Source organism: Pseudomonas sp. v388, assembly GCF_003935425.1.
Lineage (GTDB): Bacteria > Pseudomonadota > Gammaproteobacteria > Pseudomonadales > Pseudomonadaceae > Aquipseudomonas.
In genome coordinates this window covers 57672-114252 of record NZ_RHQN01000008.1, presented here as the reverse complement: position 1 = coordinate 114252, position 56581 = coordinate 57672, and the positions used below count along the sequence as shown (strand labels likewise).

Sequence of the window (56581 nt, the reverse complement as noted above, 5' to 3'; positions counted from 1 at the left end):
GCCTGCCACCGTAGTGATGGCCATTACGTTCAATTCTTCCGGGGAAGCCAAGGCCAGCAGCAGTGCGACGACATCATCGGCACCCGGATCGGTATCGATGATCAGATCGCGTTTTTCAGCCGCGTAGACGGCGGCGCTAGCAAGAATGGACAAGAGCAACGCTCCTCGAATCACCTGTCTGGACAATCCTTTCAACATCATCTGCAACTCCTGTTAACGAACGTTCACCCACAATCGGGCGCCTAGAACACCACACCGGCCATCAGCGCTACATTGCTGTAGGGCTGGCACTCTCCGGTGCGCACGATGGCCTTGGCCTTGCGGCTCATGGCTTTCAGTTCTTCATGACTGACCCAGCGCTGCTGACCCAGCTGACCGTCCAGGTTCAGGCTCTCGATGACCTGCAATGCGGGCGGCTGAGCCCTGACCATTTCGTCGGCCAGGACGTGGCTTTCGACCTGCATTTCGGTCAGCACTACATCGAGCACGCTGACAAAATCCGGCACACCGCGGGTCAACGCCAGGTCGATGAGTTCGACGCCAGGCGGAACGGGCATACCGGCGTCGACAATCATCAGGATATCGCCATGCCCAAGGGACGCGATGACCCGGGACAGTTCGATGTTGAGCAAGGCTGTTTTCTTCATGCTGGCTTGAAATCCTCTAGTTCAGCGAATGTCGGAATGGACGGCTGGGCACCGGCGCGGGTAACCGACAATGCGGCGGCAGCCTGCCCGAAGCGAATGGCTGCCAGCTCGTCCCGGCCGTCGGCGAGGGCCGCTGCGAAACCGCCGACAAAGGTGTCCCCTGCCGCCGTGGTGTCCAGCGCCTTGACCACGGTCGCGGGCAAATGCTCACAGCCGTCGGCATTGGCCCGTACCGTACCACGCTCACCGAGGGTAATGATCACGCTTCCCACCCCCGCCGCCAGTAAGAGCGCAGCGGCCTGTTCGGCGGCTGCCGGGGAATCGACAGTCAGCCCGGTGAGTGCCTGGGCCTCGCCTTCATTGGGGATCAGGTAGTCGATCATTGGATACCAATCGGCCGGCAACGGCGCAGTCACCGGGGCCGGGTTGAGAATGACGGTCTTGCCCAGTTGTCGGGCACGGGCCAGCGTATGACGAACCGTCTCGGTCGGCACTTCCAGCTGGCAGATGACTATCCGGGCATCCGCCAGCAGCCCGTCGAATCTCTCGACCACTTCAGGCGTCAGCGCGCCATTGGCGCCGGCCACGATGACGATTGCGTTCTGGCTGGCGGCATCGACCACGATGGAAGCGATGCCGGTCGAGACACCGTCGACGGTCGTCAGACCCTGGCAATCGATCTGTTCGGCCAACAGCGCATCGCGCAACTGCGTGCCATACGCATCCTCACCGACACAGCCGATCATCGCCACCGACGCACCCAGACGGGCCGCCGCCACCGCCTGATTGGCGCCCTTGCCGCCCGGCATGGTGCCGAACGTATCACCGGCCAGCGTCTCGCCGGGGCGCGGCAGACGCTGGGCGCGGATGACCAGGTCCATATTGAGGCTGCCCACTATCACTATCTTTGCTTGCATGGTTCGTTCACTCGTCGCTAAGCGTCAGCATTATTCTGGAAACACGATGGGTGCAGCCGTGGACTCGCGTAAAACGACGCTGGGCGTGACCAGCCGCCGCTGCACTGACTGCCCCTGGGGCGCAGCGATCCTGCGCAGCAACATTTCCGCCGCCGTTTCCCCCAACTGCCGAATCGACTGCCCAACAGTGGTTAACGCCGGGTAGACGTAGCGGCTCATCTGGATGTCATCGAAACCCACGACCGACAGATCCCGTGGAACGCAGACCTGGCGTTCGGCCGCTGCGCGCAGCACGCCGATGGCGATCACGTCATTGCCGGCAAAGATTGCCGTCGGCGCCTGACCGCTCAGTAATGCCACGGCGGCCTCGTAACCGGCAGGACTGCTGAATTCGCTGTTCACCGCCCAGCCCGGCAAAACCGCGATACCCGCCTGGTGCATGGCGCGCCGATAGCCGGCCAGACGCATATCCGCGACTGACGTATTCGCCGGCCCGCCGATACAGGCGATCAGTCGATGACCCAGCCCCAGCAAATGACAGGTCGCCAGATAAGCACCCTGCTCATGGTCAATGCGCACCATATCCGCTTCGATCCCTTCCAGCTCACGATCGACCACCACCAGCGGCGTGCGCACCTCGGCCAGCCCGCCGGCGATGCTGACGTCGCCATCCACCGACGAGACGATCAGACCATCGACGCGCTTCTCCAGCAGCACGCGCAGGTAGCTGCGCTGCTTCTCCGGGTTGTCGTCGGAGTTGCACAGGATCACGCAGAAACCGTTGCGCTCGCAGTGATCCTCGATGCCCCTGGCCAGTTCGGCAAAATACGGGTTGATGCCGTTGGGAATCAGCAGGCCGATGGTGCAGGTGTTCTTGGCCTTGAGCGATCGGGCCACTGCGCTGGGTACATAGTCCAGCTGCGCGATCGCCGCCTCGACCTTGAGCCGCACCGGTTCGCTGACCGGACGGGTCTTGTTCAGAACATGGGACACCGTGGTGTAGGAAATCCCTGCGAGTGCTGCTACGTCTTTGATGGTGGCCATGTCAGCTCTGTCGGCGCGCCCGGTGGCTGCGGTAAGTATCGAGTACGACCGCGATCACGATCACGGCACCGGTAATGATACGTTTGGTCGGCTCGCTCGCGCCGATCTGCGCCAACCCGGCAGCCAGCACCGAAATGATCAGCACGCCGAAGAAAGTGCTGATGATCGAGCCGCGACCACCCATCAGGCTGGTGCCGCCAATGACCACGGCAGCAATGACCTGCAGTTCGAGCCCGGCGCCGGCGTTCGGGTCGGCGGCTTCCAGGCGCGATATCTGGAACAGCGCCGCCACGCCGGCCAGCAGGCCCATCAGCGAGAACACCAGAATCTTGTACGGTTTGGGATTGATACCCGCCAGCCTGACGGCCTCTTCATTGGTGCCGATGCCGATCAGGTAACGGCCGAAAACCGTGCGCGTGAGCACCGCCTGAGCGACGAAGATCACCAGCAGCGCGATAATGAACGACGGCGAAATGCCGAACGCGACCGGGTTGGACAGCCAGGCGAACGAATCGCCAATGTAGGCGGTGCGCGAGTTGGTCATCTGATACGCGACGCCGCGCGCCATCTCCAGCACGCCCAGCGACACGATGAAGGACGGAATACGCCAAGCCACGGTAATCGAACCGGTGATAGTGCCGGCCAGAGTGGCGCAGCCGATGCCCAGCAGTGCGGCGGGAAAAACGCTCCAGCCCCAGCCGAGAATCGCCACGCTGACCGCCGAGGCCGCCAGCGCCAGCACCGAACCGACCGACAGGTCGATACCGCCGATAATGAGCACCAGCGTCATGCCCACCGCCAGCACCATAAGGTCCGGGATCTGGTTGGCCAGGGTGCTGAACGTCTGGTACGACAGGAAGTGATCGCTGAGCACTGAAAACAGCACGATCATCGCCAGCAAGGCGCCCGCCAGGCCCAGGTAAGTGCCCAGGCCGTAATAATTGCCACCGCGCCGCGCAGCAGGCGTCAGCGTCTGGGAGGTGATATTTTTCATGAGTCGTTCCTGGGCGCCGCTTCGCTGAGCAGCGCATCACGTTTCTGGTAGCCGGCGAATGCGGCGGCGAGCAATTGATCCTGGGACCAGCTGTCACGCTCGAAGGTATCGATCAGGCGCCCGGCCGACAGCACGCCGATCCGGTCGGAGATCAGCATCAGCTCGCGCAAGTCGCTGGACACCACCACCAGCGCCCTGCCCTGACGGGTCAGCTCGGCCAGCAGTGCGTAAATATCGAACTTGGCACCGACATCGATGCCACGGGTAGGTTCGTCGAACAGCATCACCGGGCAGTCGCGCTCCAGCCAGCGGCCGATCACCACTTTCTGCTGGTTGCCGCCGGACAATTCCGACACTGGCTGTGAAGGACTGGAACTGCGAATGCGCATGGCGTCGATCTGCCGCTGCGCCAGGTGCAGTTCGTCACGCGACCTGACCAGGCCCCCGCTCGAAATCGCTGCCATATTGCCCAAGGCAATGTTGGCACTGATGGATTGGGTCATCAGCAGACCCTCGCTTTTGCGATCCTCGGTAATCAGCGCGATGCCGTGCTCCACGGCGTCGCTGGGCGAGCCGATCGTCACCTCACGCAATGGTCGCCCCACTTCAATACTGCCGCTGTCGAGGCGGTCGGCGCCGTATATCAAGCGAAGCAGTTCGGTCCGCCCTGCGCCGATCAGCCCGGAAATCCCGAAGATCTCGCCGCTGCGCACACTGAAGGATACGTCCTGGACCTTGCCCGCCCGGGTGAGATTCTTCACCGACAGCGCCACGTCGCCGATGTGCCGTTCACCCATGTCGATGTGTTCACCCAATTCGCGACCGACCATCAAGGTGACCAGTTGCTCGCTGTCGTAGCGGGCGATGGGTTCGACACACACCAGCGTGCCGTCGCGCAGTACCGCAATGCGTTGCGACACCCTGGCGAGTTCTTCCAGACGATGGGAGATATAGATGATCGAAACGCCCTGAGCCTGCAAGCGCGTGATCTGCTCAAAAAGCATCTCGACTTCGCGTGAGGTGAGCATTGCCGTCGGCTCGTCGAGAATCAGCACGTGGCAATCGCCCACCAGATTGCGGGCGATTTCAACCATCTGTTGGTGGCCGATGCCCAGATCCCCCACCAATGTATCCGGGTCGATGGCTTCAAGGCCCACCTGGGCCATTGCCTTGACCGCGTTCTCCCGCAGCCGTTTGCGATCGATCCAGCCCGCACGGCGCGGCAGGTCATCCAGGAACAGGTTCTCGGCTACGGTCAGGGTCGGCAGCAGGTTGAGTTCCTGCATGACCATGCGGATGCCGAGCTTTTCAGCCTCAGTGCGGCTGGTCGGCTGATACGGCCGGCCTTGGAAGGACATTTGCCCGGTGGTCGGGGTGACCAAGCCACCGATGATTTTCGACAGCGTGCTCTTGCCGGCGCCGTTTTCGCCGGTCAAGGCCAACACTTCGCCGCGCATCAACGTCAGGGTGATATCGCCCAGTACCGGCTGCGCGTAGGTCTTGCCGATGCCGCTGACTGAAAGTACAGCCGTCTGACCAGACGCTGACATAAGAATCTCCCGACCTCCGCCCGGTGCAGGCACGGAGGTCTCAAAGCAAGGAATCAGGGTTGGGTGACCAGCTCGACGGGCGTTTCGATCACGCCTTTGTCATTGGTCTCGACCTTTTCCCCTTTAACCTTCTTCAGTGCAGCCTCAATGCCGAACACCGCCTGTCGAGCGGCGAACTGATCTGCAGTGGCCAGCACCCGGCCGTCCTTGAGCATCGGCTTGATGGCATTGATGTTGTCGTAACCGACCACCAGCACCTTGCCCGCCTTGCCAGCGGCACGCACCGCCGACACGACACCCAGCGCCATGCTGTCGTTACCGGCCAGCAGGGCCTTCAGGTTCGGGTACTCACTGAGCATCGCCGCGGCGACCGCACGGCCCTTGTCGATCTCCCAGTTGCCGGACTGGACCGAGACGATCTTCATCTGCGCAGCGTCCATGGCGTCCTTGAACCCTGCGGTACGCTGCTGAGCATTGGTGGTGGTCGGAACACCTTCGATGATGCCGACCTCATCGCCAGGCTTGAGCTGTTTGGCCAGGTACTCGCCGACCAGACCGGCACCCTTGCGGTTGTCGGGCCCTACGAACGGAATCTGCAGATTCTTGCTTTTGAGTACCTCGGCATCCAGCTGATTGTCGATGTTGACCACCTCAATACCCGCGTCCATGGCCTTTTTCAGGACCGGCACCAATGCCTTGGAATCGGCCGGGGCGATCACCAGCGCGTCGACCTTGGAGACGATCATTTGCTCGACGATGCGGATCTGGTTGGCAGTATCGGACTCGTCCTTGATGCCGTTGGATATCAGTTCGAACTGATCAGCATGTTCTTTCTGATAGGCCTTGGCGCCATCTTCCATGGTCAGGAAGAACTCATTGGCCAGGGATTTCATGACCAGCGCGACCTTGGGTTTTTCCGGGGTCTGGGCATGGACTGGAGCAAGGGGCAGGACCGCGGCAGCGGTGAACAGGGCGACAGCGAGAAGGCGTCCAGCGAATGGCAGCTTCATGGGGTTCATCTCCGATCTTGTGATTATTGTTCGGGCGAACGACGCAGGGCCGATCCGGAAATCGGCACGCAAACGTTTGCGAGACTTGCACTATGGGAAAAGTTTGCAGGGTTGTCAATCGACTGACCGCTGCCGTTCGTGACGTCATTGGCTGAGGAACCTTGCCGGAATTGCGCGCCAAGCGCTTGATCCTACTTAGTTCTTGCGAAAAATCCGACACTCAAATACTGTATGCCCGTACAGCACAAATCGGAGCATTCCTTCGTGGCAAAACAATCCGCAGCGACGCCCCCTGCTCCAGGCCCTTACGAGCGCCTCGGCATGCGGGTGCAGAAAATCATCAACTCCCCGAACGCACAAAAAGCCAAGGCGGCGCTTCTGTTTCGCTTGCCTGATGAATCGGAAGACGATTGGGCCCGGCTATTGGAAGAGATTGCAGAGAACGACAACGTAACACTGGCCTGGCGCGACGATGGCGGTGTCCAGCTGTTCTGGACCGTGCCCAAGGAAGACTGAGCGGATCAGCAAGACCGGAACGCACGTAGCAAGTATTCGAGCCCCCTCCCCAGGCAATTTTGATCATCACAACCGGCGCAACTCCAACCCTCATGATTTTGAATAGCTCTCTGCCAACACCCCGAACAACATTTCGTTCGATAACAAAGCTTTTTTGCGCCCTGGTGCTAGCCCTCTCAGCCGTTGGCCCCGCACTGGCTGAGCCTCCGGCGACGTTTTCCGAAGCCAAAGTGGTCGCCAAACAAAAGGTCTATCTCGACCAGGCAAACAGCGCTCAGGGCGACTTGTATTGCGGTTGCAAGTGGACGTGGGTAGGAAAGTCAGGCGGCCGTATCGATCCCGATTCGTGCGGGCTCAAAGCCAGAAAGCAGGAAAATCGCTCGGATCGGACCGAGTGGGAACATATCGTCCCCGCCTGGACGTTCGGCCACCAACGGCAGTGCTGGCAGAACGGCGGCCGCGAACACTGTGAAAACGACGATCCGGTGTTCAAGGCCATGGAGGCCGATTTGTTCAACCTCTATCCGGCGGTTGGCGAGGTAAACGGTGACCGGAGCAATTTCAACTATGGCATGGCCTCGAAGGTCGCCGCGCAATATGGGCAGTGCAAAACCAGGGTCGATTTCGAGCAGCGTGCGGCTGAGCCCCGTGATGAAGTGAAAGGCCTGGTGGCAAGAACGACGTTCTACATGTTCGATCGCTACAACTTGAGCATGTCGCGTCAGCAGCAACAACTGCTGATGGCGTGGGACAAGCAGTTTCCAGTGACCTCCTGGGAGCAGGAACGCAACAAACGCATCGCAGCGGTCATGGGCCATTCCAACCCTTTTGTGACCCACGAGCGTACCTGGACGCAGGGCTACAAACCGGTTGGAGACGGTGTCGTCAGCGCCCTGCCGAAACGGACCTCGCAAACGGCAGCGCCACGGTCCGATGCCGGATCGGTCACCACGACGTCGGTCATCGGCAACAGCAATAGTCATGTGTATCACCTGCCCGAGGGTTGCCCGAGCTACGACAAGGTTTCGGCGAAAAACCGGATCGCCTTCAAATCCGAATCCGCCGCGCAGGCCGCGGGTTATCGCAAGGCCGGTAACTGCAGATGAGCTGCACAGGCTTTAACCCTGCCTGGTGGCGAGTGGGCTGTTGAAAGCAAGGCTGTTGGCTGGATGACATGGGTTGCGCCAGGACTGGGCGTCATGCTCAGTCGGCCCAATTGCCGTTTTGGATAAAAAACCAGCCTCAAATCCATCCAATTGGATGTGGCACTGTGCCACTGGTCGGACCGGCATTCACGGCACCCTGGAACCTTGTAACGTCATGTCTGTAATTCAGAGACAGCAGTCCGATCAAGGCCGCTTGAAGTAATGCATGCCTGTATCGCTCTCGAAATGAAGTAGCAGCGCCTGAAGCAGTTGCCTGCTCCCGCTACGCAGTACCCCCACGTACTCATTTTTGGATGGGCGCAGTCTTTGCGCCCCACAGGCGGACACGATGAATAGCCAGACGGAATTCGAGATTCATTACCAGTTCGAAGGCGAGCCCCGGCATTTCCTTCATCAGGCGCCGCAACTCTGTTTAAGCGATGCTTTGCATTTCGCCACGTTGCATGCCGGCGTAGGCACAGTCAGCGGCAACATCGCCGCCGGGCCTGTAAGACTGGCAACCCTGCAAGCGCTGGGTTTCGGCGTGAGCCAGGTGCATTGGAAAAAGCATCAGGGCGGGTCATTCAACGACGAAAAGGGGACGTGACGCGAATCGGACATTAACGCCGATTCGCGGCCCCATGATCAGATGGGCGGATAGCTGCCCGTTCCTTCAGGCCAGGGCGTCAGCAACTCGAAACCGGTCTGGGTGACGGCAACCATGTGCTCCCATTGAGCTGACAGAGACAAGTCACGAGTCAACACCGTCCAGCCATCCGGCATGGATCGAGTACCTGCCTTGCCGGCGTTGATCATTGGCTCGATGGTGAACACCATTCCAGGTTTCAACCGCAGCCCCTTACCGGGCGTTCCGTAATGCAGTACCTGAGGGTCTTCATGGTACTGGCGGCCTATCCCGTGCCCGCAGTATTCACGCACCACGCTGAAACCTTCGCGATGGGCCACCGTCTGGATGGCGTGACCGATGTCACCGAGGGTGGCGCCGGGACGTACGGCATGAATGCCGGCGCGGGTTGCTTCGTAAGTAGTTTCCACCAGCCGACGCGCCAGTGGGCTCACCTCGCCAACCAGATACATGCGACTGGTGTCGCCGTACCAGCCATCCTTGATGACCGCCACGTCGATGTTGACGATATCACCGTCCTTGAGAATGTCCGAAGGCGACGGGATGCCATGGCACACCACGGCATTGGGCGAAATGCAGGTGGTCTTGGTAAACCCGTGGTAACCGACGTTCGCCGGTATGACCTTGAGTTCTTCAACGATATAGCGGTTGCAGATATCGTCCAGCGCCTCGGTACTGACACCTGGCTTGACGTGTGGAGCGATCATGGCCAGTACATCTGCCGCCAGGCGTCCAGCGATGCGCAGCTGTACCAGATCTTGCTCGGTCTTGAGGTTGATCGAATGGCTCATGAAGCCACCTGAACGAGAGAAGGAGCATCACCAGCCTGCACGGTAGGCATGGCGCCTTCTACATCCTGGATACGAATCAGCAGCTGGCAGATCTGACTGTAATCAAGGGTGGGATGCAATTCGGCGATCATGCCGACCCGCATCCAGTGTTCTGCCTGAGCGTTGATGGAACGCCCCAGCGCAACGCTGCCTGCACGGACATTGGCGTGCATGTGTTCGGAAATCTTGACCAGCCCCATGGTTCACCTCGCGTTTGAATATACGAAGCATATATGTTTCGTATATCGACAAGCAACGCGAAGTTGAGCTTGCTCGACAACCACGCTGGCCTGCGGACCCCTCATGCGGCAGCCATCACTCGCCTGCGCTGCAAGACCGGGCAGTCTCGATCACCTTGGTGATTTGCGATTCATAGGCGTTGAACTGACGAAGCGCAGCGGCCAGCGCCAGGAAATCTTCCCTCTGCATTTCATCGAGCAATGGCGTGGCAAACTGATGCTGGGCAACCGGGCTTTGTACAGAATTCAAGGACATGACAAACCTCATTTGCGGATACTGTGTATACATACAGTATTTAAATTTCCGCACCAAGGCAACCCTGGAATCGACGAATGGTCAGCGACGGCGATTGCCTCCCCCTGCCGCTGATGACCAGCGGCAGGGGGGAGAATAACGTCGCTAACTCAAAACCTATGGGGTGGTATTAAAGCACCGTTGCCGGATGGCCGCCCGCCTGCTCCCGTTCAATTCCCTGCCAGCGCTTCGAGTCGAGCCCAGTCGCTTTCGCGAATCGCGATGCCGGTCATTGCAGCCTTGGCGCGTTCCGCATAGCGCCGATCACCCGGCATCCGTTCCTGGCCGGCCTCGTGAAGCTGGCGCACGAGTTCCTCGCTGCGCTGAGCAAAATGCCCAGCACCGCCTTTGTCAGGATCGATGACGATGATGACCTGCCCGGTCCAGGGCGTTTGGGCGCCCGGATGGTGTGACCAGTCGAAGTCGAAAGAGAAGTTGCCGCCGGTCAGCGCGGCTGCCAGCAGCTCCACCATCATGGAAAGTGCCGAGCCTTTATGACCGCCGAACGGCAGCAGCGCGCCGCCTTGCAGGATTGCCTTGGGGTCCTGGGTCGGCAGGCCTTGTGCGTCGACCCCCATTCCCGGCGGCAGTCGGTGGCCTTCCCGGGCAGCGATCTGCACGTCACCGTGGGCGATGGCGCTGGTCGCCAGGTCGAACACGATGGGGCCGCCGCCAGCGCGAGGTGCGGCGAAGGCAATGGGGTTGGTGCCCAACACCGGCTTCGTCGCGCCATGAGGTACGACACAGGTCATGCTGTTGACCATACTCAACGCGACCAGGCCCTCTTCGGCGAATGGTTCAACGTCCGGCCACAAGGCAGCGAAGTGATGGGAGCTGCGTATCGCCAGAATCGCGATGCCCGCGCTTCGGGCCTTGGTCACCAGCAATGCTCGTGCGGCAGCCAGGGCCGGTTGCGCGAAGCCGTTGGCGGCATTGACCCGGACGAAGGCGGCCGCGACGTCTTCGACCACAGGCACTGCGCGCCCGTCGACCCAGCCGCTGGCCAGCGATGAAAGATAACCTGGAATCCGGAAGATGCCGTGGCTGTGGCATCCGTCCCGCTGGGCGCTGGCGCAGTTCTCGGACAGCACCCTCGCCACCTCGTCCGACGTGCCATGGGTGATGAAGATGCGATACAGCACGTCGACCAGCTCCTGCCAGGAGATGGATCTGGGCATGTCATTGTCGGCAGTGGTAGCCATAGGATGCTCCGTGATCGGGAAGATGGACGCGGGACTCACACCGTACTGAGGAAAGGCCCGGGCTGGAATGTCATCAATGAGAGCCGATCACATTCACGAACTAATAGAGCCCGCCTTGATACTCAATAGCCATACGTTGTTCTCCCCAAAGGAGATCAAGGAGTAGAATGCGCCATCAGTCAAGCACGGAGCGCCCATGAGCGAGCCTTTACTCAGCGAAGCAGATTACGACGCCGTCACCGATGCCGCCGCGCACTGGTGCATGCGTCTGCACGCCGAGGACTGCACCGATGCCGAACGGCGGATCTTCGCGCAGTGGCACGCGGCCGATCCGCGCCATGCGAGCGAGTATCAGGCGATGTGTGAAATCTGGGAGCTGTCGGCGGACGTGCCGGCAGTCAATCCGGCACCCACCCCATTGTCATTGGCCGTTCCGGCACCGGCCATGCGCCACCGCACACGCAATTGGCATCCCCTGGCGGCGGCAGCGGCCATCGTGGCGCTGGCGCTGCCGGTCGCAGGTTATATAGGCTGGAATCAGGGGCTGATTCCCAACGCCTACGAAACCTACGATGCGCAGGACGCTCCCCGACTGGTCACCATGTCGGACGGCAGCCGCGTGGAACTCAACCTGGGCACTCGACTGACGTACCTCAACTTCAAGGATCGGCGCAGCGTAACCCTTGCCAAGGGTGAGGCGTTTTTCGAGGTCAGCCATGACAGTGCCCATCCGTTCATAGTGGCTGCAGGTCAAGGCAGCGTCAGAGTGACCGGCACACGTTTCAACGTTTGGCTGTATGACGAACAAGTGCGCGTGACCCTGGTGGACGGTTCTGTCCAGGTGCGCAGCGATCGTACCGAGCCGGCTTCCGATACCCGACTGGCGCCCGGCATGCAGGCCAGCTACCGGCCTGGAGACTCACAGCCCCGGGTGAACACGACCAGTGTCCGGGACACCAGCCTGGCCTGGCGCAGCGGCAAGCTGATCTTCAATGATCTGCCGCTGAGCGAAGCCCTGCCGCTGATCAACCGTTACCTGCCCGAGCCGATTCTGCTGGGCGACAAGGCGACCGGCGACCTGCGCCTGGGCGGCAGCTATAACACCCGCGACATGTCGACGTTGCTCGCCACCCTGCCCAGGGTTCTGCCGGTGCGTGTCACACAGAATCAACAGGGCAATCCGGTGTTGACCAAACGCACCGGCAGTAATCCGCGGGGCTGACGGCTGCTTTGCCGCAAGCGCCGGCTTGGCCATTAAACATCCTGCAATAATCCTGCGCCTTCCCTTCAGGCCCCTGTCTCACCGGGCTTGAACGGTCGGCGAACAGCCTTGCCCTGCCCTTGATCGATTATTTTCCACAAATAATTGAGGATTGCCGGCACTCGTTCGTCTTAGTAATGAGTTCCCGTTAAATGCCTGAAAAGGAGTTTGCGCATGTTCAACCGACAAGGCGTCACGACACGCACCCTGCTGCGCCAGACGGCAATCGCCACCCAGGCGCCTGCGGCGCAAGCCGAGCGGCCCGGCAACGAACATATCCGCCTGTTACTCAAGAGTTTCGGCCTGCGCAGCAGTCTGGTCAGGCTCAAGGTGCTTGACGCGCTGCTGGTGGCCGGCGAGCAAGGCAAGGCCCTCGGCGTGCGCGGCGTGCATGGACATCTGCTGCGGCTTGACGTGCCGCTGTCATTTCTCAGTGTGCGTGAAGTGCTCAAGCGGTTGTGCGATGAAGGCGTGATCACGCTCGACGCCGACAAGACCTATCGACTGGATGCACGCGCCGCCGCCTGGCTCGACCATCCTGACAACGCGCCGGGCCGATGACCGATTGCCACCGGCCCGCCGTGCTCAGCGCTTGACCTTGCGGCGCATGATGCCGTTGAGGATCACCACCAGCACCGCCACGCCAATCGCGATGTACTGAAACGTCTTCTCGGTAATCACGCCGCTGTTCTGCAAGTGGGACAAGCCCAGCATGATTGCCAGCACGCCCAGGGCGATCAGAATCGAATACATCAAACGCTGCTTGTTGGTCATAACCGGGTTCCTGATTTCTTCATGATCTGCATTGGCCTCGCGCAAATGCGCGCCCATCTTACGCCCTTGCAGCACCGCATGCCTCTCCTCTCCCCGCGCCTGCGCCCGCGCCAGACAACCCAGTCATCACCTTTGTTGATGACCGTCATGGGTGAATGAACGTTGCCGTGTAAATTTCCCATGGTTTAATGCCCGTGCGTTTCAACATGTTTCCAGCCTTACGCTCGACCAAGGAGTCAACCATGCCCCATGAAGGCAGCCTGCTGCAGGCCGCAGTCGTGTTTCTGCTCGCCGCCGTACTCACCGTCCCGCTCGCCAAACGCCTGCAATTGGGCGCCGTGATCGGTTACCTGATCGCCGGAGTGATCATCGGCCCTTCGGTGCTGGGGTTGATCGGAGATACGGAGAGTGTCGCGCATATTTCGGAACTTGGGGTGGTATTGCTGCTGTTTATCATCGGCCTGGAGCTGTCGCCAAAACGCCTTTGGGTGATGCGCAAGTCGGTGTTCGGCGTTGGCATGGCGCAGGTGCTGTTGACCGGCATCGTGATCGGCGCAGTGGCCTTGCTCGCGTTCGGCCAGTCGCTCAACACCGCTGTGGTACTGGGCCTCGGGCTGGCGCTGTCGTCTACGGCGTTCGGTCTGCAAAGCCTTGCCGAACGCAAGGAGCTCAATAGCCCCCACGGCCGACTGGCGTTTGCCATTCTGCTGTTCCAGGACATTGCCGCGATTCCGCTGATTGCCCTGGTGCCCTTGCTCTCCGGCAGCGACCAGGCCCTCGATACCCACGACAGCCTGGTCCACGGCCTGCGGGTGCTGGGTGTCATCGCCATCGTGGTGATCGGCGGCCGCTATCTGCTGCGTCCGGTATTCCGCATCGTGGCCAAGACCCGCATTCAGGAAGTGTCCACCGCCACGGCCTTGCTGGTGGTGATCGGCACCGCCTGGCTGATGGAACTGGTGGGCGTGTCCATGGCGCTCGGCGCATTCCTGGCCGGTCTGCTGTTGGCGGACTCGGAATACCGCCACGAACTCGAATCGCAGATCGAGCCGTTCAAAGGCTTGTTGCTGGGTCTGTTTTTCATCAGCGTCGGCATGGGCGCCAACATCGGCCTGCTATTCAGCGCGCCGCTGGTGGTACTTGGCCTGACCTTGTTGCTGATCGCCATCAAGCTGCCGCTGCTGTTCTTCATCGGTCGGCTGGCCGGCGGGCTGGGCAAGCAGAGTGCGTTGCGGCTGGGACTGGTCCTGGCGGCGGGCGGCGAGTTCGCCTTTGTCGTGTTCAAGATCGGCAGCGATCAAGGTCTGTTCACCCCCGAGCTGTACGACCTGCTGATTCTGACCATCACCCTGTCGATGGCCATGACGCCGCTGCTGTTCATGGCCCTGGCCCGCTGGATCAGGCCCAAACCCAAGACCACCGAGGTGCCGGACGAGTATCGCGACATCCAGACCGACGAGCCGCGGGTGGTGATCGCCGGAATGGGCCGCATGGGCCAGATCGTGGCGCGAATCCTGCGGGCGCAGAAGATTCCTTTCATCGCCCTGGACACCGCCGTGGAATCCATCGAGTTCTCTCGCAGTTTCGGCAACGTGCCGGTGTTCTACGGCGACCCGTTGCGCCCGGAAATCCTGCGGGCGGCGAAGGTTCATGAAGCGGAGTTCTTCGTCATCGCCACCGATGACCCGGACACCAACATCAAGACCGCCGAACTGGTGCGCAAGCTGTACCCGCACATGAAGATCATCGCCCGGGCGCGCAACCGCCAGCACGTTCACCGGTTGATAGACGTCGGTGCTCAAGCGGTGCGGGAAACCTTCTATTCGAGCCTAGAAATGAGCCGGCAGACCCTGATGGGTCTGGGCTTGAGTCAGGCTCAGGCGGATGCGCGCATCGCCCGCTTCAAGCGCCATGACGAGCAGGTGTTGCAGGCGCAGCATGAAGTCTACGACGACGAAGCCAAGGTATTGCAGACCGCGCGGGAAGCCCGGGTCGAGCTGGCGCAACTGTTCGAGGCCGACCGCCTGGAGGAAGAAGCCGTCAGGCTCTAGCGCTTACCAGCCACCGCCCAACGCACAGTACAGGCCCACCAGGGCCTGGGCTTGGGTGGTGGAACTCTGGACCCACTGTTCTTCGGTGGCCAGCAAGGTACGTTGCACGGTCAGTACCGTGACGAAATCCACCACGCCCTCGACGTACTGCCGCTTGGCGGCCTCCAGCGCCACCCGGTTGTGTTGCACCGCCTCCTCCAGCTTGCGTTGTTGCAACTGGGTCGCGTTGTACAGGCTCATGCCGTCATCGATTTCCTGCCAGGCGCGCAGCACCGTCTGCTGATAGGCCAGCGCCGCTTCCTGCTCCTGCGCCTGGCGCAGATGCAGCATGCCGCGCAACCGCCCGCCCTCGAAGATCGGCACGCTCAACTGCGGACCGATGCCGAACTGTCGCGAGCCCCAGCTGCCGAAGTCCGACAGCTGCAACGCCTGAAAACCGACGTTGCCCGACAGCATGATCCGCGGATAGAAATCCCCTTCGGCGACCCCGATGCTGGCGGTCGCCGCATGCAGCCTGGCCGCGGCGCGACGGATATCCGGCCGGCGTTCGGCCAGTTGCGAGGGCAGCCCGACCGGAACCTGCGCCGGCACCGCCGCCATGGCAACCGGTGCCTGCAACTCGGCCTGCAAGGTGCGCGGTGTTTGCGCCAGCAGCAAACCCAGCGCATTGATCAACTGCGCCTGCCGCTGTTCGAGCACCGGCAGACGCGACTCCAGCGCCGCCACTTCCACCGCCGCTTCAGCGACATCGAGATGAGTGGCTACGCCATCGGCCAAGCGGACGCGGGACAGCTTCAGACTGTTGCGCGCCAGCTCAAGATTCTGCCGGGTCACGCTCAAGGTGTGCTGCTGACCACGCAACTGCAGATAGTCGTTCGCCACTTCCGCCTGGAGCGACAGCACGGCGGCCCGTCGATCGTTCTCGGCCACCTGCACGTTGGCATCGGCCGCTTCGACTTCGCGCCCGACCCGCCCCCACAGATCAAGCTCCCAGCTGGCGCCGATACCACCATCCCACTGGCTGAACGGTGCACGGCCCGCATTGCCCGACGGATCATTCAAGCCCTCAGCACTGTTGCGCTTGCGCTGATAACCCAGATTGCCGGCCAGCTGGGGCGTTTCTTCACCCGCGATCACCGCGCGTGCAGCACGACTCTGATCCAACCGTGCCGCCGCCATGCGCACATCCAGGTTGGCCGTCGCAGCACGGTCGATGAGCGAAGAAAGCTGCTCATCCTGAAACACCTCCCACCAACGTGGGCTGGTTGGGGTGGTATTAATTCGGCTGGGAGCCTGTTCGCCCTGAATCGGCAGCCACTGAATATCGCTGCCTGACGGGCGCTGGAAATCCCGCCCGACCTGGCAACCTGCCAACGCCGCCAGCATTGCGACAGCCACCGCGCTGCGGCCGAATGCGCGAGTCATAAGGCACTTACCCGCGCCTGGTCGACGCTCGTTTCCGTGTCGATGCGGGCCTCCACCGACATGCCAACCCGCAGGCGGCCGGCCAGCGGCTGATTGGCATCCAGGACGATCCTGACCGGAATCCGCTGTACCACCTTGGTGAAATTGCCGGTGGCGTTGTCAGGACGAATCGCGGCAAAGGTCACGCCGGTAGCCGGAGCGATGCTGTGCACGTGGCCTCGAAGCACCTCGCCGGGATAGGTATCGACACGCACCTCAACAGCCTGGCCGACGCTGACGTGGGTCAGTTGGGTTTCCTGAAAGTTGCCCACCACGTAGGCGTGCTCCAGCGGCACCACCGACAGCAGCTTGCTGCCGGGGTTGACGTAATTGCCGACCCGCACGGCACGCTCGCCGACGACGCCGTCGACCGGCGCCAGAATGTGCGTGTAGGACAGTTGCAGCCGCGCCTGGTCACGAGCCGCCTGGGCACGCTGCAAGCCGGCTTCGGCGCTGTGCTGCTGGGCGACCAGAATGTCCACCTGTTTGCGCTCGGCCACCAGCGAGGCCGTGGCGCTGGCATGCTGGGCATTGGCGGTGTCGATACGATTGCGTGCCTGCTGCGCGTTTTGCAGCGTGCCGGCACCGGCGCCTGCCAGGTGTTCGTAGCGCGTGCGTTCCTGCTCGGCAAATTTCACCGCCGCGTTGCTGGCCACCAATGCCGCCTGCGCCTGGGCGATCACCGATGCCTGGCGTTGCAGCACCGCGCGAGCCTGTTCAAGCTGCGCTGTGGCAGTGGCGACACCGGCTTCGGCCGAGGCCAGCGCGGTCTGCAGATCGCGATCATCGATCTGCGCCAGCAATTGCCCGGCCTTGACCGGCTGATTGTCCTCCACCAGCACCTGACTGATGAAGCCCGATACCTTGGGCGCCACCACCGAGTAATCGGCGGTGACGAACGCATCGTTGGTGGTCTGCCGCGCGCTGTCGCCGGCCAGGGTATACAAACCAAGGCCGGCGAGCACGATGGCGGCGCCGCACAAGGCCAGGGTCTGTCTGGAGGTCATGTTCATGAAAGTTCTCGATTCACTCAATTCAGGGTGCCGCCAGTGCACGGGGTGGATAGACCCGCGTCGGCATCAGGGGGATCAGCAGCATCAGGCCGACAGCCAGCCAGCCCATGCAGTAATAGAGATCGGTGCTGGTCAGCACCACCACCTGTTCGTGAACGCGATGCGCCAGGGAAGCGATGGCGTCATCGGCGATCAGGGCCGGTGAGTTGCCGAGCCGGTCGACCAGCGTGTTGGAATGAAAGTGCTGGCGCGCCGTGGTCAGAGCTTCGAGCACACCGGTGGCAACCACCGCCGACAGCCCCCGAACGGTGTTGAACCAGGCGGAGGCGAACGGCCCGTCCGGCGGCGCGATACCGCCGGTGGCCTGCATCAGCAGCGGCAGCACGGCCATGGGCTGGGCGATGATCTGCAACAGTTGCAGGCCATAGAAATTGTCGCGGATCCAGGCCGACGTCATATGCGTCGCCAACCCGCAATACAGCGCCAACAGGCCCAGGCCGACAGCCAGCACCCAGCGGCAATCGATCCAGCGCAGGTTGCACAAGGCCGCAACCAGAGGCAATGCAATCAGCTGCGGCAAAGCGATGATCAACATCAGCGGCGCGGTCTGCAGCGGGCGATAGCCGTGGACCTGAGCCAGGTAGGACGCCGGAATCGAGGCCACTGCCGTCAGGATCACCAGCACACCGGCCAGGGTCAGCAAGGCATGGGACAGGTTGCGGCTGCCCAGCATCTGCAATTTGAAGAACGGCACGGGCCTGAACCACTCGTTGGCCATGAACGCCGCCAGCAGCGCCAGGCCGCCGCCCAGCAGCCAACAGATGAGGGTCGATTCGAACCAGTCCAGCCGGTTGCCTTGCAGGATGCCGAGCACCAGCGCGACAAGCGCGGGCACGCCCAGCAACACGCCTGGCCAGTTGAAGTCTTTGAAGCGCTCTAGCCGCAACGGGTCCTGGGGAATGCCGTGGGCGACGGCGATCATCGCCACAACGCACGGCGCAATGACCTGCCAGAAGGTCCAGTGCCAGTTGAAATACTCGGTCCACAACGCAGCCAGCGGCGTGCCCAGGCTGGGGCCAAAGGTGGCGGTCAGGGCATAGCCGGCCAGGCCGTAGAGTTTGATGTTTGGCGGCAGGAAGCGCAGCGCTACAGTCATCAGCATCGGCGGCAGGCAACCGGCGGCCAGGCCCTGGAGAATTCTCAACACCAGCAGGCTCGGGTAATCGGGCGCCAACGGACACAACAGTGCCAGCACCACGAAGGTGGCAATAGCGGTGAGCGTGAAGCGGCGCAATGACAGGGTTACGGCGAACCAGGGTGCCAGCGCCATCGCCGCGACCGAGGCCGCCGAATAACCGGCGACCAGCCAGGTGGCTTCATCCGAGCCGATGAACATCGCGCCCCGGATGTCGGCCATGGCGACGCGCGTTACGCCCTCGTTGATACCCGCCACCAGCACTGCCAGCAGCATGCCCACCAGACCGATGATGGTGCGCAGACCAAAAGCGGCTGGAACGGGCGCGGCGGGCTGAATAGCGGGAGCGGCGGAAGCGAGGGAGGTCATGGGCGCAGCGGTATCCGGACTTTGCAGAGCCGGCATTTTAGAAAGGCGTCGACGTAATGAAAATTTACATTTGGGCAGCGTATAAGTGCGTGGGACGCACGAATGGATTCCTCAATCGTGTCGAAGAGACAGCTTCTCCTGTTTCAGCGTAAATCGACTCCTACGCATACGGGCTATCCCAATACCGCTTATGCATCCCCAGCTGTTTTTTCACCTGCGTCGGCAGGCGCTTTTCCTGGCGGCTCAGTTCGTAGGCCAGCAGCTTCAGACCATTGCGTATGATCGACACCGGCCACCACCAGAACCGGCGCACGCCGATGAACTTCAGCTCCGACTTCACGTAGCGCATTCCCTCCCCCGCGATGCCGCCAAAGGTGTCGTAGATCCACGCCTCCCGCGCCTGGAACACGCCAATGTCGAAGTAGCGGCGAAACTCCTCCCGCAGGCTGTAGTTATGGGAATGACGGCAGATCGCCGAGCCTTCGTAGGCGACTTTCCACCCGGCGAGCAGCATCTTGGCGGTGACGTACATGTCTTCGGAGAGAATCACGTGGGGAGGAAACCCGCCCACGCCCAACAGCGCATCGCGGCGGTAGGCCGCGAACGAATTGGACATGAACGGCGTCTTGATACCCAGCCGCGGCGCATCGTCGAGGGTCTTGATCTGCGACACCGGCGGGTAATTGAACAGCCGGGCGTGTTCGGCCAGCAGGTTGGCATTCTTGTGCGGCAACTGGCGGCCGCACACCGCACCCACCTGGGGATCGGCGAACGGCAGCAGGATATTGGCAATCGCCGCCACGTCCTCGACGTAAGCGTCCTGGGTCAGGTAGACATAGATGTCGTAGTGCGGATACGCCTGGACCATCATTTGCCGGGTGCCGCCGTGGTTGAAATCCTTGCTGTCGATACGTGTGACGTGGGCACAGCGTTCGCGGGCCAGTTCCAGGGTGCCGTCGGAGGAACTCGAGTCGACGATCAGCGTGTCGAAAGTCGCAGTCTGGGTCGCCAGCGAGTCCAGCAGACGCTCCAGATCCTTGCGGCCGTTATAGGTCGGGATGACACAAGCCACTCGCAAAGACGGCATAACAATACTCCAGGGCTAAGACCGGATGCCCAATTTGTCCGCGTGTCTGAGGGTAGCTCATGCCCTGTGGATCGACCATCACTAGCCCAGCACTTCACTCAATGGAATGAAGTTGACCGGATCGCCTTCGGCCACCGTGGTGCCTTCGCGGATCTCGATCAGCCCGTCTGCCCAGGCCGCGCTGCGCAGCACGCCGGAGCTCTGGTTGCCGTAGGCGATGGCCCGCCCGTTCTCCAGGCGGCCGCGCAGGTACTCACGGCGCGCACCCGGCTTGTGCCAGAGCAGACCGGACGGTACCGAAAACTGCATCGGCGTGACGTCGACCACACCTTGACGCCGCAGTAGATACGGTCGCGCCAGCAGGGCGAAGGTCACCAGGGTCGAGGCCGGATTACCCGGCAAGCCAATCACCGGCACGCCACGGTAATGGCCGAAGGTCAGCGGCTTGCCGGGTTTGATCGCCAGCTTCCAGAGCGAAAGTTCGCCGTCTTCCCGCAAAGCATGGCCGAGGAAGTCTGCCTCGCCCACCGACACGCCGCCGGTGGACAGGATCAGATCGACGTCGCGCAGCCCGCCCAGCGCAGCGCGGGTCAGCTCCAGGTTGTCTGGCAGGATGCCGGCATCCACGACCTCGCATTCCAGGCGCTTGAGCCAGCTGCACAGCAACACCCGGTTGCTGTTGTAGATCTGCCCCGGCCCCAATGGCCGGCCCGGTTCGATCAGCTCGTCGCCGGTGGACAGCACTGCCACCCGCACCCGACGCACCACGTCCAGCTCGGCCAGCCCCAGCGACGCAGCCAGGCCCAGTTCGATTGGCCCCAGACGGGTTCCGGCCGCCAGCACCTTGTCGCCGGCCTGGGTTTCCTGCCCGCGTGGGCGGATGTTCTGCCCGGCTTTGAGTGGCTCGTTGAACTGCACGCGCTGGTCGTCCAGCACCGAAGCATTTTCCTGCATCTCGACGCAATCGGCGCCTTCGGGCAACGGCGCACCGGTGAAGATCCGCGCACAGGTGCCCTGCTTCAGCGGCTCGGGCGCCTGGCCGGCAAAAATGCGCTGGCTGACCGGCAACGGTTCACCGCTCCAGTCGCCCAGGCGCAGGGCATAACCGTCCATGGCACTGTTGGGCCAGGGCGGCAGATCGAAACCGGCGATCAGATCGACGGCCAGCACCCGGCCCTGCGCCTCGGCCAGCGGTACTCGCTCGCCATCGGTGATCGGCGTGGCCCCGGCGATGTCCAGCAGGCGCGCCAAGGCTTGTTCGACAGGCATCAGGCTCATGGGCGCTTACCCGCGAGTCGCACAGGGCTCGGCCTGCTTGAGATGCGGCACGAAATTGCACGGGCGGAAACGCGAGTCCAGCTGCTGCGCCAGAATGCCGTCCCAACCGGTACGCACCGCATTGGTCGAACCCGGCAGGCAGCACACCAGCGTGCCGTTGGCCAGGCCGGCCAGGGCGCGGGACTGGATGGTCGAGGTGCCGATATCGGGCACGGAAATCTGCCGGAACAGCTCACCGAAACCATCGACCTGTTTGTCCAGCAGGCAGGCCACGGCTTCGGGCGTACTGTCGCGGCCGGTAAACCCGGTGCCGCCGGTGATCAGCACCACCTGCACTTGCTCGTCGGCGATCCAGGTCGCCACTTGTGCGCGGATCTTGTACAAATCGTCCTTGAGCAGGACACGCTCGATCAAGCCATGCCCGGCTTCGGTCAGGCGATCGACGAACATCTGTCCGGAGGTATCGGTTTCGCGGGTGCGGGTGTCGCTGACGGTCAGCACGGCAATATTCAGGGGTACGAAAGGTGTGTCAGCCTTGGCTTTCATGGCCTCATCCGGTTGTGATGGAAACAGGCCGGTGTTATATCACAGCCCTCGTTTGTGCTGCCCGGTGAGTCTGCCAATGAATACCCCTGACACCCTGCCCCCCTGTTCGATCCTGCTGCTGGCCGGCGGCCAGGGGCAACGCATGGGCGGGCGCGACAAGGGGCTGGTCCAATGGCAGGGCGAGCCGCTGATCCAGCATCTGCATCGCCTGACCCGGCCGTTGACCGACGACCTGATTGTCTCGTGCAATCGCAATCTGGAGACTTATCGGCATTACGCCGACCAACTGGTTCAGGATGCTGACACTGACTTTCCAGGTCCGCTGGCCGGCATTCGTGCCGCACTGCCAAAGGCCCGTCACGACTGGCTTGTGGTGCTGCCTTGCGACGTGCCGCTGATCGATAAAGCGCTGCTCCAGGCGCTGCGGGAAACCGCCGCGGCGCACCCGGATCGGCCGGTCATGGTGCGTGAAGGGGAGCATTGGCAGCCGCTGCTGTGCGTCATTCCCACGGCCCACGCCGCTGCGCTTGAAGCCGCATGGCAGACCGGTGAACGCAGTCCGCGCAAAGCGATGCAGGCCCTGTGCCCGGTGGCGCTGCAATTACCGCCTGACGACCCGCGCCTGGCCAACCTCAACACTCCGGATCTTCTGACCCAGGTCAGCAATAACCGACGCAGGTAACTGGTCATTGAACTTGCGCAGGGTGTATACGTCTGAGAGTCAGTAATCGAGAATCCATCCTGGAGACACAAGAATGAAACAACGGACCCTTCCCGCTGCCTTCCTGCTTGCACTGGGCATCGCCACCCTCGCCGGTTGCGCCTCGCCCACTGTGATCACTTTGAATGATGGCCGTGAAATCCAGGCGGTCGACACCCCACAGTACGATGACGAGTCGGGCTTCTACGAGTTCGAACAGCTCGACGGCAAACAAACCCGCATCAACAAGGATCAGGTACGTACCGTCAAGGATCTGTAATCGATCCGCCCGGCACCTGACTCGAAAAACCCGCCTTGTGCGGGTTTTTTAATGGTTCCTGTCTCGCCTTCTACGTGGGCGGCAGCCGGTGCGCCATGACATCGACGCAGGCCTTTCACCACTCCAGTCGCAGGCGACTGTCGAAGCGGCGCGGCTGGCCGGTCACCGGATCGCTGAACTCCAGCGCCTTGGCCAGCAGCTTCAGGGGCCGCTGGTAGTCATCGACCGCTTCCTTGACCACCTCGGGATAAAACGGGTCGTTGCAGATCGCCGCGCCCAGCGCCGCCATGTGAACCCGCAGCTGGTGCTTCTTGCCGGTCACCGGATACAGCGCGTAACGCCACAGCTCGCCGTGGCATTCGCTGACCTCGATCCGCGTGCGGGTGTTGCTGGCCCCAGGCCCTTCCTGCATACGGAAGAACGGCTCGCCCTCCACCAGTCGGCTTTCGTGCAGGCGAGGAAAGGCCAGCCCAGGCAACGCCGGGGCGATGGCTTCGTAGGTCTTTTCGATGCGCCGGGTCGGAAACAACGCCTGATACGCCGAACGTGTCTGGCGGTTGGCGGAAAACAGCACCAGCCCCGCGGTGTGCCGGTCGATGCGATGCAGCGGCACCAGATCGGGATTGTCCAGACGCCGAATCAGCCGCCGCAGCAGGGTCTGCTCCACGTATTCCCCGGCCGGCGTCACCGGCAGGAAATGCGGCTTGTCGGCAACCACCAGATGCTCGTCGGCGTAGAGAATCGTCTCCTGCACCGGAATCGGGGTTTCGTTGGGCACCTCGCGAAAGTAATGGATCTTCAGCCCTTCGCGAAACGCCAGCGCCGCCGTGATCGGCCGGCCCTCGCCGTCCAGCACCCGCGCCCGTGCGATGCGATCCAGCCATTGGTCGCGGCTGATGGCGGGAAACTTCGCGCACAGGCATTCGAGCACCGTCAGCCACGGACCTGCCGGCAGGTACAGGGTGCTGGCTTGATGCTGCGCGGGGCTGAAACTGGACTCGGACATGCGTGGGCTCGAACTCGGTGTACGTCAACGGCGGGACCGGCATTATCCCTCAAGCGGCCGCTCATCGCACACACTGGCTGCCGAGCGCCGAAATCATCCGTCCAGCGCCGGACAGCCAACAAGTCAGGCGCACGCGGTGGCCAGCAGCTGCCGGGTCTGTTGCTGCAAATTGCGCAAGGAACGCAGGCCATCGGCAGCCTGCTCACGGGTCGTCGCGGTGCCGGAGCCGTCATTGAAAATCTCCAGCGACAAGGGGCCGCTGTAGCCGCTGCGCAGGATCGGCGCCAGAAAGCCGGCCAGATCGAACTCGCCCTGGCCGGGGAAGCAGCGCAGGTGTCGACTCCACTCCAGCAGGTCCAGGGTCACCACCGGCGCGTCGGCCATCTGCACGAAGAAGATCCTGTCGGCGGGAATCTGGGCAATGGCGCTCGGGTCGCCCCTCAGGGCCAAGGTATGGAAACTGTCGAGCATCATGCCAAGCGCCGGATGATTGACCTGGCGCACCAGTTTCCAAACCTGCTGCCAGGTGTTGACGTGACGCCCCCAGGCCAGCCCCTCGTAACTGACCCGCAGCCGACGCGCCGCGGCGCGCTCGGTCAGCAGGCGCAGGTCATCGAGCAGAATGTGCTCATCACCCTGCGAATCGGCGGCGGTATTGCTGCACAACAACATCAGGTCGGTGCCCAGTTCCTGCATGAGGTCGAAGTTTCGCTCGGCGCGGTCCAGCCGGCCCGGCATAGCGGCGCGCGGTCCGCCTTCGAAGTCGCGAAAAGGCTGGAGCAACGCGATGTCGATGCCCAGATCGGCGCAGATCCGGCGCACCGCGCCAGGCCCTGCCTGATAACCGAGCAGGTCGTCCTCGAATATTTCCACTGCGTCGAACCCGGCGCCGGCGATGGCTTGGAGTTTCTCCGGCAAAGTGCCGCTCAACGACACGGTGGCGATGCAGCGCTGCATGTTCGGACTCCTTGATAGGCGCGACCGGTCTGGATCGCTACTGGCACGATGCTCCGACACTGGCGTGGGGGCTGTCGTTCGTAGAATTTGCGCACTCCAGGAGCGCAACGTGTAACGTGTGCGCCTTTTGCGGCGTCTGGTAGACGCCTGAGCCAATCACGCCTTCATTTTTCCCGGCCCGTGGTGCGGACCCTCACAGTCCGACCGCGCGTGCGGCGCAGTTCTGGAACGGATGGAAACGCATGTCTGACACACCTGGCAATCCGCTTACCCACCAAGGCCATGCGGGCATGGGCGACAAGATCCGCGGCGCGCTGGCGGTCGGCAAGACCCGCTGGTCCATGCTCGCCCTGGTGTTCTTCGCCACCACGCTGAACTACATCGACCGCGCCGCCCTGGGCGTGATGCAGCCGATCCTGGCCAAGGAGATGAGCTGGACGGCGATGGATTACGCCAACATCAACTTCTGGTTCCAGGTGGGCTACGCCGTCGGCTTCCTGCTGCAGGGCCGCTTCATCGATCGGGTCGGCGTCAAGCGCGCCTTCTTCTTCGCCGTGTTGTTGTGGAGTATCGCGACCGGCGCCCACGGCCTGGCGACTTCGGCGGCCGGGTTCATGATCTGCCGTTTCATCCTCGGCCTGACGGAAGCGGCCAATTATCCGGCGTGCGTCAAGACCACCCGGCTGTGGTTTCCCGCCGGCGAGCGGGCGGTGGCAACCGGTATCTTCAACGCCGGCACCAACGTCGGTGCCATGGTGACGCCTGCCCTGCTGCCGGTGATTCTGGCGGTATGGGGCTGGCAGGCTGCGTTCATTTTCATGGGCGCACTCGGTCTGCTGTGGGTGATCTTCTGGGCCTTGAACTATTACGACCCTGAAGCACATCCTCAGGTCAGCCAGAGCGAACTGGCCTACATCCATCAGGACGTAGAGCCTGAGCCGGTCAAAGTGCCTTTCTCGCAGATCCTCAGGATGCGCGGCACCTGGGCCTTCGCCCTGGCCTACTCGATGACCGCGCCCGTGTTCTGGTTCTACCTCTACTGGCTGCCGCCGTTTCTCAATCAGCAATACAACCTGGGCATCAGCGTGACCCAGATGGGTGTTCCTCTGATCCTGATCTGGCTGACGGCTGACATCGGCAGCGTCGGAGGCGGTGTGTTGTCGTCCTGGCTGATCGGTCGCGGGGTAAAACCGCGCACCTCGCGCCTGGTATCCATGCTGGTCTGCGCCCTGACCATCTGCAGCGTGGTACTGGCCGCCAATGCCAGCGGGCTGTGGGTGGCGGTACTGGCGATATCCCTGGCGGTGGGCGCGCATCAGGCCTGGGTGGCCAACCTCTGGAGCCTGGTCATGGACTACACGCCCAAGCATATGATCAGCACCGTGTTCGGCTTCGGCGGCATGTGCGCAGCCATTGGCGGCATGTTCATGACCCAGCTGGTCGGCGCAGTCCTGACCGCCACCCATAACAATTACAGCGTGCTGTTCACCATGATCCCGGCGATGTACTTCATGGCCCTGATCTGGATGTATTGCATGGCGCCCAGAAAGCCAAACCCGTAGGCGCCAGCGCGGCTAATGCATAGCGCACGCACGGCGCGTATCGCTCACCCCTTGCGCCGTTGCTGCCAGGCGGCAGCCAGTCCGCTCAGACAGATAATGGCGATGCCGGCCTGGGCGGTGGGCGGCGGGAGGTGGCCGAAGACCAGATAACCCAGCATCCCCGCCCAGACGATCTGGCAATAGCTGAACGGCGCCAGCATCGCTGGTGCGGCGAACCGGAACGCCTGGGTCAACAGCAGATGCGCCGCCATGCCACAGGCACCCAGCGCGAGCAAGAACGGCAAATGCTTCAGCGCCGGCACTTCCCAGACAAAGGGCACCAACGCACTCATCAGCAGGGTATTGAACAGGCCGGCGAAGAAATTGCTGGTGGTCGGGCTGTCGTAAGGGCTCACCAGCCGCGTCAGCAACTGATACAGCGCAAAACACAGGGCCGACGACAACGGCAGCAGAATCGCCGGGGTGAACAGCTCGCCGCCCGGATGGATGATGATCATCACCCCCACGAAACCGACGATCACCGCGATCCACTGGCCACGCGTCACCCGCTCGTGCAACAACGGCACCGACAGCGCCGTGACCAGCAGCGGCGCAAGAAAATTGACCGCCGTGGCTTCCGCCTGGGGGATGAACATCAGGCTGCTGGTGAACAACAGGCTGGTCCCCAGCAATGCCAAGGCCCGCAATGCCTGCATGCCCGGCCGTTTGGTCCGCAGCACCCGCAAGCCTGCGGACGGCATGAAGATGCAGGCCATCAGCACGGTATGCACCAGATAGCGCGCCCAGACCACCAGCATGATCGGATAGAAACCGGAGAGGTATTTGGACAGGGTGTCGTGGCTGGCGAAAAGAAAGGTCGCCAGCAAAATGAAGCCGATACCCTTGAGCGGTTGATTGACGCCGGACAACGGGGTACTGGCTGTGCTCATCGGGCTTCCTTGGCGGTGTATTCAGATTGAAGAGAGAGAGCGCAACAGGGCGCCGCGGCTGCCGCGCGCCTTGCCGGGTGACGGCGCAGCTGCAGGCTCGAACCTACGCAAGTTCCGATCCGGCCGCAATGCCTTGCAATGGCACAGACACCCCAAGGTCGCTTTAGGACGCAAACGACGCGGCGCCCGACACTTACTTACTGAGAAAGGACGCCACTTGGGGCGCTTCGAAGGGCCAGTCGAGTTCATCGCCGGTGTCCACCCGACGCAGCACCGGAATGCGCAGGCTGTAAACGTCGTAATGACGAACGTCTTCGACGATATCCACCAGTTCCACCAGCAGCCCCCGCTCGACGAAGGGCAGCAGTTCTGCCTCGGCAGCCTCGCACAGGTGACAACCCAAGGTACCTAACAGCTGGCATTCAGGAAGCATCGACGCATCCTCAGGCAGGGATAAAAACCGGGGCGGACATTCTATGCCCGCACCGTCCCGTCGTCGAGGCAAAGCCTGACCGGCGCCGGTCTAGAGCGATTCGCTGGGCGAGCGCCAGTCCGGCTGACGGAACGCCCGGTCGGAGCCTGACATCTTCATGGAAATCCGGTCGAGCAATCGTTCGGCATTGAGCTGAGTGGCGTTGCTGCTGATGGCGATGAACAGCAGACCGGCGACCACCGCGGCAGAGGGAATCCGCCCGGTGGTGAGGTTTTCCAGGCTGGCGAGGAACAGACACGCCGCCGTGCAACCCAGCAGTGCGCCGGCCAGTGCTTCGGGCAGTGGATGAATGAACGGCGCGACGCAAAACGTTGCGAACAGCACCCCCAGCACCAGCCCCACTCCCGCCGCCGGCCAGCGCAGTGAAGGACGAATCTGCCGCGCCAGCAGGCTGAGGCCGACCGGCAGCATCAGGCACATGTTCATCGCATGCCCACTGAGGACGTAGATCCCCAGGCTTTCCAGCGCCACGCCCCAGCCTTTGAACAGCACCTTGCTGATCACCACCACCGAGTAGGTCACCAGCAGCGTGACGCCCCACAACAAGGCCGACCGCCGGGAGCGGGTCATCCACAGCCATACGGCGATCACCAAGGCGGCGGGCAGCATCACCGAGATGCCACCGTACGGCGTAAGCGTCTGTAATCCCATCCTTCAAGCCTCTGTCGTCGAGAGCGTTCAACTGCGCATCACAACAAAAGCCGGACGCAAGCCGCCACACATGGTTTTCTATCAGCCGGTGCCCAGCGCGCCGGTTTTAAAGCGCCGTTTGCTCAACGCGTTGGCGCGGTCCAGCACCGGCTTCTCGAACCCGCGGTATCCGACCCAGCCGTAGCACACCACTGCCGCCATCATCAGCACGGCGAACAACAGGTTATCCAGCAACGTATGCGGCCAGGCGCCGAGCATCGCCCAGGCGCGCCCGATCACACCCAGTACCAGCAGATGCGACAAATACACGGTGTAGGACATGTCGCCGACCGCCACCAGAAATTTCGGCATCGCGATGTTGCCACGTCGTTCGAGCAGCGCCAGGGCCAGCACCAGCGCACCGAACGTGGCACCCACCGACAGCATGCGCGGCAAGCCTTGGCTGTCATACAGGCGCAGCCAGCCAATGAGCGCAGTGGCCACGACCACCGCGCCGACCAGCAGTGTCCAGACGGCGGTGGTGGGGATGCGGGCGCTATGGCGGCTGTAGAAGAACAGTGCCAGCAGCGCGCCGGCGATGAACTCCAGGGCGTACGGGTGCAGGATGATCTTCAGCGCCGGGCCGTGGTCCTGCCAGTCGAACAGCGTATTGAAAACCACCAGCACGGCGGCCCAGATCCCCAGCGCCACCGGCAGGCGACGTTCACGCAGCACAAGAAACGCGGAAAACACCACGTAGAACCACAGCTCGAACACCAGCGACCAGGCGACCATCACCAGCAAGACCTTGTCGCTGGGCAGCAGCAGGAACGACATCAACAGGTTCGAGGAACCGTGGCCGCTGTTGACCAGCGTCGGCTGCACCAGGTACACCGCCAGGGTGATGAAAAAGTACAACCAGTACGTGGGGTAGATCCGCGACACGCGATTGAACAGAAAGCGCTGCGCTTCGACACCGTTCTGGAAGCGCCCGCGACTGACGATCACCATCACAAAACCACTGATGACGAAAAACAGATCGACGCCCAGTTGAAAGAAGTCGAGAAAACCCGGCAGCAGGATGTCTCCTGCGGAAAACTTCGCTTCCACCGACATCATGTGAAACAGCACCACGCCCAGCACCGCCACGCCCCTGAGCCCTTGCAGGGAATACAGCCGCTCCATGCCCATCTCCATCACTGACCGCGTCATCGACATGACCACGCGGTACCACCAGAATCCGAGCCGGCAACCGTCCCAAATCGTGGTTGAGCATAGTCAAACCGCCTCGATCCGGAACCTCGTCATTTCGAGAATCACCGGGTCATCGACACCCTGGCCCGGAACCTTTAGCTCGCCTCGTCGGAAAGTGCAGTACAGTTACCCCGGTTATTGCATTGCCGCAGCGAGCAAACCGCGCTGCCGTGCAGGACGCAATTGGAATGAACCTTATGGAATCGGCTGCACTCGAAGCCTCCATACAGTCACCTAACGGAGAGAACCATGCCTAGCCAAACCGCACTCAATGCCCAGGAAATCCTGAAGGCGGACTTTCAGACACTGGTTGCCGACACCGAAAAGCTGCTCGAACACACCGCCTCTCTGGCCGGTGAGCAGGCAGACGAGCTTCGCGACCAGATCCGCGAAAGCCTGCTACGCGCCAAGGAAACCCTGAAGGTGACTGAAGAATCGGTGCGCTTGCGTGGCGAGGCTGCCATCGTTGCGACGGAAGAGTACGTACAAGCCAAACCATGGCAATCGGTAGGTATCGCCGCTGGCGCGGGTTTCCTGCTGGGTCTGCTGCTGACAAGGCGTTAAGTCATGACACTCGGAACGGATTCAGGGCCGCCACCGGCTGGCCAAGGTTCATCGCCGCGGCGCCTGGGCGCTGCGTTCCTCGGGCTGCTGCACAGCCATGTCGAGCTGCTGGGCATCGAATTGCAGGAACAGAAAGCCCGGACCGTCAGCCTGCTGTTGTTTGCCGGGCTGGCGCTGGTTTTCGCGCTGCTGCTGCTGACCGGTCTGTCGGCTCTGCTGCTGATCCTGCTGTGGGACAGTTATCGGGTGGCCGGCATCGTCGGTCTGTGCGTGTTCTACTTCCTGGCCGCGGTGTTCTGCGGGCTGCGCCTGAAGGCGGCGATCTTCGATGAATCCTCGCCCTTCAGCGCGACCCTGGAAGAGCTGGCCAATGACCGGGAGCGACTGCTGCCATGAGCGAACCCAAGTCCCATCAAGGCAATACCCGACGTGAGCTGCGCAAGGCGCTGATTCGCCTGCGCATGGAAATGCATCGCCAGGAGATTCGTCACGAATCGACTCACCTGTTGCAGCCGTTGCAGCGCTTTCGCGGCATGCGCAGCGACTGGAAAGGCGCGTTGGGCGTGCGCCATGCGCCGCTGTGGGGCGTGGGCGTCGCGGCGATCCTTGGCCTGTTCAGCGGGCGGGCCGCCAAGACCCGCCATTCGCACAAGGCCAGTACCGTCGGCAGCCTGGTGAAACTGGGCGTTACCCTGTTGCCATTGATCAAGGTGGCCGTCGCCAATCGCGCACGCAAGCCCTGACCCTGCGACCTTTCGCCTGCAACACCTCCAATGCCCGCTCCGGCCCTGCCGCGGCGGGCATTTTTCATCACGCAGCGATCATCGGCAGCACCGTATCCGGGCGGACTTGTCGACAAGCCTTGCGCACGGCAGGTCTAACCGCGAAGCTAACCCCATACGACTGACGGAGTGACCGCCTTGGATTGGCAAACCCTGCTTAACCGCGAACGCTTGGGCAAGACCTTGCACAGCCCTGAAGAACTGGGGCGCAGCCCGTTTCATAAAGATCACGACCGTATCATCTTTTCCGGTGCGTTTCGCCGCCTGGGCCGCAAGACCCAGGTGCACCCGGTGTCGAGCAACGACCACATCCACACGCGCCTGACCCACTCGCTGGAAGTCAGCTGCGTCGGGCGGTCGCTGGGCATGCGGGTCGGCGAAACCCTGCGTGGCGCCCTGCCCGACTGGTGCGACCCCAGCGATCTGGGCATGGTCGTGCAGTCGGCCTGCCTGGCCCACGACATCGGTAACCCACCGTTCGGCCATTCCGGCGAAGATGCCATCCGCAACTGGTTCGCCCAGGCCGCCGGGCGCGGCTGGCTCGATGCGATGAGCGAGACCGAGCGCAACGACTTCCTCAATTTCGAAGGCAACGCACAGGGTTTTCGCGTGCTCACCCAACTCGAATACCACCATTTCGACGGCGGCACGCGGCTGACCTACGCCACCCTGGGCACTTACCTCAAATACCCGTGGACGGCGCGGCATGCCGACTCGCTGGGCTACAAGAAACACAAGTTCGGCTGTTACCAGAGCGAGCTGCCGATTCTGGAACAGATCGCTTCGCGGTTGGGCATGCCGCAACTGGAAGACGAGCGCTGGGCGCGTCACCCGTTGGTTTACCTGATGGAGGCCGCCGATGACATCTGCTACGCGCTGATCGACCTCGAAGACGGCCTGGAAATGGACCTGCTCGAATACGCCGAGGTCGAATCTCTGCTGCTGAGCCTGGTGGGCGATGACCTCCCGGAAACCTATCGCCAGCTGGGGCCGGGCGACTCGCGCCGGCGCAAATTGGCAATCCTGCGCGGCAAGGCCATCGAACATTTGACCAACGCCGCCGCCCGCGCCTTCGTGGAACAGCAGGACGCATTGCTGGCGGGTACGCTGCACGGCGACCTGGTCGAGCATATGCACGGCCCGGCCAAGCGTTGCGTGCTGAGCGCCAAGGACATGGCCCGCAAGAAAATCTTCCAGGACAAGCGCAAGACGCTGCACGAAATCGGCGCCTATACCACGCTGGAAGTGCTGCTCAATGCGTTCTGCGGCGCGGCCGTGGAGCAGTTCGGCGGGCGCACGCCTTCGTTCAAGCACCGCCGCATTCTCGACCTGCTGGGTAACAGCGCGCCGAGCCCGGAAGCGCCGCTGCACGCCTCCTTCCTGCGCATGATCGACTTCATTGCCGGCATGACCGATAGCTACGCCAGCGAGATGGCTCGCGAGATGACGGGTGGTGCAGGACACGTCTGAGCCTCAACGCAGAACCGAGCCGCGACGGTGGTTGAAAAATACCGTCGCGGTACTGGTTCAGGTGAACGACACACTAAAACTTCAGACCTTCCCTACAGCATTGTCAGAAACGTCCTATCGCCGGACCGCCTCGACTCCCCAATAATCCGGCACCTAACTGCCGCGTCGGCGCGTTATCCCATTGCCCGCCCCACTGCTTCCGGCGCGGCAGGATGCCTGCCGATCCGACCCGATTCGTACAGTACCGTCACGGACGGCCGTTGCCTCGGATGCCCCATGTTCAAACACAACCTGCGGATATTGCTGGTGGAGGATCATCCGTTCCAGTTGATCGCCACCCAGATCCTGCTCAACAACCAAGGCTACTTCCTGCTGACACCCGCGTTGACCGCCGTCGAGGCCATGGACGCAATGGAACGCAGCCCGGAACCCTACGACCTGCTGCTGTGTGACCAATGCCTGCCCGACCTGATGGGCTTCGACCTGATCGAGCGCGCCTTCCAGCACGGTCACGTGCGCCAGGCCATCGTGCTCAGCGGCCTCTCTCACTCGTATCTGCAAACCCTGGAAGACATGGCCGCCGAACGCGGTTTGCCGCTGCTGGGCTGCCTGAGCAAACCCCTGCACGGCCCTGACCTCGCCCGGCTGCTGGCCGACCCGTTCGGCTGACTCTGATCGTCCAGTCGTCATTCGCGACCGATGCCCAGGCCCATGAGAATAAAGGTTGTAGGAAGTTGGCAGCGCAAGTGACGGATTATTCCAAAACTTGATAAACAGCTTGTTCGCCATAACTAACATTGGCCGCACATACAGGTTTACACCTTTAAACATTTTGCCCCGGACGTGGGCTTTTACGTACTCCGATACTCTAATTACTGTAGGAACTTTCCTATATATGCCTGTCGGCCCACTCGCTTCATGTGCGCGCCTGAACATCTGAGATAAGGTGCGCGTTTTCTTCGCTGCTTGTATGGATTGAACTATGAACTCAGTTTTTATCATCGACGACCATCCCGTCATTCGCCTGGCCGTGCGCATGCTGCTGGAAAACGAAAACTACGAAGTGGTCGGCGAAACGGACAATGGCGTGGACGCGATGCAGATGGTGCGCGAATGCATGCCCGACCTGATCATCCTCGACATCAGCATCCCCAAGCTCGACGGCCTGGAAGTGCTGGCCCGCTTCAACGCCATGGGCCTGCCTTCCAAGATTCTGGTGCTCACCTCGCAGACGCCGCACCTGTTCGCGATCCGCTGCATGCAATCCGGTGCCGCCGGTTACGTGTGCAAGCAGGAAGACCTCAGCGAACTGCTTAGCTCGGTCAAGGCGGTATTGTCCGGCTACAATTACTTCCCCAGTCAGGCATTGGCACCGGCCATCGGCGAAGATGGCAAACCCAGCGAAATCGAGTTGTTCAAGTTGGTGAACGATCGGGAATTGATGGTCTTGCAGTTGTTTGCCCAAGGCCGTTCCAACAAGGAAATCGCCAAGGGCATGTTCCTCAGCAACAAGACCGTCAGCACCTACAAGACTCGACTGATGCAGAAACTAAAGACCCGGACCTTGGTAGAACTTATCGAGATGGCTAAACGCAACGCGTTAGTGTGAGAAACCGGATGTCCAGCTGCCACAAACTGTTATTTTGGTTGGCCACGGGCTTATGCCTGGCGTGGGTTGCGCCGTTACTCGAGGCGGCGGATCACTACACCCTGCTGGGGCGTTCCAGCCCGGCTCACATGGACGTGAAGCTGGACAACAGCCAGTGGCAATGGGTACGCGGCAAACGCGAGCTGGTCCTGGGAACGTCGGCGCCGGATTATCCGCCGTTCGACATCACGCTTTCCGGCAGTGACTACGAAGGCATCACGGCCGACTACGCCAGCATCATTTCCCGGGCGCTGGACCTTCCGGTGAGGGTCCAGCGCTTCGACAATCGCGAGGCGGCGATGAAGGCGCTGAAACAGGGCCGCATCGACCTGCTGGGCAGTGCCAACGGCTTCGAGGCGGTCGACCGGGATATCCGCCTTTCACAGCCCTACGCGGTGGACCAGCCGGTACTGGTCACCCGCATCGGCGAAACGCGCTCGCTGAGCGAGGGGCTCAAGGGCATGCGGCTGAGCATGGTCTATCACTACCTGCCCGCATCGCTGGTCGAAGCGCTGTACCCCGGCGCCACACTCATCACCTACCCGTCTTTCCAGAACGCGATCAACGCCGTGGCCTTCAACCAGGCCGACGTGTTTCTCGGCGACACGATTTCCACCCAGTACATCATCAACAAGGGCTACCTGAACAACGTGCAGATGGCCAACTTCGGCAAGCACGAGGCCAACGGCTTCAGCTTCGCCGTCAGCCATGCCAACGCCCCGCTGCTGAATATCGTCAACCAGATCCTCAAGGCCATCCCGGTCGACGAGCGCATCGACATTTCCAAGCGCTGGAGCGCCGGCAGCGACCTGATGGTCACCGACCAGAAGCTGCAACTGACGCCGCGGGAAGAACGCTGGATTGCCCGGCACCCGACGGTGCGGGTGGTGATCAACGAAACCTACGCTCCCCTGACGTTCTTCGACACCAACGGGCATTTTCGCGGAGTGACCGCCGACCTGCTGGAACTGGTCCGGCTGCGCACCGGCTTGCGCTTCGAAGTCAGGCGCGCGCCGGGCATGGCCGATATGATGGATCAGGTGAACCTGGGGCAGGCTGACGTCATCGGCGCGCTGGCAGCCAGTGACGAGCGCCAGGATCGACTGAATTTCAGCCGCCCCTATATCGAGAATTCCTTCGTTCTGCTGACCCTCAAGGGTGAGCGCAACCCTACCTATCTGCAGCAGATGGATGGCAAACGGGTCGCGCTGATCCAGGGCAGCCCGCTGCTGCCCTGGCTGAAACGCGAACACCCGGGCATCGCCCCGGTGGAAGTCGACAACCCCTTTCAGGTGCTCGACATGCTCGCGCTGGGACGAGTCGAGGGCGCGGTCACTTCGCTGCTCAGCGCCAACTACTTCCTCTCGTCGGGCATCTTCGGCCAGCGGCTGCAGATCACCGCCACGGTCGGCGAGGAACCGGCACTGATCTCCATGGCGACCTCGCGCAACGCCCTGGAACTGAACTCCATTCTCGACAAGGCACTGGCGAGCATCGCCCCCCAGGAAATTGCAGCGATCAACAACCGCTGGCGTTCCTACGCCCATACCGGCGTCAATTGGCAAGACTATCAACGGCTGATCTATCAGATCCTGGCGGGTGCGGGCCTGCTGCTGCTTGCCTTGCTGGCCTGGAACGCCTGGATGCGGCGCCAGATCAAACAGCGCGAGGCTGCCGAACGGGCCTTGAACGACCAGCTCGAATTCATGCGCGCACTGGTCGACGGCACCCCGCACCCGATCTACGTGCGTGATCGCGAGGGGCTGCTGCGAATGTGCAACGACAGCTACCTCAAGGCCTTCGCCGCGCGCCGCGAGGACGTCATCGACAAGACCGTCATCGAAGGGGTACTGAGCAATGCGTTCGAAGCGCAGGAATACGCCGCCGACTATCAGCACGTCATGGCCACCGGCACCGCCATGGTGCAGGACCGGACCCTGCACATCGGCGAGCGGCTGCTGACGATCTATCACTGGATACTGCCGTTCCGCGATTCCCTGGGTGAAGTACAGGGCATCATCGGCGGCTGGATCGACATCAGCGAGCGCCGCCAGTTGATCGAGCAACTGCAGGCCGCCAAGGAGCAGGCCGACAACGCCAACCGTGCCAAAAGTACCTTCCTGGCGACCATGAGCCATGAAATTCGCACGCCCATGAATGCGGTGATCGGCATGCTGGAACTGGCGCTCAAGCGCGCCGATCAGGGCGAGCTGGATCGGGGCGCCATCGAAGTCGCCTACGGTTCGGCCAACGATCTGCTGGGCCTGATCGGCGACATCCTCGACATCGCCCGAATCGAGACCGGTCGCCTGACCTTGAGCCCCGAGCGCGCCAACCTGCGACGGCTCGCCGAAACGGTGGTGCGGGTGTTCGACGGACTGGCCCGGCAGAAGCGACTGAACCTGGTGCTGGACCTGGACAGCCGGGTCAACACCGACGTGCTGGTCGATCCCCTGCGGTTCAAGCAGATCCTGTCCAATCTGGTGAGCAATGCGATCAAGTTCACGTCGCAGGGCCAGGTCCGGATCACCCTGCAGGCCGAAGACGGCCCCGATCCTCAACGCATGCGCCTGACCCTCACCGTGCAGGACAGCGGCATCGGCATCAGCGCTGACGACCAGCTACGCCTGTTCGAGCCGTTCAGCCAGGTCGACGACCAGACCCGGCAATCGCGAACCGGCGCCGGGCTTGGGCTGGTGATCTGCCGCAATCTCTGCCAGATGATGGGCGGCAGCCTGACTCTGGACAGCGAGCCGGGCGTGGGCACGCAGGTCCGCATGACCCTGGAGCTGACCTGCCTCGACCCGGCGGGCAGTGCGCCCGCCCCCCTTGAAAGCCCGCCTGCGGCCGGACACCTGCTGCGTATTCTGATCGTCGACGACCACCCGGCGAACCGCCTCCTGCTCTTCCAGCAACTGAGCTTTCTCGGCCATCAATGCGACATGGCCGAGAATGGCGCGCAAGGCCTGGAATGCTGGTTGGCCGATACCTACGACCTGGTGGTCGCCGACTGCAACATGCCGGTTCTCAATGGCTACGACCTGGCCCGCCAGATCCGCAGGCATGAACAGGCCCGAGGAGCGCAACACTGTACGATCTGGGGTTACACCGCCAACGCCCAGCCCGAGGAAATCCAGCGCTGTGCCGAAGCGGGCATGGACGATTGCCTCTTCAAGCCTCTTACCCTGAACACCCTCAACGAGCAGGTGGCAAAGGTCACACCCCTGGAACGTCAGGCGCCTGCTTTCAATCTCGGCAGTGTCAGCAGCCTCACCGGCGATCGTCCGGACATGGTGCAACGCCTGTTGGCCCAGTTGCTGCGCAGCAGTCAGGAAGACCGACGCACCCTGGCGAGTCTCGACGTTCAGCGGCAACGGGAACAGGTTCGGGAAATGGCCCACCGCATCAAAGGCGCCGCACGAATCATTCGCGCCTCACAGGTGATCGAAACCTGCGAACGGCTGGAAGCCGCATGCGTGACGGCAGAAGGCGACGAGCTGGTTCAACGGCAACGGGACGTGGAAAAGGCGATGCACAGGCTCGAGGAAGCGCTGGCCAGCCAGGAGGCATTGGCTGCACAAGCCGATTGAAGACACGCGAAGGTAAAACGGGGAGGGAAAGCGCAGGGGTGAAGCAGGAAGCAGGCGCAGGGCCTGCTTCCCGAAACATCAAGCTACCGGATTGATTTCTTTTTCCGGGTACCAGACGTCGATCAGCGGGCTGACGGTCATTTCAGTCAGTTCGCTGCGGCCCTTGAGCCAGGCTTCAACAGCTGCACGCTGCTCTTCGTTGACCGAGCCACGCTTGCTCAGGCAAACCAGACCGAAGTCATCGCCGCCTACGTAGCCAAGGCCGTTGGCTTCCATGGCTTCTTTCAGGAAAGCTTCGAGGAAAGCATCGATTGCCTGGTCATCCAGCTCTGGTTTGAAGTCCAGGTTCAGCTCAAAACCCAGCTCCTGGAATTCATCCACGCAGAGTTTTTTGCGCAGACGGCGGGAACGGTTAGTGGCCATGGAACAATCCTCATAAATAAATACCGGGCGGCACTTTACCAGCTTGGGCGCGTAAAAGCCCGTCTATTGGACATTGGGCCCTGTTACTGAAAAAAGTCTTGCACGGCGGGGCCCGGCCGCTCACAACCCCGCCCGGCTTCGGGCATAATGCCGCTTTGTCCAGTACGGGCCGCGTGTTATTACCCATTTTTTCCACGCGAACTATATTTCCACCGAGGGAATCCATCCATGCCCTCTTTTTTGTCCCCCTCTTTGCAGTAGGGTTTTACGTCCATGATCAAATCGTTGCGTCCTTTGCTGTTGGCCACCTTCATCTTTCCATTGGCCGTTCCTGCCTATGCCGCCGTCGTCAACACCACCCTTCCTCCCAAGGTGCAACAAGCCCTGAAAGCCAGCAAGCTCAACGACGACGCATTGTCGCTGGTGATGCTGCCGCTCACCGGCCCCGGCACGCCGACCGTATTCAACGCCGATGTGTCGGTCAACCCGGCGTCCACCATGAAGCTGGTCACGACTTACGCCGCACTCGAAGTGCTCGGCCCGACCCACCAGTGGAAAACCGAATTCTTCACCGACGGCACCCTGAGCAATGGTGTACTGCGCGGCAACCTGTACCTCAAGGGTGGCGGCGACCCCAAGCTGAACATGGAAAAACTCTGGCTGTTGATGCGCGATCTGCGCGCCAACGGTGTGCAGCAGGTCACCGGTGACCTGATCCTGGACCGCAGCCATTTCGTGCAGCCGCAGCTCCCGGTATTCAATGACGACGGCAACGACGTCAACAAGCCGTTCCTGGTCAAACCCGATTCACTGATGGTCAACCTCAAGGCCCTGCGTTTCGTGACCCGCAATGACGACGGCAAGATTCTGGTCTCGGTCGAGCCGCCCATCGCCACCGTGCGGATCGACAATCAGGTCAAGCCGGCGGCCACCAAGCAGTGCACCGGCGAAGTCCGCTACAACCCGGTCACCCAGCCCGACGGCAGCGTCAACGTGACCGTCAGCGGCCAGCTCGGCAATGGTTGCAACTCGCAGACCTACCTGTCGCTGCTCGATCACCCCACCTACGCGGCCGGTGCCGTGCGCGCAATCTGGCAGGAACTGGGCGGTACCATCCTGGGCAAGGACCGGGTCGACGTAGTGCCCGGCAACGCGAAGCTGCTGGCCAAGGCGTTCTCCCCAGATCTGGTGGAAGTCATCCGCGACATCAACAAATACAGCAACAACACCATGGCCCAGCAGCTGTTCCTGAGCCTGGGCCAGGAATTTCGTAACGAAGCCGACGGTGACGACGCCAAGGCGGCGCAACGGGTGGTTCGCCAATGGCTGGCGAAAAAGGGCATCACCGCGCCGCATCTGGTGATGGAAAACGGTTCCGGCCTGTCCCGCGCGGAACGGGTGAGCGCCCGGGAAATGGCGGTGATCCTGCAGGCCGCATGGCGCAGCCCGTATGCGGCCGAGTTCATGAGTTCGATGCCGCTGGCCGGCATGGACGGCACCATGCGCAAGCGTCTAAAGCGCACGGCGTTGCTGGGTCAGGCGCACATCAAGACCGGCACGCTCAACACCGTGCGCGCCATCGCCGGGTTTACCCGCGACAGCAACGGCAACAGCTGGGCGGTGGTCGCCATCCTCAACGATCCGCGTCCCTTCGGTGCCTCTTCGGTGCTCGATGAAGTGCTGGTGGACCTGTACCGCCAGCCCAAGCTGAGCAACACCACGGTCTCGATCCAGCAGCCCTGAAATGAAAAAGCCCGCTCAGTGAGCGGGCTTTTACAGGGCTATGCACTTCTTCCCATTACTGTAGGAGCGAGCTTGCCGGCGAAGGCGAGCTTCACGCCTGCGCGGTGATCTTCCAGGCGCGGTGAATCTTGCCGTTGCGGGCAAAGTCCTGGTCGATGGTTTGCGCGGTGATTTCTTCCACGGCATAGCGCTTGGCGAGGTTCTCGTCGAGCACGAACTTGCGGAAGTTGTTGGAGAAGTACAATACGCCGCCCGGCGCCAGGCGCGCCATGGCCAGGTCGAGCAACTCCACCTGGTCACGCTGCACGTCGAAAACCCCTTCCATACGCTTGGAGTTGGAGAAGGTTGGCGGATCGATGAAGATCAGGTCGTACTCGTCACGGCTGGCTTGCAGCCAGGCCATTACGTCGCCCTGCTCCAGGCGGTTTTTGTCGGAGAAACCGTTCAGCGACAGGTTGCGACGCGCCCAGTCCAGGTAAGTTTTCGACAGGTCGACGCTGGTGGTGCTGCGCGCGCCGCCCTTGGCCGCATGCACACTGGCGGTCGCGGTGTAGGCGAACAGGTTGAGGAAACGTTTGCCCGCTGCCTCCCGCTGAATGCGCATGCGCATCGGGCGATGGTCGAGAAACAGGCCGGTGTCCAGGTAATCGGTCAGGTTGACCAGCAACTTCACTCCGCCTTCCTTCACTTCCAGGAACTGGCCCTGGGAACTCTGACGCTCATACTGCTTGGTGCCGCTCTGGCGCTCGCGACGCTTGATCACCACGCGGCTCTTGTCGATGTTCAGCGCCTGGGGAATGGCCGCCAGCGCATCGAACAGGCGTGCCGAGGCCTTTTCCGGGTCGATGGACTTGGGCGCAGCGTATTCCTGGACATGAACCCAATCGTGATACAGGTCGATGGCCAGGGAATACTCGGGCATGTCCGCGTCGTAGACCCGATAGCAGTCGATACCCTCGCGGCGAACCCACTTGCCCATCTGCTTGAGGTTCTTTTGCAAGCGGTTGGCAAACATCTGCCCGCCTTCGCTCAGGCGCGGCTGTTCAACCACCACCGGTGCCGGCTTGATCGGGTTGCCGTTCTTGTTGAACTGCTTCTCCACCGGCGCTTCGACCGGCGTCTCGCGCTCGACCTGGCGTTGCTCCGGGGTACGACGTTCACCGGTGACGAACTGGTCCGGCAGCACCTTGATCAGCAGCAGCTTGCACGGCAGCGCGCCGTTCCAGAACGAATACTGTTTGTGGCTGCGGATGCCCATGCGCTTGCCCAGATCCGGCGCGCCGGTGAACACCGCTGCTTCCCAGTTCAGGCAAGCCTGACGCAGACGCTCACCCAGGTTCTGGTAGAGATAAAGCAGGCTGGCTTCATCACCCAAGCGTTCGCCGTAGGGTGGGTTGCAGATCACCAGGCCTTTCTGGTTCTGGTCCGGACGCGGCTCGAAGGTCGCGACTTCGCCCTGATAGACCTTGATCCACTCGCTCAGGCCGGCACGCTCGATGTTGTTGCGGCCCGGCTGGATCAGGCGCGGATCGGCTTCGTAACCGCGAATCCACAGCGGCGGCCTGGCCAGACCGGCCTGCGCGCGCGCCAGGGCTTCGTCATGCAGCTTGCGCCACAGTGCCGGGACGTGGCCCAGCCACGCGGAGAAACCCCAGCGCTCGCGCTTGAGGTTGGGAGCGATGTCGGCGGCCATCATGCCCGCTTCCACCAGGAAGGTGCCCACGCCGCACATCGGGTCGGCCAGTGCGCCGCCCTCGGCAGCAATGCGCGGCCAGCCGGCGCGAACCAGAATAGCTGCGGCAAGGTTTTCCTTGAGCGGCGCGGCGCCCTGCTGCAGGCGGTAGCCGCGCTGGTGCAGGCTGTGGCCGGACAGGTCCAGAGACAGGATCGCTTCACCGCGATCCAGACGCAGGTGCACGCGCAGGTCCGGGTTGATCTTGTCCACCGATGGACGCGCGCCGTCCGGGGTACGCAGCTTGTCGACGATGGCATCCTTGACCTTCAGCGCCCCGAAGTGGGTGTTGTCGATGCCCGAGCCGTGGCCACTGAACTCGACGGCGATGCTGCCTTCGGCTTCGAGGTGATCCTGCCATTCGACATCCAGCACGCCGTGATACAGGTCTTCGGCATCCTTCATCGGGAAACGCTTGAGTACCAGCAGCACCCGGTTCGCCAGGCGGGACCACAGGCACAGCCGGTAGGCGGTCTCCATGTCGGCCATGCCGCGAATGGCCGAGGTATGTTCGCGGGCTTCCTCAAGACCCAGGCCCGTGGCCTCTTCGGCAAGCAGGCCTTCCAGGCCTTTGGGGCAAGTGAGGAACAGTTCGTAGCGATCCGACATGTGTATTCCAGGGCCTGAGCCGTCAGCGGCGGGCAACGCATTGCCTCGCCAGATTCAAAACAGGCGCCTTTCAGGGAGAACGCCTGCGTGGCACGTAACGTGTGCCGGTCCACCGTATTCACCCGACGGGCATTACGGCAGTCATAAGTAGCGATGAAGCCAATAACCTACCCGCGAAGGTAGGTAATAACCAATCTCGTTGCGACCCTTCGTCGCCTGAAGTCCCTTGGCAAGTTGCCAGCAGCGCCGCTGCCGGGGTCTTTCGCATTCTTCCCAAGCCCGCGCATCAGGGGGCCTGCGTGGTAAATGAACGTTACAACACTCGGCGCCTTATCTCCTGACAGACCTGAATGTGACTTCCTTATGACAAAAAGATCATTCACACCGTCATGCGCTTTGGTTAGAAATCAACTCAGGTCATTACTGCAACGGTAATGACACCAAGGCCCGCGACGCCGGCAGCGGGCACCAACGGCAGAAAAATTCTGCCCGACCTCACCACGGGGTCTCAGGGATATAACAGTCAACAGACGAGGGCAATACCCTATGAGAAGACTTAAGCGTGATCCGTTGGAAAGAGCATTTTTACGCGGATATCAGTACGGCGTTCATGGTAAATCCCGTGAGCTTTGCCCTTTTACTCTACCGTCGGTACGCCAGGCATGGATCAATGGCTGGCGAGAAGGACGTGGCGACAACTGGGACGGTATGACCGGCACTGCGGGAATCCACAGACTCAACGAACTTCACGCGGTCGGATGAGGTAACCCCGACCAGTCCATCGAGACTTATTGACTGACTTTACATCCGTACCATGCACGCCCCACCCGGGCGGCGGGTTGATACCCAGGGGCTCCTCGAGAGCCCCTTTCTTTTGCCGCTGGATGCACCGACTCAGCCGCGAGGCATGGCGGCGATCGCATCCACTGATTCACGAATCAGCGCCGGCCCCTTGTAGATGAACCCCGAGTAGACCTGTACGAGGCTGGCACCGGCAGCGATCTTCTCGGCCGCGTGGCGGCCCTCGGTGATGCCGCCTGCCGCGATGATCGGCATGCGTCCGGCCAGTTCAGCGGCCAGCACGCGCACGGTGTGGGTGCTCTTCTCGCGCACTGGCGCGCCCGACAGACCGCCTGCCTCATCGGCATGAGGCAAACCGGCCACCCCTTCGCGACTCAGGGTGGTGTTGGTCGCGATGACCGCGTCCATACCCGATTCGATCAGCGCAGCGGCCACCAGCACGGTTTCCTCATCGGTCATGTCCGGCGCGATCTTGATCGCCAGCGGCACGCGCTTGCCGTGCCGCATGGTCAGTTCCTGCTGGCGCTTGCCCAGTGCTTCGAGCAACTGCTTGAGCGAATCGCCGAACTGCAGGCTGCGCAGGCCAGGGGTGTTCGGCGAGCTGACGTTGACCGTGATGTAGCTGGCATGGTCATAGACTTTGTCCAGGCAGATCAGGTAGTCATCCACCGCACGCTCGACCGGCGTGTCGAAGTTCTTGCCGATGTTGATTCCCAGGATGCCCTTGTAGCGGGCCGCCTCGACGCGGGTCAGCAGGTGATCGACGCCCAGGTTGTTGAAGCCCATGCGGTTGATGATGGCTTCGGCGTTGGGCAGGCGGAATATCCTTGGCTTGGGGTTGCCCGGCTGCGCACGCGGCGTGACGGTGCCGATCTCGACGAAACCAAAGCCCAGCTGCGCAAAGCCATCGATGGCCGCACCATTCTTGTCCAGCCCGGCCGCAAGGCCCACGGGGTTGGGAAACTCCAGGCCCATGACCGTCACCGGCAGCCTGACCGGCGCCTTGCACAACAGGCCATTGAGCCCCAGCCGCCCTCCCGCACCGATCAGGTCCAGGGACAAGTCGTGGGAGGTTTCCGGGGAGAGTTTGAACAATAACTGGCGGGCCAGGTTATACATGGGCGGGCTAGGCTCGTGAGAAGCTGAATTCAGGGCGCGATTATAGACGCGACCGGGCCTTGCATGCGAGACGCGCGACAAAGTTCCCGTGCACGGATTTCGGTCACTGGCATATGCCTTGCTTGAATCGGGTATCGACACGGGCTCCAATGGCGGAGCCGTGGCTGGACAATGGCGTCGCCACGACCCATGCCTGAGGCATCGGCCGAGCGACGCCTTTTTTGTGGACGTGACCTGATGATGCAAGCCCTATGAACACACCGAAACGCAATGCGCTGGATTGGGTGGCGGGCAGCGACGCTCCCGAGATGAACAGCATCGACCTGGGTTTCATGGCGCTGACCGACTGCGCCCCGCTGGTGGTCGCTGCCACCCAGGGTTTTGCGCAACCGTACGGCCTGACGCTGAACCTCAAGCGCCAGGCGTCGTGGTCCAGCCTGCGTGACAAGCTGGTCAGCGGCCAGTTGCAGGCAGCGCACAGCCTGTACGGCCTGATCTACGCGATGGAGCTGGGCATCGGCGGCGTTCCGGCCAAGGACATGGCGATTCTGATGGGCCTGAACCAGAACGGACAGTGCATCAACCTGTCGCGCCCTCTTCAGGAAGCCGGCGTGATCACTCCTGAAGCACTGGACCGCCGCGCGCACCAAAGCGGACCAAAATTGACCTTCGCGCAGACCTTTCCCACCGGCAACCACGCCATGTGGCTGTATTACTGGCTTGCCAGCCAGGGCATTCATCCCCTCCATGACGTCAACAGTGTGGTGGTACCGCCGCCGCAGATGGTCCAGCACCTGGAGGCCGGGCGCATCGACGGCTTCTGCGTCGGCGAGCCTTGGGGCGCCAGCGCCGTGGCCCGCCGGCAGGGTTTTACCCTAGCCACCAGCCAGGCGATCTGGCCGGACCACCCCGGCAAGGTGCTGGGCTGCACTCGGGAATTCGTCGAGCAGAACCCCAACACCGCCCGCGCCTTGATCATGGCGGTGCTGGAAGCCAGCCGATTCATTGAACAGACGCCGGAGAACCGCCGCAGCACGGCGCAACTGCTGTGCGGCGCGGACTACCTCGACGCGCCGCTGGAGTGCATCGAACCGCGCCTGTTCGGACGCTACGAGGATGGGCTGGGCAATCGATGGCAGGACAATCACGCCGTGCGCTTTCATGGCGGCGGCGAGGTGAATTTTCCCTGGCTGTCCGACGGCATGTGGTTCATGACCCAGTTCCGCCGCTGGGGCCTGCTGCGCGACGACCCTGATTACCTCGCGGTCGCCGGCCGTGTGCAGCAATTGGCGCTGTACCGTCAGGCCGCCGCGGCGCTGGGTATCGACAGCCCTTCCAGCTCCCTGCGCAGCAGTCAGCTGATCGACGGCAAGGTCTGGGACGGCAGCGATCCGCAAGGCTATGCGCGCGGTTTCAAACTGCACGCCATGGCTGAACCGTCACTCGTTGCCAGTCGCTGAGGAGGCCTGAAGATGCTGCGTATTCTGCTGATCAACGACACGGCAAAGAAAGTCGGGCGCCTCAAGGCGGCCCTCAGCGAAGCGGGTTTCGAGGTGATCGACGAATCCGGCCTGATGATCGACCTGCCCGCGCGAGTACAGGCCGTGCGCCCGGATGTGATCCTGATCGACACCGAATCCCCGGGCCGCGACGTAATGGAACAGGTGGTACTGGTCAGCCGCGACCTGCCGCGGCCGATCGTCATGTTCACCGATGAGCATGACCCGGACGTGATGCGCCAGGCGATCAAGTCCGGCGTCAGCGCCTATATCGTCGAAGGCATCCACGCCCAGCGCCTGCAGCCGATCCTCGACGTGGCCATGGCCCGCTTCGAAAGTGACCAGGCCCTGCGCGCGCAACTTCATGCCCGTGACCAGCAGCTGGCCGAGCGCAAGCGCATCGAACTGGCCAAGGGCTTACTGATGAAGATGAAAGAGTGCAACGAAGAAGAGGCCTACACCCTGATGCGCCGCCAGGCCATGAGCCGCCAGCAGAAACTGATCCAGGTGGCGGAGCAGATCATTGCCATGAGTGAGTTGCTGGGCTAGGCCGACCGGTCCGCTCCTGCACAGACAGGCGCAACGTTTTGGCCCATCTATTGCTTATTAACAATCCCAGGTAGCCAAAGGCGGTTGCCACCCTTCACGACAAAGACGTCGCTCATCTGTTCTGCTCCGGCAGGACAGAAGCGGCGTTTTTGCGTTTTTGGCCCCAATGAACGGAGCCAGACCCGACCGACCTACTAGCCGATGATGAGGTGCGCCATGGATACAAGCTTCTGGAAGGCCGGCCACAAACCGACCCTGTTCGCAGCCTTTCTCTACTTCGACCTGAGCTTCATGGTCTGGTACCTGCTGGGCCCCATGGCGGTGCAGATCGCCACCGACCTGCAGCTGACCACCCAACAACGCGGCCTGATGGTCGCCACGCCGATCCTCGCCGGTGCGGTGCTGCGCTTTCTGATGGGGCTGCTGGCCGATCAGCTTTCACCCAAGACCGCCGGTATCATCGGTCAGGTCATCGTGATCGGCGCGCTGTTCGGCGCCTGGCAGCTGGGCATCCACACCTATGAACAGGCGCTGGTGCTGGGTCTGTTCCTGGGCATGGCCGGCGCATCCTTCGCCGTGGCGCTGCCGCTGGCCTCGCAATGGTATCCGCCGCAGCACCAGGGCAAGGCCATGGGCATCGCCGGTGCCGGTAACTCGGGCACCGTACTGGCGGCGTTGCTGGCGCCGATCCTGGCGGCCAGTTTCGGCTGGGGCAATGTGTTCGGTCTGGCGTTGATCCCGCTGGTGCTGACCCTGATCGCCTTCAGCCTGATGGCGCGCAACGCGCCGGAACGCGCCAAACCCAAATCCATGAGCGATTACCTCAAGGCGCTGGGCGACCGTGACAGCTGGTGGTTCATGTTCTTCTACAGCGTGACGTTCGGCGGCTTTATCGGGCTGGCCAGTGCCCTGCCCGGCTACTTCAACGATCAATACGGCCTGAGCCCCATCACCGCCGGCTACTACACCGCCGCCTGCGTGTTCGGCGGCAGCCTGATGCGCCCACTGGGTGGCGCTCTGGCGGACCGCTTCGGCGGGATTCGCACCCTGACCGTGATGTACACCATCGCCGCCATCGGCATTGCGGCGGTCGGATTCAACCTGCCCAGTTCCTGGGCGGCGCTGGCGTTTTTCGTGGCGGCGATGCTCGGTCTGGGTGCAGGCAACGGCGCGGTCTTCCAACTGGTGCCGCAGCGCTTTCGCAAGGAAATCGGCGTGATGACCGGCCTGATCGGCATGGCCGGCGGCATCGGTGGTTTCCTGTTGGCTGCCGGGCTTGGCGCGATCAAGCAAAACACCGGCGACTATCAGCTGGGCCTGTGGCTGTTCGCAGGACTGGCGGTGCTGGCCTGGTTCGGCCTGATGAACGTCAAGCGGCGCTGGAGAACCACCTGGGGTTCGGCGGCCGTCACCGCAGCACGGGTCTGATACCGCCGATGAGTCTGCAGCTGCGCTACGCCGAGTACAGCGCCAGCGGTCCACGCCCGGAAAACCAGGATGCCTTGCGACTGGTCACCCCTGCCCCGGCACTGGCTGCCAGCAAGGGCTACCTGTTCGCCCTGGCTGATGGCGTCAGTCAGTGCGTCGATGGTGCACTGGCCGCGCAATCGAGCTTGCAGGCGCTGGCGCTGGATTACTATTCCACGCCGGAAACCTGGGGCGTGGCGCAGTCACTGGACCGCTTGCTGTTGGCGCAGAATCGCTGGCTGCTGGCCAACGGTCTACTGACTACATTGAGTGCGCTGGTCCTGCGCGGTCGCCGCTTCACGCTGGCCCACGTCGGTGATTGCCGCGCCTATCGCTGGCAGGCCGGGCAGCTGACCCGGATCAGCGAGGACCATGTCTGGGAACAGCCGGACATGCAACACGTGCTCAAGCGCGCACTGGGCCTGGACCAGTATCTGGTGATGGACTATCTGGACGGCGAACTGCGTGAAGGCGAACGACTGCTGTTGGTCAGTGACGGTGTCTGGGCCACCCTGGCCGAGGCGAGCATCGGTTCGATTCTCAGTGAGCAGACCGATCTCGACGCAGCGGTGCGCACACTGGTCAGCGCCGCGCATCTGGCCGGCAGTCAGGATAACGCCAGCGCCCTGCTGGTCCAGGTCGACAGCCTGGGTGCCGACGATCTGGGCGATACCCTGCTGCAATTGCAGCAGTGGCCCTTGCCACCGTCACTCAAGCCAGGCCAGGCGTTCGAGGGCTGGAAGCTGGAACAGCCGCTGGCCCAGTCCCGTCAATCCATTCTGTACCGGGTTCGGGATGCCCAAGGCCAGCCCTGGCTGCTGAAAACCCTGCCCGTCAGCCGCCATGATGAAAGCACCGCAGGCCAGAGTCTGTTGCTGGAAGAGTGGTTCCTGCGGCGCGTGGCCGGGCGGTTCTTCCCACAGCTTCATCCGCTGCCCGAGCGCCAGCACTTGTATTACGTGATGCGCGAACACCCCGGTCGCACACTCGCCCAAATTCAGGCCGACACAGAGGTTCTGCCGCTCGCCCAGTGGCAGAACGTCGCCGGCCGCCTGCTCAAGGGCATCGGCCTGCTGCATCGGCGCAACATCATCCACCGCGACATCAAGCCGGACAACCTGCTGCTGGATGACAGCGGCGAATTGCGCATCCTGGATTTCGGCGTGGCCTACTGCCCCGGCCTGTCGGCGCGCAACCCCGACGACCTGCCCGGCACCCCCAGCTACATCGCTCCCGAAGCGTTCACGGGTGCCGAACCGACTGCCCAGCAGGATCTTTACGCCGCAGGCGTCACCCTTTACCACCTGTTGACCGGCCACTATCCCTATGGCGAAATCGAAGCCTTCCAGCATCGGCGCTTCGGTATTCCGACACCGGCCAGCCGCTACCGTCCGGATCTGCCCGACTGGCTGGACCGCAGCCTGACCAAGGCTTTGCAAGCCGACCCGGCACAACGTTTTGAAACGGCCGAACAGTGGCTGTTGGAGATGGAACAGGCCGAAAGCCGGCCCATCGCACCGCGCCCGCGCCCACTGCTGGAGCGCGAGCCGCTCAAAGTGTGGCGCACCGTGGCGCTGCTCTCTCTGCTCGGCAACCTGGTCGTCGTGCTTCTCTGGCTGGCCCGCCATTGAAATTCTGACGCCCCGCTTGCGGGCGCAATGCGTCAAATCGGTGCAAGAATCCAGGCCGTCGTCAGGCAACGCCCAGCACCACCGCACCGCCAGACTTGGCACAAGCGCTGCATGGCCTCTCACAAGCAATGTATAGAGCGCCCGCCTTCAACGACGAAGGCAGCGCTGCTCCCGAGAGAACGGGATTCGGACAAAGGCGTCCTGTCAGGTAACTGGCGGGATGCCTTTTTTGTTTGCGCGAAATGTATCGAGCACGCGCTGGCGCGGCTCGCAGCAAGGTGGAGGCGACATGGAAACACTCAGACTGGTGATGATCGGCAATGGCATGGCCGGCGTGCGCACCCTTGAAGAACTGCTGAAACTTCGCCAAGACATGTACGACATCACCGTGTTCGGCGCCGAGCCGCATCCCAACTACAACCGCATCCTGCTTTCGCCGGTGTTGGCCGGTGAACAGAGCTTCGATGACATCGTGCTCAACGACCTGGACTGGTACGAGCGCCAGGGCATTGATCTGCGACTCAACCGTCGGGTGGTGAAGATCGACCGGGCCAGACGCCTGGTGATCGCCGATGACGGCACCCAGGCGCGCTACGACCGGTTGCTGATCGCAACCGGCTCCAGCCCGTTTATCCTGCCGATTCCCGGCAACGATCTGGAAGGCGTGATCGGCTATCGCGACATCAGCCACACCCGACAGATGATCGACACCGCTCGCAGCCACCGACGCGCGGTGGTGATCGGCGGCGGTCTGCTGGGGCTGGAAGCGGCCAATGGCCTGGCGCTGCGCGGCATGCAGGTGACGGTGTTGCACAACGGCCGCACATTGCTGGAACGGCAATTGGACGCGACCAGCGGCCTGATGTTGCAACAGGCCCTGGAACAGCGCGGCCTGGCCTTTCGCCTCGGCGCTCAGACCCAGCAACTGCTGGGCGACAGCGGCGGCCGGGTGTGCGCCGTGCAACTGGCCGACGGCGAGCGGATCGACGCCGACCTGGTGGTCATGGCCGCCGGCATCCGTCCCAACATCGAACTGGCCGAACAGGCCGGCCTGCCGTGCAACCGCGGCATCCTGGTCAATGACACCCTGCAGACCTTCGACCCGCGCATTTACGCCATCGGCGAGTGCGTGAGCCATCGCGGTGTCGCCTACGGCCTGGTGGCGCCGCTGTTCGAGCAGGCCAAGGTCTGCGCCAACCACCTCGCCCAACTGGGCTTTGCCCGCTATTGCGGCTCGGTCACCTCCACCAAACTCAAAGTGACCGGCATCGATCTTTTTTCCGCCGGGGATTTTCTCGGCGCCGAGGGCACCGAAAGCATCACCTTCTCGGACCCGCTCAGCGCCGTCTACAAGAAGCTGGTGATCAAGCAGGACGTACTGGTCGGCGCCTGCCTGTATGGCGACGTCGGGGATGGCAGCTGGTATCTGCAACAGATCCGCCAGGGCAGCAATATCAGCGCCATCCGCGATCATTTGATGTTCGGTGAACCGGCAGAGCGAGCCTGCGCATGAACGCCATCGCCAACCCGCGGATCACCGCGTCCACCTGCTGCTATTGCGGCGTCGGCTGCGGCGTACTGATCGAACACGACGATGAGACAATCCTTGGCGTCAGCGGCGATCCGCAGCACCCGGCCAACTTCGGCAGACTATGCAGCAAAGGCGCCACTCTGCACCTGACCGGCGATCTGGCCGCGCGGGCGCTCTATCCGGAACTGCGCCTGGGCAAGCAGCTGGCGCGAAGCCGTACGGACTGGGACACCGCACTGGAGCATGCCGCCAATGTGTTTGCCGAGACCATTGGCGAGCATGGCCCGGACAGCGTCGCCTTCTATATTTCCGGACAACTGCTGACCGAGGACTACTACGCTTTCAACAAGTTGGCTCGGGCGTTGATCGGCACCAACAATATCGACAGCAATTCGCGGCTGTGCATGTCCTCTGCGGTGGTCGGCTACAAGCGCAGCCTGGGTGCCGACGCACCACCGTGCAGCTACGAAGACATCGAAGCCAGCGACTGCGTGATGATCGTCGGCAGCAACATGGCCTACGCCCATCCGGTCCTGTTCCGGCGCCTGGAAGAAGCTAAAGCCAGGCGCCCGGAGATGAAAATCGTCGTCATCGACCCGCGCCGCACCGACACCTGTGAACTGGCCGACCTGCATCTGGCGATCCAGCCCGGCACAGACGTGGCGCTGTTTCACGGCCTGCTGCATCTGTTGATGCGTGACGGCCATCTGGACAACGACTTCATCGGCGCCCACACCGACGGCTTTGACGCCATGCAGGCGCTGGCCAGCGACTACCCGGCGGAACGCGTAGCGCAGGTCTGCGGCGTTTCGCTGGAGGATCTGCAGACCTGCGCCCAGTGGATCGGGACCTCGCCCAGCTTTCTGTCGCTGTGGTGCATGGGGCTGAACCAGTCCACCGCCGGTAGCGCGAAGAACAGCGCCTTGATCAATCTGCACCTGGCCACCGGCCAGATCGGCCGCCCTGGCGCCGGTCCGTTTTCCCTGACCGGCCAGCCCAACGCCATGGGCGGACGCGAGACCGGCAGCTTGTCCAATCTGCTGCCGGGGCATCGGGAAGTGGCGAATGCCGAGCATCGTGCCGAGGTCGCAGAATACTGGGGCATCGACCGCTTGCCGGACGCGCCGGGCCTGTCCGCCATCGAGCTGTTCGAGCAACTGCAGACCGGCAAGATCAAGGCGTTGTGGATCGCCTGCACCAACCCGGCGCAATCGCTGCCCGACCAACACAACGTCAGGGCCGCGTTGCAGGCCTGCCCTTTCGTGGTGTTGCAGGAGGCATTCAAGACCACCGAAACCGCCGCCTTTGCCGACCTGTTGCTGCCCGCCGCGAGCTGGGGTGAGAAGCAAGGCACGGTGACCAACTCGGAACGGCGCATCTCCAACGTCCGCAAGGCCATCTGCGCACCGGGCGAAGCCCGACCGGACTGGGCGATTACCGTAGACTTCGCCCAGCGACTGCAGCGTCGGTTGCGTCCGGACACACCCGCCCTGTTCGATTTCCCCGGTGCCGAAACCCTGTTTCAAGAGTTTACGCCGCTGACCGCAGGCCGCGATCTGGACATGACCGGCATCGATCGGGCGCTCATCGACCGGCTGGGTCCACAACAATGGCCCTTCCCCGTCGGCGCCAGCCACGGCACGACGCGGCTCTACAGCGACGGGCGATTCCCGACCGCCTCGGGCCGGGCGCGGTTTATACCCGATGCCTATGTGGCGATCCGCGAAACCCGGAATGCCGACTATCCGCTGACGCTCAACACCGGGCGGTTACGGGACCAGTGGCACGGCATGAGCCGCACCGGCACGGCCGCGCGCCTGTTTGGCCATGTGGGCGAGGCGGTACTGGGCCTGCATCCGGATGAGCTGCAATGCCATCAACTGCAGAACGGCGACCTGGTGCGCGTCATCAGTCGACGCGGCGAACTGGTCGTGCCGGTGGAGAGCAATGCGAGCCTGCTGCCGAGCAATGCGTTCCTGCCCATGCACTGGGGCGACCGCTTTCTCAAGGGGGGCGTCAACAGTCTGACCCTGCCCGCTTACGATCCGCTGTCTCGCCAGCCGGAACTCAAGCAGGCCGGGATTCGCATCGAGCGGGCTGAACTGCCGTGGCAGCTGTTTGCCCTGGTGGAAGGTGAGGTGCAGCAGCGGCTGAACGCGCTACGCCCGCTGTGCGAAGGGTTCGAGTTCGCCAGCCTGTCGTTAGCGGGTCGCGACCGGCAGGCGTTGGTGATTCGCGTCGCCGCCCGGCAGGCACCGGCGCCGGCCCTGCTGGAGCAGTTCGACCAGTTGCTGGAACTGGATCACGGGCCGATCGTGGCTTACGACGACCCGAAACGCTCGGTCGGCAAGCGGGTGCGCATTGAAGACGGCCGCATCACCGCCCTGCGCCTGGCCGGAGAGACACTGGCCAGACATTGGCTGCAAAGCCTGTGGCTGGAAGGTCAGGTGGACGGATCGCTGCGACGCTGGCTGCTGGCCCCGATCAGCTCGGCGCCGGGAGAAAGCGCGAGCGGGACTCGCGACAAGACATTGTGCAATTGCATGAATGTCAGTCAGAGCGCGGTGGTGAAGGCCATTTCGCAGGGGTGTGATTTGACTGGTCTCAAGAATAATCTGGGGTGTGGCACGCAATGTGGATCGTGCGTTCCCGAGATAAAGCGTTTGATCCAGGCAGTCGCTGTGGCTTGATCATAGGGGGGTATTGCTGCCGCTATGCGGCAGATCGCGAGCAAGCTCGCTCCTACAGGATCGCTGTGGACTCAGGCCATGACAGACTTACAAACAACCGCCACCAAATCGCAGGCAAAGAAAAGCCCGGCCTGAGCCGGGCTTTTCTGTAGGAGCGGCTAATTACTTAGCTTGAGCTTCTACTTCTGCTTCTACGCGACGGTTAACAGCGCGGCCAGCGTCAGTTGCGTTGTCAGCAACTGGACGGGTTTCGCCGTAGCCAACCGAGTTCACGCGAGCTGCACCAACACCGTACTGGTTAACCAGAACCTGCTTAACGGCGTTTGCACGACGCTCGGACAGCTTCTGGTTGTAAGCGTCAGGACCGACGGAGTCAGTGTGACCTTCAACAGTGGTGGTGGTCTGTGGGTACTGCTGCATGAAGTCAGCCAGGTTCTTGATGTCGCCGTAGCTGTCGGTTTTGACAACAGACTTGTCGAAGTCGAACTTGACGTCCAGCTCAACACGTACGACTTCAGCAACTGCCGGGCAGCCATCAGCGTCAACGGTAACGTTGGCTGGGGTGTCTGGGCACTTGTCGACGTTGTCGCACACGCCGTCGTTGTCGCTGTCGGAGCACACTTCAGCTACTGGAGCTGGTGCTGCTTCAACTTTCTTGCTGCCGCCACCGAAGTTTACGCCGATACCGACGCTAGGAGCCCACTCGGTGTCGCCTTGGTCGATGTTGTACTGAGCTTCAACGCCGGCACGGGCGTAGAAGTTGTCAGTGAAGTACAGCTTGGCGCCGCCGCCAACGTTGGCGAAGGTCGAACCGTTACGGCCGCCACGGTCGTTCTGACCCAGGCTCTGGTCAGAGAAACCAGCCGAAACGTACGGACGCAGCATGTCGCCCGGGTTGTTGAAGTGGTACAGAGCGTCCAGGGCAGTGTTGGAGCCCTTGATGTTCTTGCCGCTGTCGCTACGGACGTTGTGGACTTCGTCGTAACCCAGACGCAGTTCAACGTCGTCGGTCAGGAAGTAGCCAACGGAGCCGCCGAACAGGTTGCCGTCGTTCTTAAAGTCGCGGGCGCTGTCGTAGTACTCTTTCTTGGCGAAGCCTTCGATTTCGACTGCGCCTTGGCCTTGTGCCAGAGCGCCGAACGAAGTAGCGGCAACAATAGTACCAATGGCCAAGCCCAAGGTGTTTTTCAGTTTCATCCGTTAAATCCCCATCTGGTGATTGTAAAGCAGTCCCGCATACCGGGGGACAACTCGTCGGCAGTCTATCAGAACGTACCGATTGGTTAGAGATATTTGCTCCGAGTTAAGTTTCGGTGATGCCCGCAAATTTCTCACGTAGTTTATCCAAAGCCCGCTTGTAGCGCATTTTCGTCGCGCTCAAGCCCATGTGCATGATATCGGCGATTTCCTGAAATTCCAGTTCAGCGACGAAACGCAGCACCAGAATTTCCCGATCAATCGGGTTCACATGCACAAGCCAGCGATCAAGCCCGCCCCGTTCTTCAGGTTTTGGCGTCTTGTCTTCAGACGCTTCCTCAAGTGGATCCAGACTCAAAGCGTCCATCAAGCGACGCTTACGCCGTTCCTTTCGATACTGAGTGATGCACTCGTTATAGGTGATGCTGTAGAGCCAGGTTTTGAATTTCGATTTACCCTCGAAATTTTTCAATCCATACAACACCTTAAGCATCACTTCCTGACAGACATCGTCAGCATCCCGATCGTTCCCTAAATAACGCGCACAGACGTTAAAAAGTGTTCGCTGGTACCGACGCATCAACTCTTCATACGCCTTCGTCACGTTGAAAAGCTCAACGTGCGCGCGTGCGACCAGCTCCTCATCAGAGAGCTCGCGTGGGTCGTAGCGCGTCGATAGCGGTAGGGGTTTATTCAAAACGAGTCTTGCCGACAGTCAGGTCAATGTCCGCCACTGCGCGGGTTCCGGCAATTTGGCGGCATAGCTTAGCAGGTTAGCCGCTTAACGGCTGCTTACTCTCTGATCGAGCAGGATCCGGTTGGAAAACGAAACCAGTTCCCCCTCATCCGTCAGCAACGTCGTCTTGACGGTACCTATTTCCTCTATCTGCCCTTCCACATCCCCAATCTGGACGAACTGGCCCACCTGGAACAACTCGCGCACGTAAATTCCGGCGATGATCTGCCCGGCAATTTCACGGCTGCCCAGGCCCAATGCCAGCGCCACCGCCAGACCAACGGTAATGAGCCCGATGACAATCACATGGTTCAGCAGGTCGGTCTTGACCTCCAGCTGACTGATCGCCACCGAAATACTGATGATGATTACCAGTCCCTGGGCGATGCGCCCCAGACCTGCGGCGTAATCCACGCCCACGCTTTCGGCGGCGCCACGCACCAGACCGTTGGCCAGTTGCGCCAGCAGCACGCCGACCAGCAGCACCAGTGCCGCGCCGAACACCTTGGGCAGGTACAGAGCCAGCATGTCCAGGGTGGAAGAAACCCGTTGCAGGCCCAGCGCCTCGGCGGCGGATACCAGGAATATAAGCAGCACGAACCAGTAGACAATCTTGCCGACCACCGTGGAGACCGGCACCTTGACGCCTGCACGACCGATGATCTTGGTCAGACCGGTGCCGCCCATCAGGCGATCCAGACCCAGCTTGGCGAGCAACTTGGAGAGCAGCGCGTCGAGCAGCTTGGCCACGAGGAAACCCAGCAATACCAGGACCAGCGCGCCAAACAGGTTGGGAATGAAGTTAGCGACCTTGGTCCACCATGCATTGGCGGTCACCAGGCTCTGGGTCCAGAGATTCGATTCCATGTTCAATCAGCCTTATCGACAGGGCGAGCAGTAGGTTTGCGAAGACGGG

The 56581-nt window shown here is 62.2% G+C and carries 53 protein-coding genes and 2 pseudogenes (2 of these 55 only partly in view); 24 read left to right on the top strand and 31 right to left on the bottom strand.

Annotated elements, in window-relative coordinates:
• The 7 genes in view from EGJ27_RS18925 to EGJ27_RS18895 are tightly spaced (at most 53 nt apart) and all read right to left on the bottom strand, a layout consistent with a single transcriptional unit that may run on beyond the window.
• A protein-coding gene (locus EGJ27_RS18925; protein WP_125832270.1) for a nucleoside hydrolase crosses the window boundary here: on the bottom strand, window positions 1-201 show its start. It extends 825 nt beyond the left edge of the window; only the first 201 of its 1026 coding nucleotides appear in the window; the start codon lies at window positions 199-201; its stop codon lies off the left edge, out of view.
• Window positions 202-242: 41 nt separating this feature from the next.
• Complete coding sequence (gene rbsD, locus EGJ27_RS18920; protein WP_125832269.1) at window positions 243-647, bottom strand: D-ribose pyranase; 405 nt, start codon at window positions 645-647, stop codon at window positions 243-245.
• Window positions 644-1564 carry a ribokinase gene (rbsK, locus tag EGJ27_RS18915; protein WP_125832268.1) on the bottom strand — a complete coding sequence of 307 codons (921 nt, stop codon included), beginning with the start codon at window positions 1562-1564 and terminating at the stop codon, window positions 644-646. Before rbsK ends, rbsD begins: the two co-directional genes overlap by 4 nt.
• 30 nt (window positions 1565-1594) lie before the next feature.
• Window positions 1595-2608, bottom strand: coding sequence for a LacI family DNA-binding transcriptional regulator (locus EGJ27_RS18910; RefSeq protein WP_125832267.1), 1014 nt, complete (start codon window positions 2606-2608; stop codon window positions 1595-1597).
• Between the two features lies 1 nt (window position 2609).
• Window positions 2610-3602: an ABC transporter permease gene (locus EGJ27_RS18905; RefSeq protein WP_125832266.1), complete on the bottom strand. Its 993-nt coding sequence runs from the start codon at window positions 3600-3602 to the stop codon at window positions 2610-2612.
• The gene (locus EGJ27_RS18900) at window positions 3599-5152 is read right to left on the bottom strand and encodes a sugar ABC transporter ATP-binding protein (protein ID WP_125832265.1); all 1554 of its coding nucleotides are present in this window, start codon (window positions 5150-5152) and stop codon (window positions 3599-3601) included. The genes EGJ27_RS18905 and EGJ27_RS18900 overlap by 4 nt, the downstream gene beginning before the upstream one ends.
• 53 nt (window positions 5153-5205) lie before the next feature.
• A complete protein-coding gene (locus tag EGJ27_RS18895; RefSeq protein ID WP_125832264.1) occupies window positions 5206-6162 on the bottom strand; it encodes a sugar ABC transporter substrate-binding protein in 957 nt (318 codons plus the stop codon).
• A gap of 264 nt (window positions 6163-6426) precedes the next feature.
• Here EGJ27_RS18895 and EGJ27_RS18890 point away from each other — a divergent pair, with 264 nt between their 5' ends.
• The 3 genes from EGJ27_RS18890 to EGJ27_RS18880 all read left to right on the top strand — a co-directional run bounded on the left by EGJ27_RS18890 (window position 6427) and on the right by EGJ27_RS18880 (window position 8430).
• The gene (locus EGJ27_RS18890; protein WP_125832263.1) at window positions 6427-6678 is read left to right on the top strand and encodes a DUF1654 domain-containing protein; all 252 of its coding nucleotides are present in this window, start codon (window positions 6427-6429) and stop codon (window positions 6676-6678) included.
• 140 nt (window positions 6679-6818) lie between these two features.
• A complete protein-coding gene (locus tag EGJ27_RS18885) occupies window positions 6819-7784 on the top strand; it encodes an endonuclease (RefSeq protein ID WP_371920873.1) in 966 nt (321 codons plus the stop codon).
• Window positions 7785-8172: 388 nt separating this feature from the next.
• Complete coding sequence (locus EGJ27_RS18880; protein ID WP_125832262.1) at window positions 8173-8430, top strand: DUF6555 family protein; 258 nt, start codon at window positions 8173-8175, stop codon at window positions 8428-8430.
• Between the two features lie 38 nt (window positions 8431-8468).
• On the opposite strand, the gene map is transcribed toward EGJ27_RS18880, so the two are convergent.
• From map to EGJ27_RS18860, 4 genes are all read right to left on the bottom strand, one after another.
• Entirely contained in the window at window positions 8469-9260 is a 792-nt protein-coding gene (map, locus tag EGJ27_RS18875; RefSeq protein ID WP_125832261.1) for a type I methionyl aminopeptidase, read from the bottom strand.
• On the bottom strand, window positions 9257-9499 hold the full coding sequence (locus EGJ27_RS18870; RefSeq protein ID WP_125832260.1) for a ParD-like family protein: 243 nt from the start codon (window positions 9497-9499) through the stop codon (window positions 9257-9259). Before EGJ27_RS18870 ends, map begins: the two co-directional genes overlap by 4 nt.
• 115 nt (window positions 9500-9614) lie before the next feature.
• Window positions 9615-9794 carry a hypothetical protein gene (locus EGJ27_RS18865; RefSeq protein ID WP_125832259.1) on the bottom strand — a complete coding sequence of 60 codons (180 nt, stop codon included), beginning with the start codon at window positions 9792-9794 and terminating at the stop codon, window positions 9615-9617.
• Window positions 9795-10003: 209 nt separating this feature from the next.
• A complete protein-coding gene (locus tag EGJ27_RS18860) occupies window positions 10004-11035 on the bottom strand; it encodes an Ldh family oxidoreductase (RefSeq protein WP_125832258.1) in 1032 nt (343 codons plus the stop codon).
• 196 nt (window positions 11036-11231) lie between these two features.
• On the opposite strand from EGJ27_RS18860, the gene EGJ27_RS18855 reads away from it, so the two are divergent.
• Window positions 11232-12257 carry a FecR family protein gene (locus tag EGJ27_RS18855; RefSeq protein WP_125832257.1) on the top strand — a complete coding sequence of 342 codons (1026 nt, stop codon included), beginning with the start codon at window positions 11232-11234 and terminating at the stop codon, window positions 12255-12257.
• A 213-nt stretch (window positions 12258-12470) separates the two neighbouring features.
• Window positions 12471-12857, top strand: a complete 387-nt coding sequence (locus EGJ27_RS18850; RefSeq protein WP_125832256.1) for a Fe2+/Zn2+ uptake regulation protein — start codon at window positions 12471-12473, stop codon at window positions 12855-12857.
• A 24-nt stretch (window positions 12858-12881) separates the two neighbouring features.
• Here the strand turns inward: EGJ27_RS18850 and EGJ27_RS18845 are convergent, their stop codons facing one another.
• Window positions 12882-13070 carry a hypothetical protein gene (locus EGJ27_RS18845; RefSeq protein WP_125832255.1) on the bottom strand — a complete coding sequence of 63 codons (189 nt, stop codon included), beginning with the start codon at window positions 13068-13070 and terminating at the stop codon, window positions 12882-12884.
• 242 nt (window positions 13071-13312) lie between these two features.
• Between EGJ27_RS18845 and EGJ27_RS18840 the strand changes: the two genes are divergently transcribed.
• Window positions 13313-15121 (top strand): monovalent cation:proton antiporter-2 (CPA2) family protein, encoded by a 1809-nt coding sequence (locus EGJ27_RS18840; protein ID WP_125832254.1) that lies wholly within the window; start codon window positions 13313-13315, stop codon window positions 15119-15121.
• A gap of 3 nt (window positions 15122-15124) precedes the next feature.
• Here the strand turns inward: EGJ27_RS18840 and EGJ27_RS18835 are convergent, their stop codons facing one another.
• From EGJ27_RS18835 to moaB, 6 genes are all read right to left on the bottom strand, one after another.
• Window positions 15125-16546 (bottom strand): efflux transporter outer membrane subunit, encoded by a 1422-nt coding sequence (locus EGJ27_RS18835; protein WP_125832253.1) that lies wholly within the window; start codon window positions 16544-16546, stop codon window positions 15125-15127.
• On the bottom strand, window positions 16543-17598 hold the full coding sequence (locus EGJ27_RS18830; protein ID WP_125832252.1) for an HlyD family secretion protein: 1056 nt from the start codon (window positions 17596-17598) through the stop codon (window positions 16543-16545). Before EGJ27_RS18830 ends, EGJ27_RS18835 begins: the two co-directional genes overlap by 4 nt.
• A 22-nt stretch (window positions 17599-17620) precedes the next feature.
• Window positions 17621-19162, bottom strand: a complete 1542-nt coding sequence (locus EGJ27_RS18825; protein ID WP_125832251.1) for an MFS transporter — start codon at window positions 19160-19162, stop codon at window positions 17621-17623.
• A 160-nt stretch (window positions 19163-19322) separates the two neighbouring features.
• On the bottom strand, window positions 19323-20249 hold the full coding sequence (locus tag EGJ27_RS18820) for a glycosyltransferase family 2 protein (RefSeq protein WP_125832250.1): 927 nt from the start codon (window positions 20247-20249) through the stop codon (window positions 19323-19325).
• A gap of 81 nt (window positions 20250-20330) precedes the next feature.
• Window positions 20331-21527: a gephyrin-like molybdotransferase Glp gene (glp, locus tag EGJ27_RS18815; RefSeq protein WP_125832249.1), complete on the bottom strand. Its 1197-nt coding sequence runs from the start codon at window positions 21525-21527 to the stop codon at window positions 20331-20333.
• A gap of 6 nt (window positions 21528-21533) precedes the next feature.
• Window positions 21534-22073, bottom strand: a complete 540-nt coding sequence (moaB, locus tag EGJ27_RS18810; protein WP_125832248.1) for a molybdenum cofactor biosynthesis protein B — start codon at window positions 22071-22073, stop codon at window positions 21534-21536.
• Window positions 22074-22149: 76 nt separating this feature from the next.
• On the opposite strand from moaB, the gene mobA reads away from it, so the two are divergent.
• Window positions 22150-22755: a molybdenum cofactor guanylyltransferase MobA gene (mobA, locus tag EGJ27_RS18805; RefSeq protein WP_125832247.1), complete on the top strand. Its 606-nt coding sequence runs from the start codon at window positions 22150-22152 to the stop codon at window positions 22753-22755.
• A gap of 73 nt (window positions 22756-22828) precedes the next feature.
• Window positions 22829-23053, top strand: a complete 225-nt coding sequence (locus EGJ27_RS18800) for a YgdI/YgdR family lipoprotein (RefSeq protein ID WP_125832246.1) — start codon at window positions 22829-22831, stop codon at window positions 23051-23053.
• A gap of 115 nt (window positions 23054-23168) precedes the next feature.
• On the opposite strand, the gene EGJ27_RS18795 is transcribed toward EGJ27_RS18800, so the two are convergent.
• A complete protein-coding gene (locus tag EGJ27_RS18795; RefSeq protein WP_125832245.1) occupies window positions 23169-24059 on the bottom strand; it encodes a pseudouridine synthase in 891 nt (296 codons plus the stop codon).
• Window positions 24060-24197: 138 nt separating this feature from the next.
• Window positions 24198-25016 (bottom strand): annotated as a pseudogene (locus EGJ27_RS18790) (sugar phosphate isomerase/epimerase family protein); the annotation flags it as partial.
• A 242-nt stretch (window positions 25017-25258) separates the two neighbouring features.
• Here EGJ27_RS18790 and EGJ27_RS18785 point away from each other — a divergent pair.
• Window positions 25259-26578 carry an MFS transporter gene (locus EGJ27_RS18785; RefSeq protein WP_125832243.1) on the top strand — a complete coding sequence of 440 codons (1320 nt, stop codon included), beginning with the start codon at window positions 25259-25261 and terminating at the stop codon, window positions 26576-26578.
• 44 nt (window positions 26579-26622) lie between these two features.
• Here EGJ27_RS18785 and EGJ27_RS18780 read toward each other — a convergent pair whose 3' ends face one another.
• From EGJ27_RS18780 to EGJ27_RS18765, 4 genes are all read right to left on the bottom strand, one after another.
• The gene (locus EGJ27_RS18780) at window positions 26623-27507 is read right to left on the bottom strand and encodes a DMT family transporter (RefSeq protein WP_125832242.1); all 885 of its coding nucleotides are present in this window, start codon (window positions 27505-27507) and stop codon (window positions 26623-26625) included.
• Between the two features lie 193 nt (window positions 27508-27700).
• The gene (locus EGJ27_RS18775) at window positions 27701-27940 is read right to left on the bottom strand and encodes a glutaredoxin family protein (RefSeq protein ID WP_125832241.1); all 240 of its coding nucleotides are present in this window, start codon (window positions 27938-27940) and stop codon (window positions 27701-27703) included.
• Window positions 27941-28030: 90 nt separating this feature from the next.
• The gene (locus EGJ27_RS18770; protein ID WP_125832240.1) at window positions 28031-28651 is read right to left on the bottom strand and encodes a hypothetical protein; all 621 of its coding nucleotides are present in this window, start codon (window positions 28649-28651) and stop codon (window positions 28031-28033) included.
• An 81-nt stretch (window positions 28652-28732) separates the two neighbouring features.
• Entirely contained in the window at window positions 28733-29815 is a 1083-nt protein-coding gene (locus EGJ27_RS18765; RefSeq protein ID WP_125832431.1) for an acyltransferase, read from the bottom strand.
• Between the two features lie 318 nt (window positions 29816-30133).
• Here EGJ27_RS18765 and EGJ27_RS18760 point away from each other — a divergent pair, with 318 nt between their 5' ends.
• The 7 genes from EGJ27_RS18760 to EGJ27_RS18730 all read left to right on the top strand — a co-directional run bounded on the left by EGJ27_RS18760 (window position 30134) and on the right by EGJ27_RS18730 (window position 37938).
• Complete coding sequence (locus tag EGJ27_RS18760; protein ID WP_125832239.1) at window positions 30134-30448, top strand: YqjD family protein; 315 nt, start codon at window positions 30134-30136, stop codon at window positions 30446-30448.
• 3 nt (window positions 30449-30451) lie between these two features.
• Window positions 30452-30844, top strand: a complete 393-nt coding sequence (locus EGJ27_RS18755; RefSeq protein WP_125832238.1) for a phage holin family protein — start codon at window positions 30452-30454, stop codon at window positions 30842-30844.
• Entirely contained in the window at window positions 30841-31191 is a 351-nt protein-coding gene (locus EGJ27_RS18750) for a hypothetical protein (RefSeq protein ID WP_125832237.1), read from the top strand. Before EGJ27_RS18755 ends, EGJ27_RS18750 begins: the two co-directional genes overlap by 4 nt.
• Before the next feature lie 177 nt (window positions 31192-31368).
• Window positions 31369-32700 (top strand): deoxyguanosinetriphosphate triphosphohydrolase, encoded by a 1332-nt coding sequence (locus EGJ27_RS18745; protein WP_125832236.1) that lies wholly within the window; start codon window positions 31369-31371, stop codon window positions 32698-32700.
• Window positions 32701-32976: 276 nt separating this feature from the next.
• On the top strand, window positions 32977-33369 hold the full coding sequence (locus EGJ27_RS18740; protein WP_125832235.1) for a response regulator: 393 nt from the start codon (window positions 32977-32979) through the stop codon (window positions 33367-33369).
• Window positions 33370-33682: 313 nt separating this feature from the next.
• Window positions 33683-34309, top strand: a complete 627-nt coding sequence (locus tag EGJ27_RS18735) for a response regulator transcription factor (RefSeq protein ID WP_125832234.1) — start codon at window positions 33683-33685, stop codon at window positions 34307-34309.
• An 8-nt stretch (window positions 34310-34317) separates the two neighbouring features.
• Complete coding sequence (locus tag EGJ27_RS18730) at window positions 34318-37938, top strand: transporter substrate-binding domain-containing protein (RefSeq protein ID WP_371920867.1); 3621 nt, start codon at window positions 34318-34320, stop codon at window positions 37936-37938.
• A 78-nt stretch (window positions 37939-38016) separates the two neighbouring features.
• Here the strand turns inward: EGJ27_RS18730 and EGJ27_RS18725 are convergent, their stop codons facing one another.
• Window positions 38017-38361 (bottom strand): YggL family protein, encoded by a 345-nt coding sequence (locus tag EGJ27_RS18725; protein ID WP_125832233.1) that lies wholly within the window; start codon window positions 38359-38361, stop codon window positions 38017-38019.
• A 273-nt stretch (window positions 38362-38634) separates the two neighbouring features.
• Between EGJ27_RS18725 and dacB the strand changes: the two genes are divergently transcribed.
• Window positions 38635-40104: a D-alanyl-D-alanine carboxypeptidase/D-alanyl-D-alanine-endopeptidase gene (dacB, locus tag EGJ27_RS18720; RefSeq protein WP_125832232.1), complete on the top strand. Its 1470-nt coding sequence runs from the start codon at window positions 38635-38637 to the stop codon at window positions 40102-40104.
• A 91-nt stretch (window positions 40105-40195) separates the two neighbouring features.
• On the opposite strand, the gene rlmKL is transcribed toward dacB, so the two are convergent.
• Window positions 40196-42445 (bottom strand): bifunctional 23S rRNA (guanine(2069)-N(7))-methyltransferase RlmK/23S rRNA (guanine(2445)-N(2))-methyltransferase RlmL, encoded by a 2250-nt coding sequence (gene rlmKL / locus EGJ27_RS18715; protein ID WP_125832231.1) that lies wholly within the window; start codon window positions 42443-42445, stop codon window positions 40196-40198.
• Window positions 42446-42991: 546 nt separating this feature from the next.
• On the opposite strand from rlmKL, the gene rmf reads away from it, so the two are divergent.
• Window positions 42992-43207 carry a ribosome modulation factor gene (gene rmf / locus EGJ27_RS18710; RefSeq protein WP_002553055.1) on the top strand — a complete coding sequence of 72 codons (216 nt, stop codon included), beginning with the start codon at window positions 42992-42994 and terminating at the stop codon, window positions 43205-43207.
• A 132-nt stretch (window positions 43208-43339) separates the two neighbouring features.
• Here the strand turns inward: rmf and EGJ27_RS18705 are convergent, their stop codons facing one another.
• The gene (locus tag EGJ27_RS18705) at window positions 43340-44365 is read right to left on the bottom strand and encodes a quinone-dependent dihydroorotate dehydrogenase (RefSeq protein ID WP_125832230.1); all 1026 of its coding nucleotides are present in this window, start codon (window positions 44363-44365) and stop codon (window positions 43340-43342) included.
• A gap of 251 nt (window positions 44366-44616) precedes the next feature.
• Here EGJ27_RS18705 and EGJ27_RS18700 point away from each other — a divergent pair, with 251 nt between their 5' ends.
• The 6 genes and pseudogenes from EGJ27_RS18700 to EGJ27_RS18675 all read left to right on the top strand — a co-directional run bounded on the left by EGJ27_RS18700 (window position 44617) and on the right by EGJ27_RS18675 (window position 53732).
• The gene (locus EGJ27_RS18700; protein WP_125832229.1) at window positions 44617-45825 is read left to right on the top strand and encodes a CmpA/NrtA family ABC transporter substrate-binding protein; all 1209 of its coding nucleotides are present in this window, start codon (window positions 44617-44619) and stop codon (window positions 45823-45825) included.
• Between the two features lie 12 nt (window positions 45826-45837).
• Window positions 45838-46413: an ANTAR domain-containing response regulator gene (locus EGJ27_RS18695; protein ID WP_125832228.1), complete on the top strand. Its 576-nt coding sequence runs from the start codon at window positions 45838-45840 to the stop codon at window positions 46411-46413.
• Between the two features lie 216 nt (window positions 46414-46629).
• Entirely contained in the window at window positions 46630-47841 is a 1212-nt protein-coding gene (locus tag EGJ27_RS18690) for a NarK/NasA family nitrate transporter (protein WP_125832227.1), read from the top strand.
• Window positions 47842-47849: 8 nt separating this feature from the next.
• Window positions 47850-49511 (top strand): bifunctional protein-serine/threonine kinase/phosphatase, encoded by a 1662-nt coding sequence (locus tag EGJ27_RS18685; protein ID WP_125832226.1) that lies wholly within the window; start codon window positions 47850-47852, stop codon window positions 49509-49511.
• A gap of 289 nt (window positions 49512-49800) precedes the next feature.
• Window positions 49801-51006 (top strand): annotated as a pseudogene (locus EGJ27_RS18680) (NAD(P)/FAD-dependent oxidoreductase); the annotation flags it as partial.
• 14 nt (window positions 51007-51020) lie between these two features.
• Window positions 51021-53732 carry a nitrate reductase gene (locus EGJ27_RS18675; RefSeq protein WP_125832224.1) on the top strand — a complete coding sequence of 904 codons (2712 nt, stop codon included), beginning with the start codon at window positions 51021-51023 and terminating at the stop codon, window positions 53730-53732.
• A gap of 162 nt (window positions 53733-53894) precedes the next feature.
• Here the strand turns inward: EGJ27_RS18675 and EGJ27_RS18670 are convergent, their stop codons facing one another.
• The 4 genes from EGJ27_RS18670 to EGJ27_RS18655 all read right to left on the bottom strand — a co-directional run.
• A complete protein-coding gene (locus EGJ27_RS18670) occupies window positions 53895-54929 on the bottom strand; it encodes an OmpA family protein (protein ID WP_125832223.1) in 1035 nt (344 codons plus the stop codon).
• Between the two features lie 106 nt (window positions 54930-55035).
• Window positions 55036-55626, bottom strand: a complete 591-nt coding sequence (gene sigX, locus EGJ27_RS18665) for an RNA polymerase sigma factor SigX (protein WP_125832222.1) — start codon at window positions 55624-55626, stop codon at window positions 55036-55038.
• 84 nt (window positions 55627-55710) lie between these two features.
• Window positions 55711-56532: a mechanosensitive ion channel domain-containing protein gene (locus EGJ27_RS18660; protein WP_125832221.1), complete on the bottom strand. Its 822-nt coding sequence runs from the start codon at window positions 56530-56532 to the stop codon at window positions 55711-55713.
• 2 nt (window positions 56533-56534) lie between these two features.
• Window positions 56535-56581: the final stretch of a CrfX protein gene (locus EGJ27_RS18655; protein WP_125832220.1), read on the bottom strand. It continues 202 nt past the right edge of the window; only the last 47 of its 249 coding nucleotides appear in the window; the start codon falls outside the window, past its right edge — the gene reads right to left on this strand; it ends in the stop codon at window positions 56535-56537.

Coding starts and splice junctions, on each gene's coding strand:
- EGJ27_RS18695 (WP_125832228.1), top strand. CDS start 45,838: ATGCTGCGTATTCTGCTGATCAACGACACGGCAAAGAAAGTCGGGCGC.
- EGJ27_RS18735 (WP_125832234.1), top strand. CDS start 33,683: ATGAACTCAGTTTTTATCATCGACGACCATCCCGTCATTCGCCTGGCC.
- rlmKL (WP_125832231.1), bottom strand. CDS start 42,445: ATGTCGGATCGCTACGAACTGTTCCTCACTTGCCCCAAAGGCCTGGAA.
- map (WP_125832261.1), bottom strand. CDS start 9,260: ATGAGCCATTCGATCAACCTCAAGACCGAGCAAGATCTGGTACAGCTG.
- EGJ27_RS18770 (WP_125832240.1), bottom strand. CDS start 28,651: ATGGGATTACAGACGCTTACGCCGTACGGTGGCATCTCGGTGATGCTG.
- EGJ27_RS18705 (WP_125832230.1), bottom strand. CDS start 44,365: ATGTATAACCTGGCCCGCCAGTTATTGTTCAAACTCTCCCCGGAAACC.
- EGJ27_RS18740 (WP_125832235.1), top strand. CDS start 32,977: ATGTTCAAACACAACCTGCGGATATTGCTGGTGGAGGATCATCCGTTC.
- EGJ27_RS18870 (WP_125832260.1), bottom strand. CDS start 9,499: ATGGGGCTGGTCAAGATTTCCGAACACATGCACGCCAATGTCCGTGCA.
- EGJ27_RS18905 (WP_125832266.1), bottom strand. CDS start 3,602: ATGAAAAATATCACCTCCCAGACGCTGACGCCTGCTGCGCGGCGCGGT.
- rbsD (WP_125832269.1), bottom strand. CDS start 647: ATGAAGAAAACAGCCTTGCTCAACATCGAACTGTCCCGGGTCATCGCG.
- EGJ27_RS18855 (WP_125832257.1), top strand. CDS start 11,232: ATGAGCGAGCCTTTACTCAGCGAAGCAGATTACGACGCCGTCACCGAT.
- EGJ27_RS18725 (WP_125832233.1), bottom strand. CDS start 38,361: ATGGCCACTAACCGTTCCCGCCGTCTGCGCAAAAAACTCTGCGTGGAT.
- EGJ27_RS18845 (WP_125832255.1), bottom strand. CDS start 13,070: ATGACCAACAAGCAGCGTTTGATGTATTCGATTCTGATCGCCCTGGGC.
- rmf (WP_002553055.1), top strand. CDS start 42,992: ATGAGAAGACTTAAGCGTGATCCGTTGGAAAGAGCATTTTTACGCGGA.
- EGJ27_RS18825 (WP_125832251.1), bottom strand. CDS start 19,162: ATGACCTCCCTCGCTTCCGCCGCTCCCGCTATTCAGCCCGCCGCGCCC.
- EGJ27_RS18840 (WP_125832254.1), top strand. CDS start 13,313: ATGCCCCATGAAGGCAGCCTGCTGCAGGCCGCAGTCGTGTTTCTGCTC.
- EGJ27_RS18835 (WP_125832253.1), bottom strand. CDS start 16,546: ATGACTCGCGCATTCGGCCGCAGCGCGGTGGCTGTCGCAATGCTGGCG.
- EGJ27_RS18850 (WP_125832256.1), top strand. CDS start 12,471: ATGTTCAACCGACAAGGCGTCACGACACGCACCCTGCTGCGCCAGACG.
- EGJ27_RS18785 (WP_125832243.1), top strand. CDS start 25,259: ATGTCTGACACACCTGGCAATCCGCTTACCCACCAAGGCCATGCGGGC.
- EGJ27_RS18820 (WP_125832250.1), bottom strand. CDS start 20,249: ATGCCGTCTTTGCGAGTGGCTTGTGTCATCCCGACCTATAACGGCCGC.
- EGJ27_RS18775 (WP_125832241.1), bottom strand. CDS start 27,940: ATGCTTCCTGAATGCCAGCTGTTAGGTACCTTGGGTTGTCACCTGTGC.
- dacB (WP_125832232.1), top strand. CDS start 38,635: ATGATCAAATCGTTGCGTCCTTTGCTGTTGGCCACCTTCATCTTTCCA.
- EGJ27_RS18865 (WP_125832259.1), bottom strand. CDS start 9,794: ATGTCCTTGAATTCTGTACAAAGCCCGGTTGCCCAGCATCAGTTTGCC.
- EGJ27_RS18670 (WP_125832223.1), bottom strand. CDS start 54,929: ATGAAACTGAAAAACACCTTGGGCTTGGCCATTGGTACTATTGTTGCC.
- EGJ27_RS18910 (WP_125832267.1), bottom strand. CDS start 2,608: ATGGCCACCATCAAAGACGTAGCAGCACTCGCAGGGATTTCCTACACC.
- EGJ27_RS18800 (WP_125832246.1), top strand. CDS start 22,829: ATGAAACAACGGACCCTTCCCGCTGCCTTCCTGCTTGCACTGGGCATC.
- EGJ27_RS18880 (WP_125832262.1), top strand. CDS start 8,173: ATGAATAGCCAGACGGAATTCGAGATTCATTACCAGTTCGAAGGCGAG.
- EGJ27_RS18900 (WP_125832265.1), bottom strand. CDS start 5,152: ATGTCAGCGTCTGGTCAGACGGCTGTACTTTCAGTCAGCGGCATCGGC.
- EGJ27_RS18830 (WP_125832252.1), bottom strand. CDS start 17,598: ATGAACATGACCTCCAGACAGACCCTGGCCTTGTGCGGCGCCGCCATC.
- mobA (WP_125832247.1), top strand. CDS start 22,150: ATGAATACCCCTGACACCCTGCCCCCCTGTTCGATCCTGCTGCTGGCC.
- EGJ27_RS18795 (WP_125832245.1), bottom strand. CDS start 24,059: ATGTCCGAGTCCAGTTTCAGCCCCGCGCAGCATCAAGCCAGCACCCTG.
- moaB (WP_125832248.1), bottom strand. CDS start 22,073: ATGAAAGCCAAGGCTGACACACCTTTCGTACCCCTGAATATTGCCGTG.
- glp (WP_125832249.1), bottom strand. CDS start 21,527: ATGAGCCTGATGCCTGTCGAACAAGCCTTGGCGCGCCTGCTGGACATC.
- EGJ27_RS18755 (WP_125832238.1), top strand. CDS start 30,452: ATGACACTCGGAACGGATTCAGGGCCGCCACCGGCTGGCCAAGGTTCA.
- EGJ27_RS18660 (WP_125832221.1), bottom strand. CDS start 56,532: ATGGAATCGAATCTCTGGACCCAGAGCCTGGTGACCGCCAATGCATGG.
- EGJ27_RS18700 (WP_125832229.1), top strand. CDS start 44,617: ATGAACACACCGAAACGCAATGCGCTGGATTGGGTGGCGGGCAGCGAC.
- EGJ27_RS18750 (WP_125832237.1), top strand. CDS start 30,841: ATGAGCGAACCCAAGTCCCATCAAGGCAATACCCGACGTGAGCTGCGC.
- EGJ27_RS18860 (WP_125832258.1), bottom strand. CDS start 11,035: ATGGCTACCACTGCCGACAATGACATGCCCAGATCCATCTCCTGGCAG.
- EGJ27_RS18690 (WP_125832227.1), top strand. CDS start 46,630: ATGGATACAAGCTTCTGGAAGGCCGGCCACAAACCGACCCTGTTCGCA.
- EGJ27_RS18765 (WP_125832431.1), bottom strand. CDS start 29,815: ATGGAGCGGCTGTATTCCCTGCAAGGGCTCAGGGGCGTGGCGGTGCTG.
- rbsK (WP_125832268.1), bottom strand. CDS start 1,564: ATGCAAGCAAAGATAGTGATAGTGGGCAGCCTCAATATGGACCTGGTC.
- EGJ27_RS18760 (WP_125832239.1), top strand. CDS start 30,134: ATGCCTAGCCAAACCGCACTCAATGCCCAGGAAATCCTGAAGGCGGAC.
- EGJ27_RS18780 (WP_125832242.1), bottom strand. CDS start 27,507: ATGAGCACAGCCAGTACCCCGTTGTCCGGCGTCAATCAACCGCTCAAG.
- EGJ27_RS18730 (WP_371920867.1), top strand. CDS start 34,318: ATGTCCAGCTGCCACAAACTGTTATTTTGGTTGGCCACGGGCTTATGC.
- EGJ27_RS18675 (WP_125832224.1), top strand. CDS start 51,021: ATGAACGCCATCGCCAACCCGCGGATCACCGCGTCCACCTGCTGCTAT.
- EGJ27_RS18895 (WP_125832264.1), bottom strand. CDS start 6,162: ATGAAGCTGCCATTCGCTGGACGCCTTCTCGCTGTCGCCCTGTTCACC.
- EGJ27_RS18685 (WP_125832226.1), top strand. CDS start 47,850: ATGAGTCTGCAGCTGCGCTACGCCGAGTACAGCGCCAGCGGTCCACGC.